The following is a 56,306-nucleotide window of genomic DNA, read 5'->3' as shown; positions in this document are numbered from 1 at the left end:
CTTGAAATGAGCCGGCTGTCGCGGCGCCCAAAGCGCAAGTTGGATGCGTTTGTGATGTATTTCGTCGGCGTCATGCGTGCGACGGTTTATCTGCTGGTGTCACCGTTTGACAAGTTCCGAGGTCTGGCACTGGCCGCGCGAAACCTTGGCAAGGCGACGGGGCGCGTTCAGGCGGCATTTGGACAGCAAAGCCAGCATTATACGCCGGGCACCACCAGCTGACCGATGGGCATTAGTATTTGATTATTCTTGCCTGTGCATAAGAGCATGAGCAGCAAAAGGATAATTGAGTGTCCCAACAGCGAATCGGCGGTATCGTCATTCATGGCGTTGGCAATCCGGACAATTCCCGCCCGGAGCGTACCGATGCATTGTCATTTTCCAAAGATATGTCCCGCCGGGTTCGGCGGAATTTGGGTGAAAGGGCGGGCCATGTCGCCTGACGCGAGGTGTTCTGGGAGGACATTCTGCACGGGCGGCAGGCCGCATATTTCAAAACGATCCGCGACAAGACAAATGCGGATGCACCGCGCGCGTTCATCATGTCTGCGTTGTCGGACGCGGCGGCCTATCGCAAGACAGCAGACAGCGGATGGATCGGCGGCGATTTACGAACAGGTCCACGCCCGTATTGAAATGGCCGGGCGCGATATGGAAGCCGATATCGGCCCTGACGGCGCGGTGTTGATTCTGGCCCATTCGCTGGGCGGGCACATCGTGTCGCACTATATTCACGATTTGCAGCGGTTTGAAAAACGCACTGGCACCGGGCGGTACAGGTCGCCCTTGCAAAACATGCGCAAGGTGGCGGGGCTGATGACCTTTGGCTGCAACATTCCGGTGTTACTGCTTGCCTATCCGCCGGAAGAGCTACGGCAATTGCGCGATGTGCCGATCAGTCTGGGCGCGCCATTGGCGGTCAGGTGGGACCCGCTTTCACACGGGTCCTGCTGGGATGATGCCGATCTGATTGCACCGGTGGCGCATTACATCGGCAAGATGCTGGTGTGATACTTAGTCCATCAACGGGATCGAGAAGGCGCTGCCATCCTTGATACCCGAGGGCCAACGCGACGTGACGGTTTTGGTCCGGGTGTAGAACTTGAACGCATCCGGCCCGTGCTGGTTGAGATCGCCGAACATGGATTTCTTCCAGCCACCAAAGGTGTGATAGGCCAGCGGCACGGGGATCGGCACGTTGATGCCGACCATACCGATGTTGATCCGGTTGGCAAAGTCGCGTGCCGCGTCGCCATCGCGGGTGAAAATCGCGGTGCCGTTGCCGTATTCGTGATCCATCGCGAGACCCAGCGCCTCTTCGTAGGATTGCGCGCGCACGCAGGACAGGACGGGGCCAAAGATTTCCTTGGTGTAGATGTCCATGTCTTTGGTGACGCGGTCGAACAGGTGGGGCCCGACAAAGAACCCGTCTTCATAGCCTTGCAGGTTGAAATCGCGGCCATCGACGACCAGTTCGGCGCCTTGGGCCACACCGGATTCGATGAGCTTGAGGATGTTTGCCTTGGCCGCTGCCGTGACGACCGGGCCGTAGTCCACGTCGTTACCGGATGTATATGGCCCAACCTTGAGCTTTTCGATGCGCGGGATCAGTTTCGCAATCAGCCGATCGGCAGTTTCATCACCGACAGGGACCGCAACCGAGATCGCCATGCAGCGTTCGCCAGCGGCACCGTAGCCCGCGCCGATCAGCGCATCGGCAGCTTGGTCCATGTCGGCGTCGGGCATGATGATCATGTGGTTTTTGGCGCCGCCGAAACACTGCACCCGTTTGCCGTTCGCGCAGCCACGTCCGTAAATATATTCGGCGATGGGCGTCGAGCCGACAAAGCCGATGGACTGAATCACATCGTGATCAAGGATCGCATCCACAGCTTCCTTGTCGCCGTTGACGACCTGCAGGATCCCTTTGGGCAGGCCCGCTTCTTCCATGAGTTCAGCCAGCATCAATGGCACGGATGGGTCACGTTCAGACGGTTTGAGGATGAAAGCGTTGCCGCAGGCGATGGCGGGGGCGAACATCCACAGCGGGATCATGGCGGGGAAGTTGAACGGGGTGATGCCGGCGGTGACGCCAAGCGCCTGTTTCATGGAATACATGTCGATGCCGGGGCCCGCGCTGTCGGTGAATTCACCCTTGAGCAACTGCGGCGCGCCAATGCAGTATTCGACGACTTCGAGGCCGCGGATCACGTCGCCCTTGGCATCGGGCAGGGTCTTGCCATGCTCGCGGCTGAGGGCTTCGGCGAGTTTGTCCATGTCGCGGTTCAGCAGGCCAACAAAGGCCATCATGACGCGCGCGCGACGCTGGGGGTTGACGGAGGCCCATGCGGGCTGGGCTTTGGCGGCGATTTCGACCGCTTGGGCCATTTCCGCAGCATTGGCGAGCGGCACGCGTGCCTGCACTTCGCCGGTGGCGGGGTTGTAGACATCGGCAAAGCGGCCTGATGTGCCTTTGACGTGCGTGCCGCCGATGTAGTGCGTCAGTTCTTGCATGATATCCTCCTGAGATTTGTGACACTATAGGCTTGCGTTTTTGAACCTAAAAGAATGAATATATCAAAATCATTTTGCAAAGATGCAAGGACGCCATGGAGAACTGGGATGATATGCGGGTGTTTCTAGCTGTGGCGCGGGCCGAAAGCCTGTCGGGTGCGGCACCGATGCTGAAGATGGACCCGGCCACATTGGGCCGCCGTGTCGCGCGGTTGGAGCGTGCATTGGGCGCGGCGTTGTTTGTGAAATCACCGCAAGGCTATGCGCTGACCGATCTGGGCGAGCGGATGCGGGACCGCGCTGCAGAGGCGGAAGTGCAGTTGGCATTGGCATTTGACGAAGGGCAGGGCGCGTCCGCAGGGCTGACGGGGCAGATCAGGATCGGGGCACCGGATGGCGCTGCGAATTTTCTGCTGCCGCAGGTCTGCGCCGCGATCCGGGCGGACAACCCCAATCTGGAGGTGCAGATTTTGGCCCTGCCGCGGGTCGTGAACCTGTCGCGGCGCGAGGCGGATATGGCGATTACCGTCAGCCCCCCGGCGGCGGGGCGGCTGACGGTGCGCAAGGTCACGGATTATCAACTGCATCTGGCGATGCGTGCGGATGCGCGGCCCGTGCGGACGTTGGATGACCTGAAGGGCAGGCCGGTTGTGGGCTATATCCCCGACATGATTTTCGACAAAGAGTTGGATTATCTGGGGGCATTGGGTGCGGATGGTGTGCAGCTTGCGTCAAATTCAGTGGCGGTGCAGTTGCAGATGATCCGGCAAAGCGGCGTGGGGATCGTGCACGACTTTGCGCTGCCGTTCGCACCCGAACTGCGCCGGGTCCTGACGGATCAGGTGTCACTGACGCGGTCATTCTATCTGGTGCGCCATACGTCTGATCGGCAATCGGACCGGCTGACGCGGTTTGCTGCGGCCTTGACGGTGGGCATCCATGCGGAAGTTGCCCGATTGGAGACCTTGGCACGCTTGACAGATAGCGTGGTGATTTGACACGCTGTCATTCTAGGAGTCCGGCAAAGGAGCCCGTTATGATCGTTTCACAAATTTTGAAGTCGAAGGCCGATGTCGGCGTTATCTGGGTGCGTCCGACGGACCATGTCAGGGAGGCCGTCAAGCTGTTGTCGGAAAAACGGATCGGCACGGTGGTGGTGTCGGAGGATGGCACGTCGCTGGATGGGATTCTGTCGGAACGCGATATCGTGCGCGAAATGGGCCGGCGCGGCACGTCCTGTCTGGATGAGCCGGTCAGCGCGATGATGACGGCCAAGCTGGTGACATGTGCGCCGACAGACAGCGCGGATGCGGTGCTTGAGATGATGACCAACGGGCGGTTTCGGCATTTGCCGGTTGTTGACGGCGGGGCGATGATCGGGCTGATTTCGATCGGCGATGTGGTCAAGGCGCGGCTGTCAGAGTTGTCGATGGAAAAGGATGCGCTGCAGGGGATGATTATGGGGCACTAGCCCACTTGCATTCTGGCTGGCAATATTGTTGCGTGCGCGCAATGACCCAAGTACATGAGGTGCGCCATGCGCGTAGGATTATACCCCGGCACGTTTGATCCGGTGACGCATGGCCATATTGATATTATCCGGCGCGCCTGTTCGCTGGTGGATCGGCTGGTGATTGGCGTGGCGATCAACCGCGACAAAAGCCCGCTGTTTTCGCTCGAGGCGCGGGTGGCGATGGTCGAATCGGAATGCGTGCCGCTGGGCCGTGACATTGGTTGCGAGATCGTCGTGCATCCGTTTGAGAACCTTTTGATCCATTGCGCCCATGATGTGGGGGCCGGTGTGATTATCCGTGGCCTGCGCGCGGTTGCGGATTTTGAATATGAATTTCAGATGGTTGGCATGAACCGTTCGATGGATAACGCGATCGAGACGGTGTTTTTGATGGCAGATGCCAAGAATCAGGCGATTGCATCGAAGCTGGTCAAGGAAATCGCCCGTTTGGGCGGGGACGTGTCGAAGTTTGTCACCCCTGCGGTCAATCAGGCGCTGATGGACCGCTTTGCGCGCAAGGGTGCATAACACGGACGCTGCACAAAAAAAGCCGCCCTGATCGGGGCGGCTTTTGATTGGGATGACGGGCGTCTTAGATCAGTTTGCCCATCGCAACGGCGGTATCGCTCATCCGGTTCGAAAAGCCCCATTCGTTGTCGTACCACGTGAGAATCCGCACCATCGTGCCATCGAGCACTTTGGTTTGGTCAAGGTGGAAGATCGACGAGTGCGGGTCGTGGTTAAAGTCAGAGCTGACAAGTGGCAGGTCGGTATAGCCCAAAATACCCTTGAGCGGGCCATCGGCGGCGGCGATGATCGCGGCGTTCACCTCGTCCACGGTTGTGGCGCGGCTTGCCTCGAAGGTCAGATCGACGACGGACACGTTAGGGGTGGGCACCCGGATCGCGACACCGTCGAGTTTGCCGTTGAGTTCGGGCAGTACCAGACCCACGGCCTTGGCGGCGCCGGTCGAGGTCGGGATCATCGACAGGGCGGCGGCACGGGCGCGGTACAGGTCCGTGTGCATCGTGTCCAGCGTCGGCTGGTCGCCGGTATAGCTGTGGATCGTGGTCATAAAGCCCTTGGTGATGCCAATGGCGTCGTTCAAAACCTTGACCACGGGCGACAGGCAATTGGTGGTGCAAGAGGCGTTGGATACGACGATATCGTCCTTGGTCAATGTGTGGTGGTTCACGCCGTAGACGATTGTCTTGTCGGCGTCTTTGCCCGGCGCCGAGATCAGAACGCGGCTTGAGCCATTGTCGAGGTGGGCCTGACAGGATTCCTTGCTGGTGAAAATGCCGGTGCATTCCATGACGACATCAACATCAGACCATGGCAGGTCGGCGGGGTTACGGATGGCCGTGACCTGCATCGGGCCGCGCCCGACGTCGATCGTTGTCTCTGTCGTGGTCACCGTGGCCGGAAAGCGGCCATGCACACTGTCGAAACGCAGCAGGTGGGCGTTGGTTTCCACCGGGCCCAGATCGTTGATGGCAATCACCTCAATATCGGTGCGTCCGCTTTCGATGATGGCCCGTAGTACGTTGCGGCCAATCCGGCCAAATCCGTTAATCGCGACTTTGACGGCCATGGTATGTCCTCCTTCGGGGTCAATGTTGGCGCTAACATTGCGATTTATGGCAAAAGGTCAACCGTTGATCGTACGGTCAGTGTCACCGCCAAAAGGCGATGTAGTCAATAAGCTCGATCAGGCGTCGCATCAGAAATTCGGGCGCGCCCCATGCAAGGACATAGTGATCAAGGGCGAGAAAGCCAATGATCAGGGCGGCAAGGAACAGGGCGATGGCGTTGGTCATGGTGTAGCTTTAGCGGGGATGTGCCGGTTTGGCAAAACTTGTGAACGGGCCAGCGACCGATTAGTGCAGCCGCCCCATTGTGGCTGCAACATCGGCCATGCGTGCCGAAAAGCCCCATTCGTTGTCGTACCATGCTAGCACGCGCACCGTGCGTCCACCCACGACCTTGGTCTGATCAGGGGCGAAGATGCAGGAATGTGTGGTGTGGTTGAAGTCGATGCTGACCTTTGCTTCGTCATCATAGGACATGACCATGCCCATATAGCCGCCTGCGGCCTCGGCCACGATGGCGTTCACGTCTGCGACGCTGACGGATTTGCCGGCTTCGAAGGTCAGGTCAACGGCGCTGACGTTGGGGGTGGGCACGCGCATGGCGGTGCCGTCAAGTTTGCCGGCCAGTTCGGGCAAGACTTCGCCCAATGCCTTGGCGGCGCCGGTCGAGGTGGGGATCATCGCCATGGCGGCGGCGCGCGCGCGGTAAAGGTCGTCGTGGCGCCGATCGAGCGTGGGCTGGTCGCCGGTGTAGCTGTGGATCGTGGTCATGATGCCACGCTCGATGCCGATGGCATCATTGAGGACTTTGGCCAGCGGGGCAAGGCAGTTGGTCGTACAAGAGCCGTTGGACACCATCCGTTCCGTCGCCAACAAGTCCCGGTGGTTCACACCATAGACCACGGTGCGGTCAACGTTGGTGGCGGGCGCGGAAATCAGCACTTTTTTAGCGCCGCGATCAAGGTGGATGGCGGATTTCATGCCATCGTTGAATTTGCCGGTACATTCCAGCACCACATCCACACCGGACCAGTCAAGGTCTTCGGGGTTGTAGGTGGACATCACGTCGATCGGGCCACGGCCAAGGTCGAGGGTGTTGCCCTTGACCGTGACAGGACTGCCAAAGCGGCCATGGATGCTGTCGTATTTGAGCAGGTGGGCGTTCGTTGCAATCGGGCCGGTGGCGTTGATCTTGACGACCTGCACATCGTTGCGCCCCGCCTCTGTGATATGCGCCAGTGTGCAGCGGCCGATGCGGCCAAAACCGTTGATCCCGATGGTGACTGTCATGTGCGTGTATCCCCGTGCTTTTGGGGTTTCGTGGCGGGTTCGGACGGCTGTGTCCAGTTGAAATGGGCGATTTCTCAATATGTTACCGTTAACGGTTGCCTGTCGGTATCGGTTATCGCTAACGGTTGGCGCCAACATTGCGGGGTTGCCGATGGTGGGGCAGGGGTTAACTGTGTAGCACAGAATCGGAAGGGACACCTATGAGCGGACTATTGGCACTTTTGGACGATGTCGCGGCTATTGCAAAGGTCGCGGCGGCGTCGGTCGATGATGTGATCGGACAGGCCACCCAAGCGGGCGCCAAGGCGGCGGGTGCGGTGATTGATGATGCTGCGGTGTCACCGAAATATGTCCACGGCTTTTCCGCAGAGCGCGAGTTGCCGATCGTGGGGCGGATTGCGCTGGGGTCGATCCGCAACAAGTTGTTGATCTTGTTGCCGGTGGGTCTGCTGTTGTCGGCATTCGCACCTTGGTTGATCCCGTTGTTGCTGATGCTGGGCGGCGGGTATTTGTGTTTCGAAGGGGCCGAGAAGATCGCCCATGCGTTTCACGCCGGTGATACCCACACGGCGCCTGTAGGCGACCCCGCGCATTTGGAAGAGGAAAAAGTGCGCGGCGCGATCAAGACGGATTTTATCCTGTCGGCGGAGATCATGACGATTGCGCTGGCCGCGATTGATACGCCAAGTCTTTGGATGCAGGCGGCGACCTTGGTGGTCGTAGCCGTTGGCATTACGGCCATTGTCTATGGGGCCGTCGCGCTGATCGTGAAGGCCGATGATGTCGGGCTGGCGATGGTTGCAGGGGGGCGGCTGCGGGCGACCCGGGCGGTGGGCCGCGGTATTGTCGCCGGCATGCCGGGGGTGTTGGTGCTGCTGACATGGGTCGGCACTGCTGCGATGCTGTGGGTTGGCGGGTCGATCATCGTTCACGGGCTGGACGAGCTGGGCTTTGGCTGGCTGGGTCATCATATCCACGATTGGGCCGCGATGATCGGGCATCAGGTGCCGGCGTCGGGGGTAGATGCTGTGGAATGGAGCGCCAAAGCGGCGATGGATGGTGTGTTCGGGCTGGCGCTTGGGCTTGGACTGATCCCACTGGGCACCAAAGTCATCACGCCGATCTGGCAGCGGATGATGCCGGGGTGAACGATGCTTTGCTATTGGTGGCCCGGGGTCTGATCGCGGTGCTGTTTCTGGGCGGAGCCGTACAAAAGGCGGTAAGACCCGCAGGACGCCGCGCTACTATTGGCAGGATTCGGCTTGCCGACCGTATTGGTCTGGATCGCGCTGATCTATGACGGTGTCGCGGGCGCGGCTTTGTTGGCAGGTATCGCTGTGCGGCCCGTGGCGCTGTCGCTGGCGGCCTATTGTGGGGTGACCAGCATTTTTTACTTTTTGCCGGATGATCCGTGGCAGATGACCATTTTCGTGAAAAATTGGGCGATTGCCGGGGGGTGTGTTGCGCTGGCCGTGGCCGTGGCCGGGCGTTTTTCGTTTAAGAAAAGATAAGGCGGGGAAAACCCCGCCCTACGGGTCATATGGTCGTAAGGTGGGTCTTGACCCACCCCTACTTGATCAAGGACTTCACCTTGGCGGCCGTGTCTTTCGCCGTGATGCCGAATTCTTCGAACAGACGTTCCGCCGGGGCCGACGCGCCAAAGCCGTGCATGCCGATAAATCCAGACTTTTCGCGCTTGCCGCGTTCGCCGAACAACCAGCGGTCCCAGCCAAAGCGGATGCCCGCCTCGACGGCGACGCGCACGGGGCCTGCGGGCAGGACGCGCTTGCGGTAGCTTTCGTCTTGTTCTTCGAACAATTCCCAGCACGGCATGGACACAACGCGGGTGCCGATGCCATCGGCTTGCAGCAGGTCACGGGCGGCGAGGGCTATTTCGACCTCGGACCCGGTTGCCATGATGATCGCCTGACGTTTGCCGTCAGCGTCGGCCAGCACATAGGCGCCTTGGGCGGTCAGGTTTTTAACCTTATGTTCGGTCCGCACCGTGGGCAGGTTCTGGCGCGACAGGCACAGCACCGACGGCGTGGTTTTCGACGTCAGCGCAAGTTCCCAGGCTTCGGCGGTTTCCACGGTGTCTGCGGGGCGGAAAACATGGGTGTTGGGTGTCGCGCGCATCATCGCCAGATGTTCGACCGGCTGGTGCGTTGGCCCGTCTTCGCCAAGGCCGATGCTGTCGTGGGTCATCACATAGGTCGTGGGGATCCCCATCAGGGCCGACAGCCGCATCGCACCGCGTGCGTAGTCGGTAAAGCACATGAACGTCCCGCCGTAGGGCCGCGCACCACCGTGCAGCGCCATGCCGTTCATTGCAGCCGCCATCCCGTGTTCGCGCACGCCGTAATAGATGTAGCGGCCCTTGCGGTTGCCGGGGTTGAAGATGCCAAGATCGGCGGTCTTGGTGTTGTTCGAGCCGGTCAGGTCAGCCGAGCCGCCGATGGTTTCCATCATGATCGGATTGATCACTTCCAGCGTCATTTCGGATGATTTGCGGGTTGCGACCGATGGCTGGCCTTCGCTGATCTGCTTTTTGAGGGCGCGGATTGTCGCGCTGAGGTTCTTGGGGGCTTCGCCGGCATAGATGCGGTTGAATTCCGCCTGTTTGGTGTCCGACAGTGCCGCAAAGCGGGCGTCCCAATCGCTGCGGGTGGTCGCGCCTCGCGCGCCGATGGCTTCCCACTGGGATTTGACATCGGCGGGAATTTCGAAGGGCCCGTGGTTCCAGCCATAGGCCGCCTTGGCCGCGATCAGCTGTTCGGCGTTGGTCAGTGCGCCGTGGCCCTTGGAGGTATCCTGTGCCGCGTGTCCCAGAGCGATGTGGGTTTTGCAGGCGATCATGGACGGGCGCGGATCGTTTTTCGCAGCGGTGATGGCCGCGTCGATCGCGACCGGGTCGTGGCCGTCGATGGATTGCACGTGCCAGCCGGATGCCGCAAAGCGCGCAGGCTGGTCCGTGATGTCGGCCATGTCCACGGTGCCGTCGATCGTGATGTTGTTGTCGTCAAACAGAACAACCAACTGTGACAGTTTTTGCATGCCGGCAAGGCCGATGGCCTCTTGGCTGATCCCCTCCATCAGGCAGCCGTCGCCGGCGATGACGTAGGTGTGGTGGTCGATGATGGTTTTGCCCCAGGTGGCGCGCTGAATTTCTTCGGCAATCGCAAAGCCGACTGAGTTGGCGATGCCCTGACCCAAGGGGCCGGTGGTGGTTTCAATGCCGCGCGCGTGTCCGAATTCGGGGTGACCTGCGGTTTTGGCACCCCATTGGCGGAAATCCTTGATCTGCTGCAGGGTGATGTCTTCGTAGCCGGTGAGGTACATCAAGGAATACAGCAGCATGGACCCGTGCCCCGCCGAAAGGATGAAGCGGTCGCGGTCTGGCCATGCGGGATTTTTCGGATCGAACTTAAGGTGCTTTTCAAAAAGCACGGTGGCGACATCGGCCATCCCCATGGGCATGCCGGAGTGGCCGGAGTTGGCAGCGGCGACCGCGTCCAGTGTCAGGGTGCGGATGGCCGCGGCTTTCATCCAGTGATCAGGGTGGGCGGTCCGAAGGGCTGCAATATCCAAGGTGGTCAAGTCCTATTAAGAATGGTGAACGACAAGTTTGTCAGCCTCATATCAGGGTCCCCCCTGAGATCAAGCGTGACAGCTAAGTCATTCATTTTCTTACAACCTGCCCGTTTGCGGGGGCCGTGTCGATGGCTTAGTCTGGTGCAACAAGGGTGCGATTCGGCGCGCGGGGCTGCAAATTTGCACAAGAGCCGCCTGACGCCGGGTCGATTTTGATGCGGACGGCGGACACACCGGGGCATTTCCGGGCCAGCGTTGGTGGCCACGAAAGGACAGGCGGATGAGTGATATTAGTGCGTTGGAAAGTCGGATAACGGCGGCTCTTGACCGGATCAGGCGCGGCGTTGACGCACAGGATGCGCAGGTGGCTGCCAGTGCGTCGATTTCGGTGGCATTGGAAAACGAACGCGCGGCCAACGTCGCATTGGTTGAGCGGGTGCGGCTGCTCAAGGAACGGCAGGACACGCAAGTGGCGTCATTGACCGAGCGGGTGGAGACACAGCGCGCGCAGATGACCCAGCTTGACCGGGAATTGCAGCGGTTGCGGGCGTCCAATGTCCAGTTGCGCGAGATGAATACGCAGTTGCGTGCCGCTATCACCGAAGGGCTTGCACCTGAATTGCATGACGCGGCGGTGACCGCCGAAGTGGAGGCATTGCACGCGCAGCGGTCTGCGGACGCTGTTGAAATTGATGCGATCCTGGCCGAATTGAAACCCCTGATCACGGAGGCACCCCATGCCGCAGGTTGAAATTTCCATTGGCGGCCGCACGTTTGAAGTGGCCTGTCAGGACGGGGAAGAGCATTTCCTGCATTCCGCAGCGGCCATGCTGGACGGCGAGGCGGCGCATCTGTCGGAGCAGATTGGCCGGATGCCCGAGGCGCGGATGCTGCTGATGGCGGGGCTGATGCTGGCGGACAAGACCGCAGGACTGGAAGACCGCGTACGCGTCGCGGATGCCGAAGTGGCGAAACTGCATGGGCAGATTGAGAAACTGGAGCAGCGTCCCACGCCGGCACCGGAACGGATTGAAGTGCCTGTGGTGCCTGCGGCGGTGACCGATACGCTGGCCGAAATTGCCGCCCGTGCCGAGGCTCTTGCCGATCAGGTCGAGGCGAAGGCGGGCTGACCAAAAAGGGGCGCTACCGCGCATTCTTGATATCGCGATTTGAAAGGCGACGCTTCGCATGAGCGTCGCCTTTGTTTTTGGTTTAGCCGTTGGCTTCGCGGATTTTGTCGGCGGCGTCTTTGTCGAAGGACACGCCGCTGTCGGAAAAGAGCGTATCAAGTTCGCCCGAGAGCATCATTTCGGTGATGATGTCGCAGCCGCCCACGAATTCGCCCTTGACGTAGAGTTGGGGGATGGTGGGCCAGTCGGAGTAGTCTTTGATGCCCTGGCGGATTTCCTCATCGGCCAGCACGTTCACGTCGGCGAAATCGACGCCCATGAAGTTCAGCACGCCTGCAACGCGGGAGGAGAAACCGCACTGCGGCATGGACTTTGTGCCCTTCATGAAGAGCACGACTTGGTTGGCGGTCACGGTGTCTTTGATTTTGTCTACGGCGGTCATTGGGGATGTCCTTTGTGGTGAGGGCAAAGTCTGAGAACGACTTTGGTGTCATATGTGGCGTTAGTCCGGCGCCTTGGTGGTCAGCGCCAGGGCATGAAGTTCGCCATTGGTGCCGTCCATTTTGCCTTTGAGGGCGGCGTAGACGGCGCGTTGTTGCTGGACCCGGTTTTTGCCGCGAAAGCTTTCGTCGATCACTTCGGCGGCGAAATGTGCGCCGTCGTCGCCCTGCACGCTGATCCGGGCGTCGGGGAAGCTGCTGCGCAGCAGGGTTTCGATCTCATGGGCGGTGATCGGCATGGGCGGTCCTTTGGTCTGTTGCACGTAATCTAAGTACGCTGGTGCCGGTCGGCAAGTCTGCGCCTCCGGCGGGAGTATTTTATGGACATAAGAAAAGGATCAGGCGACGGCCACTTCAAATGCTGTGCGGTAGATATGGGCGAGTTCATCCAGCGGTGCGCTGTATTGGCCAAGGGTGACGGTGGTGCCGCCTGCCTTGCCGACGGTTGTCAGGGTCACTCCGGCGCTGGCGGCGGCGGACATCAAGGCTTCGGCCTGATCGAAGTTGCAACCGATGAGGTAGCGCGCCTGATCTTCGCCAAACAGGGTTGGGGTGTCTTCGGCATCCAGCGTGATGCCGACCCCTGCGGTCTCGGCGAGTTCAAAGGCGGCCAGCGCGAGGCCACCATCGCTGAGGTCGGTGCAGGCCGTGATCAGGGTGTGGTTGGCGCGGATGAAGTCGCCGTGCCGCTTTTCCGCGGACAGATCGACGGGCGGCGCGTCGCCTTCGACCCGGTTGTGGACTTCGGCGAGCAGGGCGGACTGGCCCAGGTGGCCAAGGGTTTCGCCGAGCACAAGAAGCACGTGCCCCTCGCGGAGTTGACCGATGATCATGTCATCGGGGTGTTTGATGATGCCCACGGCCCCGATGGTCGGGGTGGGCAGGATACCGGTGCCGTCGGTTTCGTTGTAAAGCGAGACATTGCCCGAAACGATGGGCATGTCGAGGGCGATACAGGCTTCGCCGATACCTTGGATGGCACCGACAAACTGGCCCATGATCACGGGCTTTTCGGGGTTGCCGAAGTTCATGTTATCGGTTGCGGCAAGGGGCGTGGCGCCCACGGCGGTCAGGTTGCGATAGGCTTCGGCGACGGCCTGTTTGCCGCCCATCACAGGGTTGGCTTTGACATAGCGGGGGGTCACGTCGCTGGTGAAGGCCAGAGATTTATCGGTGCCGTGGATTCGCACGATGCCAGAGCCGGCACCCGGTGTGCGGGCCGTATCGCCCATGACCTGTTGGTCGTATTGTTCATAGACCCATTGTTTGCCCGCATAGTTTGGGCTGCCGATCAGCGCCTTGAGCCCGTCAATCGGATGGACGCCGGGCACGTCACCCAAGGGGTCGGCGGCGGGTGTCGGCACCCAAGGGCGGTCGTATTCAGGGGCCGAGCCGGAGAGGGTGGCCAGTGGCAGGTCGGCCTTGATTTCGTTGTTGTGCAGGACGATGAAGCGGTCTTCGGCGATGGTTTCACCGACGATGGCAAAATCGAGGTCCCATTTTTCGAACACCGCGCGGGCTTCTGCCTCAAGCTCTGGTTTGAGGACCATGAGCATGCGTTCCTGGCTTTCGGACAGCATCATTTCGTATGCGGTCATGTTTTCTTCGCGCTGGGGCACCGCGTTGAGGTTGAGGCGGACGCCCAGCCCACCCTTGTCGCCCATTTCCACCGCCGAGCAGGTCAGGCCGGCCGCGCCCATATCCTGGATGGAGATCACGGCACCCGTCGCCATGAGTTCAAGGGTCGCTTCCATCAGGCGTTTTTCGGTGAAAGGGTCGCCGACCTGGACGGTGGGGCGTTTTTCTTCGATGGTGTCGTCGAACTCGGCGCTGGCCATGGTGGCGCCGCCGACGCCGTCGCGTCCGGTCTTGGCGCCGAGGTAGACGACGGGCATGCCGATGCCTGAGGCCGCAGAGTAGAATATCTTATCGGTGTCCGCGATACCTGCGGCAAAGGCGTTGACGAGGCAGTTGCCATTGTAGGCGGGGTCAAAACGGACCTCTCCGCCGATTGTGGGCACGCCAAAGCAGTTGCCGTAGCCGCCGACGCCCGCGACGACGCCGTTGACCAGTTGCCGGGTTTTGGGGTGGCTGGGTTCACCGAACGACAGCGAGTTCATTGCGGCAATGGGGCGCGCGCCCATTGTGAAGACATCGCGCAGAATACCGCCCACGCCGGTTGCCGCCCCCTGATAAGGTTCGATGTAGCTGGGGTGGTTGTGGCTTTCCATTTTGAACACAACGGCCTGACCATCGCCGATATCGACCACGCCTGCGTTTTCGCCGGGGCCGCAGATAACCTGGGGGCCGGTCGTGGGCAGGGTCCGCAACCATTTCTTGGATGATTTATAGGAGCAATGTTCGTTCCACATGGCCGAGAAAATACCAAGCTCCGTATAGGTCGGTTCGCGCCCGATGATTTCGAGGATACGCTGGTACTCGTCGGGCTTCAGCCCATGAGCGGCGATCAATTCATCGGTGATGTGGGGTTCTTGCATGTGCGGCCTCCGGCAGTTGTTGGCCTTTTAACGGTGCCAGCGGCGAGGGGGAAGCACGATTTTAAAGAAAAAAGTGCCGGGCACTAAGGCCCGGCGAAGTCCAACAGGGAGGTGAAAGCGATGCGCGCTTACGCATCATCGCCTTCGAATGATCAGATAGGGTGCAATATTTGACCATTCAAGAAAAAATACCATTACGCGACCGCAATGCCGCCATGTGGTTTCTGCATGGCTGATGCGGTTCGGTTCATCGGGGGTTTAACTCGGGTGCTTTAACAGAATGATCGACGCGGAAATCCGGTGACTTGATGGCTGGGCCGGGCATTGGTGCGATGAGCCGTAAAACCAGTGTCGGAGATCTGAGCCTCCGGGGGGGAATTGAGAGTGAAGAAGCTTTGACGGACACATTCTGGGCACGTACCGATAGCCCATCGGCAAATAACGCGGCATTGAATTTGACGGGTGATGCCAGTGTACAAATCACGTTTATACGCCTGGCGTCCGGAACCGACCCCGGCGACACAATTCTGGAGCAGCTGGGCGCGGGTATCACGGACCCCGATACGCAGGTCCTGATCAATGGCGTGGCTTATGATTTTGTTTACGAATTTTCTGGCACATTGCCAACGAACAACAATAACGGCGCCAATCAGGTGCCGGTACTGTTTCGGGGTGATCCAGTCGCGCTTGTCTCGGTCATTGATTATCCTGCGCCCGGTGACGTAACGCGGCTGGCGTTTCTGCCTGAATCCGGTGCGACCGAAACGCAAATGAATGCGTTCGGCAATGGTGCGATCACGGTTCAGGGTCTTGACACTACGCCGCCGCCGACGCCGGTGTGCTATCTTGCAGGCACGATGATTGAGACGCCAACCGGACCGGTCCGTGTCGATGACCTGCGTCGTGGCAGTTTGGTGATGACGGGCCGCAGCCGTTGATCTGGGCCACCCATTCGACCCATCTATGGCCCGGCGCGGATGAGAAGTATAAGCCGATTGCGATCAAGGCAGGTGCGTTGGGGCGCGGTTTGCCGTTTGTTGAGCTGGTTGTGTCGCCGCAGCATCATGTTTTGATCCGCAATGAACTGTGTCAGGAAATGTTTGGCCATGCGGAGGTCTTGGCGCCTGCAAAGGGACTGACCGAAATGGTTGGCGTGCGCTGGATGCGTGGAAAAAAAGAGGCGACCTATTTTCATCTGTTGCTTGCGAAACACGCGCTTTTGCGGGCGAATGGGGCGCAGTCGGAAAGTTTTTATCCCGGTCCAACCGGGGTGGCGATGCTGAGTGCGGCGCAGCGTGAGACGTTGTTCGATGTTTTGCCTGCGTTGCGCAGCGACCCTGACAATGGGTATGGGCCGACGGTCCGCGCAAAGATCACGCGTCGGCAGGCGGAAAAGCTGGTCGCGGAAATGGCCAAAGTCCGGGGCGACGCGCGCCAGCCTGAGTATGCGGCGTAGCTGCGCCACTGGGGTTATGACGGTGCTGACGCTTCTCTGATTTTACGCCGGTGGGCAAAGATTTCATCCTGGACAAAGTCGCGAAAGGCACTGATCCGTTTGGATTGGCGCAGTTCTTCGGGGTAGGCGAGGAACACCGGGACTTCGCCGCTTTCCAGATCAGGCAGGACGCGGACGAGGGCGGGAAAATCTTCGGTGACGTAATCAGGCAGGACCCCGATGCCGAGATTGTTGAGCACGCCTTGCAGGACGCCGAAGTAGTTGTTGACGGTGAACAGGCTGGGCACGTCGTAGGTCATCAGGTGCTGGACCAGTGTGGCACTGGCAGCGACCTGCGTGGAATTCAGGCTTTGACAAATCAAGCGGTGGTTCGTGATGTCGGATATATCATGCATCATGCCACGCTGTGCGATATACGTCTCGGTTGCATAAAGCCGCATGCGCACGGACATCAGCCGTTTGCGGATCAGGTCGGCCTGTGACGGCTCTTTCATGCGGATCGCCACGTCGGCCTCGCGCATGGGCAGGTCAAGCACGCGTTCTTCGAGCATCAGGTCGATCTTGAGGTCGGGATATTGTTCATAAAGTTTGGGCAGGCGGGGCGCGAGCCACAGCGTGCCGAAGCCGGTGGTCGTGGTAACGCGCAATTCGCCGAACACTTCTTCTTCGCTGTCGCGGATGCGGGCAGAGGCCGCTTCGAGCCGTTTGTTCATTGATTTGGCGGCGTCGAACAGCAATTCACCCTGTTCGGTCAGGATCAGTCCGCGGGCATGGCGGTGAAACAGCGTTGTGCTGAGTGATTCTTCGAGCGCGCGGATTTGCCGGCTGACGGCGGATTGCGACAGGTGCAACACATCACCGGCGTGTGTCAGGCTGCCCGCGTCCGCGACGGCGTGAAATATTCTTAACTTATCCCAGTCCATATTATCCTGCTGTCTGTCAAATAACCGCGCTTATGGAAAGATCATTACGCCATGCGGGCATTCAGTTGCAAACCTTATGGGTTTTATTTTCCGCTTTGTAGGTCAGTATTTTTGACCTATACTGTGATTTAAGTGTTTTGACGTCCGGGGAGGTGCGACATGGCCCATCAAGATGTATCGTTAAGTGATCGTTACGACCTAGATAAGACGCAAGTGTTGCTGAACGGCACGCAGGCGCTTGTCCGGTTGATGCTGATGCAGCGGGCGCGTGACGCCAAGGCCGGGTTGAACACGGCGGGCTATGTGACCGGCTATCGCGGGTCGCCTCTGGGGGCGGTGGATATGCAGATGACCCGGGCGGCAGACGTATTGGCGCCTGCGCAGGTCACGTTCCAGCCCGGACTGAACGAGGATTTGGCGGCCACGGCGCTATGGGGGGCCCAGCAGGCGGAATTGCGCGGCGAGGGCAAGTATGACGGCGTCTTTGGGCTGTGGTACGGCAAAGGCCCCGGTGTGGACCGGTCCGGCGATGTGATGCGGCATGCCAATATGGCGGGCACCAGCCCCCATGGCGGCGTGATCATGGCGATGGGCGACGATCACACGGGCGAAAGTTCGACCACGCTGCATCAGTCGGATTGGGCGATGATTGATGCGTATATGCCGATTGTGTCCCCCGCAGGTGTGCAGGAGATTCTGGACTATGGGCAATATGCCTGGGCTCTGTCGCGGTATGCGGGGGTTTGGGTCGGTCTGAAGACGATGAAGGACACCATCGAGGTGACGTCGGTTGTGGATGCCGACCCGCACCGGCTGACGTTTGTGACACCTGACATGGCGTTGCCTGAGGGCGGTCTGAATATCCGTTTGGTCGATACGCCGCAGTTGCAAGAAGCGCGGATGATTGACCACAAACGGTTCGCCGCAGAGGCGTTTTCGCGTGCCAATCGGATGGATCAGCGCAAATGGGGCAAGGCAGGGGCCAAGATCGGTTTTGTGGCCGCCGGTAAGAACTGGCTGGATTTGCAGCATGCGCTGTCGCTGTTGCAGATTGATGAAGCCGAGGCGGAACGGCTGGGGATTACCACATATAAGGTCGGTCAGGTTTGGCCGCTGGATATGGCGTCGTTCTATGAATGGGCGGCGGGTCTTGATCTGGTGGTCGTCGTCGAGGAAAAGCGCAAGCTGATCGAAGTGCAGGTGAAAGAGGCGCTTTTTGACGACAGCAACACCCGTGTCTATGGCTGGCACAAGGGCGACGAACATTCAGAGGGGCGTCGCGAAGAGATTTTCCCGACCCGTGCCGCGCTCGATCCGATTTGGATAGCTGAAAAGCTGGGTGGGATTTTGGTGGAAGAGGGCTGTGGCTCTGCCGGCGTGACCGCCGGGCTTGTCGCGCTGTCAGAGGCGCGCCGGGCCGATAATGCCCCCGAAATCGCGGCCCGTTTGCCGTATTTCTGTTCGGGCTGCCCGCATAATTCATCGACCAAAGTGCCGCAAGGGTCGCGCGCTTATGCCGGTATCGGCTGCCATTACATGGTGCAATGGATGGACCGCGACACGGTTGGTTTTACGCAGATGGGCGGCGAGGGGGCCAATTGGGTTGGTGAGGCGCCGTTTTCGACCCGCGACCATGTTTTTCAGAACCTTGGCGATGGCACGTATAACCATTCGGGCGTTCAGGCGATCCGCTTTGCGCTGATGGCCGGGACCAATATCACCTATAAGATTTTGTATAATGACGCGGTGGCGATGACCGGTGGGCAGGGCAATGACGGGGGCCTTACGGCGGCGCAGATCTGCCGTGAATTGCAGGCAATGGGCGTGCGCAATGTGGCGCTTGTCTATGATGAAAAAGAAGACATTGATCTGGCTGCATTCCCCAAAGGGTTGGATGTGCATGAGCGCGACGAGATGCCTTTGGTTCAGGATAAATTCAGGAAATACAAAGGCGTGTCGGCCATCGTTTATGTGCAGACCTGCGCGGCAGAAAAGCGGCGCCGCCGCAAGCGGGGGCTGTTTGCAGACCCTGACAAGCGTGTGTTTATCAATACCGACATCTGCGAGGGCTGCGGCGACTGCGGGGTGCAGTCGAACTGTGTGTCCATCGTGCCGGTCGAAACGGAGTTGGGCCGCAAGCGCGAAATTGACCAGTCGTCGTGCAACAAGGACTTTTCCTGCGTCAAAGGGTTTTGTCCGTCGTTTGTCACAATAGAGGGCGCAAAAATCCGCAAAGAGGCGACGGCGACGGTGGATCTGCCCGATATGCCCGATCCCGAGCTGCCAGTGATCAGCGGCACCCATAACGTCGTGATTACCGGGGTTGGCGGCACGGGTGTGGTCACCATCGGCGCGGTGATGGCGATGGCTGCGCATATGGATGCCAAGGGCGCAGGCATGATGGAAATGGCGGGGCTGGCCCAAAAGGGCGGGGCTGTGCATATCCATTGCCGGATTGCCGAGAAGCCAAGTGATATCACTGCGATTCGCGTCGCCACGGGCGAATGTGATGTGCTGATCGGGGGTGATCTGGTGGTCAGCGCCGGGTCCAAGACGATTGGTTTGATGAAAACCGGACGCACCAAGGGTGTGGTCAATAGTCACGAGATCATGACCGGCGATTTCACCCGCGATCCCGAATTCCGCCTGCCTGCGGATCAGTTGCGCGTGTCGCTTGAGGCGCGTTTGCAAGATGGGCTGGCGATGTTCGATGCGTCGGAACTGGCCAAAGCGCTGATGGGGGACAGTATTTTCTCGAATATGATGATCTTTGGCGCGGCGTGGCAGATGGGGGCCATTCCGTTGCAATACGAATCCATCCTTGGTGCGATCGAGCTGAACGGCGCGGCGATCAACCGCAATATCCGTGCGTTCGAACTGGGCCGTTGGGCGTATTTGTACCCTGCGCAAGCCAATGCGCTGCTGACGTCGCATGTGGCCCAACTGCCGCAGACGCTTGATGAAAAAATCTCATTCCGCGCTGATCAGTTGGTCGCGTATCAGGGGATGCGGCTGGCCAGACGCTATCGCGGATTGGTGGATCGGTTTCAGGATGCGCCGCTGCGGGAGGCCGTCGCCAAGGGATACTATAAGTTGCTGGCGTATAAGGATGAATACGAGGTCGCGCGGCTGTTGACGCAGACCCGGCAGAAGGCAGAAGACGCATTCGACGGTGATCTCAAGCTGACATATCATCTGGCGCCGCCGATCATCAGCAAGACCGGCCCTGATGGCCGCCCGGCCAAGCGGCAGTTCGGTGAGCGCATGGCGTGGGCATTTCCGAAGTTGGCCAAGCTGAAGTTTTTGCGCGGCACGCCGTTTGATCCCTTTGGGCGGACGGCCGAACGGCGGATGGAGCGGGCGCTGATCAAGCAATATGAGGCGGATATGGCCGATATGCTGAAAAGTGTGCGCCCCGATACCCGCGATGCGGCGGCCGCTTTGGCGGCACTGCCATTGGATATTCGCGGTTTCGGACCGGTCAAGGACGCAAATGTGCGCAAGGCGGCGAAGCGGCGTGAAGAACTGCTGGCTGTGTTGCGTACCGCGCCGATGCAACAGGCGGCAGAGTAACGTGGGTCCATGATGGGATTGTCATTTGATTGTTGCCCGGCCATGCTAACGTCGGGCAACACGCAGTAGACAGGCCGGACGCATGCCGAGAAACGACGATGGGGTTGCCCGCGACATCACATATGCCAGCGCGGCCAAGGGCCGGGGTGGGCGCGCGGTAATCCGGGTGATGGAAAATGCAACGGGCCGGTTGCGGCTGATCTACAAGGCCAAAGGCTATGATCTGGATGTTGCTGATGGTCAGGACTTTTGGGAAGTCATTTCAGCGCGCTATGGGCTGAAACTGGAGGTGGTTTCGGGGTCGCTGGACAGTATTCCGCGCACCGGGCCGCTGATCCTGGTGTCTAACCACCCGTACGGCATTCTGGATGGGCTGATGATGGGCCGTATCCTGTCAGAGCGGCGCCGTGGCGATTTCAAGGTGCTGGCGCATCGGATTTTCCGCCGTTCGCCGGATCTGGAGCGGGTGATCCTGCCGATTTCGTTTGATGAGACCAAGGAAGCCGCCAAGCTGAACCTTGAAACCCGTGCCGAAGCGGTGCGTTATTTGTCTGCGGGCGGTGCCATCGGGATATTCCCCGGCGGCACGGTGTCCACGTCGGCGACACCGTTTTCGCAGCCGATGGACCCCAGTTGGCGGACGTTTACGGCCAAGATGATTGCCAGATCTGACGCCGTGGTCGTGCCGATCTTCTTTGAGGGTGGGAACAGCCGAATTTTTCAGATCGCCAGTCATATTCATAGCACTTTGCGCACGGGGATGTTCATCCGCGAGTTCCGCGCCCGGATCAACAAGCCGGTGCGGGTTGTCATTGGCGACCCGATCCCGTCCGACGTTTTGTCAGCGTATAAGAAAGACCCCAAAGCCTGCATGGATTTCCTGCGCAAAGCGACGTATGAGCTGAGTCCAAGCCCCGTGGATAGCAGCCATCTGGGGCACGAATTTGAAAAGAAATACAAGGTGCGCAATGGCAGTGGGCATATTCGATAGCGGGTTGGGCGGGCTGACGGTGCTGGAGGCTGTGGCAAAGCGGCTGCCGGACGTCCCCTTGGTTTATCTGGGGGACAGCGCCAATGCACCGTACGGCGTGCGTGCGCCGGACGATATTTACAACCTGACCACGGCGGCGACCCAGCGGCTGTTTGATGCGGGCTGTGATTTGGTTATTTTGGCCTGCAATACGGCCAGCGCTGCGGCTTTGCGCCGGATGCAAGAAGCGTGGGTGCCCCCGGGCAAGCGGGTCTTGGGTGTGTTTGTGCCATTGATCGAGGCGTTGACAGAGCGGCAGTGGGGCGACAACTCCCCGCCCCGCGAGGTGGCCACCAAGCATGTGGCGCTGTTTGCGACGCCCGCGACGGTCAGCAGCCGCGCATTTCAGCGGGAATTGGCATTCCGGGCCATCGGCGTGGATGTCGAGGCGCAGGCCTGTGGGGGTGTCGTTGATGCCATCGAGGATGGCGACATGATCTTGGCCGATGCGCTGGTGCGCAGCCATGTTGATGCTCTCAGGCGCAAGATGCCCATGCCGGATGCTGCGATACTGGGCTGTACGCATTACCCGCTGATGGCGGAGGTGTTTCAGGACGCATTGGGTGCGGATGTAAAGGTGTTTTCACAGGCCAATCTGGTCGCCGAGAGTTTGGCCGACTATCTGGGGCGCCGCCCTGAAATGGTAGGGCCGGGGACGCAAAGCGCGTTTTTGACCACGGGGGACCCGGTGCGCGTGTCAACCCGTGCCACACAGTTCTTGCGCCGACAGATCACGTTTCAGGCGGCCTGATTGAACCGCCGCGCCAGTTCTCCTACATCTGATCCAAAGGGGGATCTTACCATGACCCACAACGTCGCCATTCTGGGCGCTTCTGGCTATACCGGGGCCGAGCTGGTCCGGTTGATCACGACCCATCCTGATCTGCGGATCGTGGCGCTGTCTGCGGATCGCAATGCCGGTCAACAGATGGCGGATGTGTTTCCGCATCTGCGGCATTTGGATTTGCCCGGGCTGCAAACAATTGAGGAAATTGATTTTTCCGGGATTGATCTGGCATTTTGTGCGCTGCCGCATGGGCTGACCCACGGGTTTGCCAAGACGATGCCTGCACATTTGAAATTGGTCGATCTGTCGGCGGATTTCCGGCTGAGCGATGCGGAAAGTTACAAGAAGTGGTATGGGCTTGACCATACCGCGATGGATATCCAGCCGCAGGTTGCCTATGGGCTGCCCGAAGTTTACCGCGACGCCATTGCCAAGGCGCAGATCACCGCCAACACGGGCTGCTATGTGGCCACATCGCTGTTGCCGCTGATCCCGCTGTTGCGCGCTGGTGCGGTCAAGCCCGAGGGGCTGGTGATTGACGCCAAGTCCGCAGTGTCGGGCGCGGGGCGTGCGTTGAAAGAAAGCAATCTGTATTGCGAAGTGAACGAAGGGTTCATGGCCTACGGCGTGGCCCATCATCGGCATATGGGCGAGTTGGATCAAGAGCTGTCACTGGCCGCCGGCGTCGCGGTCGCGCCGACGTTCACCCCACATCTGCTGCCGATGAGCCGGGGCATGATGGCCACGATCTATGCCGCGGGGGATGCTGCGGCGGCGCATAAGGTGCTGGTTGATACCTATGCCGATGCGCCGTTCGTGCAGGTGCTGCCATTGGGCAAAACCCCTGCGACGCAGCATGTGAAGGGATCGAACCTGTGTCATATCGGGGTTGTTGCGGATCGCGCGCCGGGGCGCATGATTATCGTGTCGGTACTGGATAACCTGATGAAGGGGGCGTCTGGGCAGGCGCTTCAGAATGCGAATATCATGCTGGGGCTGGAGGAGACGGCGGGATTGCAGCTGTCGCCGGTGTTCCCATGAGCGGTTTGAAGTCCCTGAAGAAACGCCGCCGGGTTCAGGTGATCGGGATCGCGGGCGTCTGTCTTGCGGCGGTGCTGACACTCCTTTGGTTCTTGCCGGACGAATCGTTTCAGTTCTTCCGTTCGCCCAGTGAGGTAACCCAGGCACCGCCGCCGCCGACCGAGCGGTTTCGGATTGGCGGGCTGGTTGAAGGCGGGTCGTTGGTGCGTGGTCAGGGCGAGCAGATCAGTTTTGTCGTGACCGATGGCGGCGCGTCTGTGCCCGTTGTCTACACCGGCATTCTGCCAGACCTTTTTGATGAGGGTCAGGGTATGGTCGCGCAGGGGAATTACATAAACGGTCGCTTTGAAGCTGTTGAAATCCTTGCGAAACATGACGAAAGTTACATGCCAAAAGAGGTGATTGACGCGCTTAAGGCGCAGGGGACATACGTCACACCGGACGGTGCCGCAGTCACGAATTAACACATTCAGCGCAGCCTTCATGTTTCACGGACATGAGGGCTGCCGATGCAAAACATCACGGAAATTGCGACCGCGATTGTCGCCCGCGAGGGTGGATATGTGAATGACCCCGATGATCCCGGCGGGGCGACGAAACACGGGGTGACGATCCACACAATGCGCAGGCTTGGCCTTGACCTGACGGGCGACGGGCAGGTGACGGAAGCGGATGTGCGTGTTCTGGACAAGGTGCAGGCGGTGTCTATTTTCGTCGAACACTATTTTCGGCGACCCAAGATTGATCAATTGCCCGTCGTGCTGCACGCCAGCGTTTTCGACATGTATGTCAACGCAGGGGCGCAAGCGATCAAAATCATGCAGCGTTTGTTGGGTGACATGCGCATTTCCGTGACGGTCGATGGTGTCATCGGTCCGCAGACGATTGCAGCGGCCACGCGGGCGGCAGAGGCGGCACCGGAGCATCTGGTGGATGCCTATGGGATTGCCCGGCGCAATTATTATTACGATTTGGCCGACCGGCGGGCGAACAGCCGCAAATACGCGCGCCGCCGCGACGGCGGGAAGGGTGGCTGGATCGTGCGGGCCGAGGAATTCATCGCGCCGAAGTATCACCTTACAGATGCACAACATCAGCAAAGGACAGCACGATGGGACTGATAACGGGTTTGATGGGTTATATCTTTGGTGATGGGCGCAATGTGCTGGCCGAGACAGCCGAGGTGTTTCGGGTCAACGCCGAAAAGGGTGCGATGCGCGATGCGGATGCCAAAAGCCAGAGCCTGCAGCAGTTCGCCGCAGAGTTTGCGCACCCGCGCCAAGGGTTGTTTGACCGCTTGGTTGACGCGCTGAACCGGTTGCCAAGGCCGTTTCTGGCGTTGGGAACGATCTGGCTGTTTGTGACGGCGATGCGCGATCCAGATGGTTTTACCAAAGGAATGGCGGGTCTTGCGCTGGTGCCGGAGCCGCTTTGGTGGTTGATGGGCGCGATTGTGAGTTTCTATTTTGGGGCACGTCATCAGGTGAAAGAGCAGGAATTTCAACACTCTGTCGCACAAAGTTTGATCACGGCGCAGCGTGTGTCGGACCCGGCCAAGCATATCTATGACGCCCGGACCGCAGCGGCGCCCAACGCGGCATTGATGGATTGGCAGGCAAGCCATGGATGATGAGTTGTCGGATCAGATAAAGCGCCGCTTGATCGTGTTGGAGATGCGCAATGCGGTGGATGAGGTCCATCGCGGCAATGTCGCGGATCGTTTGGGCGCAATCGAAGACACCCTGAAATGGCTTGTGCGGCTGATCATTGGCGGGCTGTTGATGGCGGCACTGACCTACGCGCTGCAGGGCGGATTTGCGCACTGAGATTGATTTGGGCCGGGGGATTGGCTGGGGTGCGTTGAAATGTATCGTCGATGTGATGCGCCAGCTATTTTGCCCGGCGTCGGTTTGCGCTATGTATATTGTATGTTGATAGAACTTGGACATTTCGCATTGATTCTGGCCTTTGGCGTCGCCTTGGTTCAGATGATCGTACCCTTGGTTGGCGCGCACCGTAACAATGCGGCCATGATGGCCGTGGCGGAACCTGCGGCGATTACGCAGTTTTTGCTGGTGGGGTTTTCATTTGCAGTGCTGACGTGGGCTTTTGTAACCTCTGACTTCTCGTTGAAGCTGGTCTATGCAAATTCCCACACGGACAAGCTGATGATCTATAAAATCAGCGGCGTTTGGGGGAACCACGAAGGGTCCATGTTGCTATGGATCCTGATTTTGACGCTGTTCGGGGCCGTTGCCGCATTGTTTGGCGGCGGGTTGCCGGCACGTTTGCAGGCACGTGTGCTGGCGGTTCAGGCATCTATCGGGGTCGCGTTTCTGGCCTTTATCCTGTTCACATCGAACCCGTTTTTGCGTCTGGCCGTGCCGCCGCTGAATGGGCGCGACCTGAACCCGCTGTTGCAGGACCCCGGTTTGGCGTTTCATCCGCCGTTCTTGTATCTTGGCTATGTCGGTCTGAGCATGTCGTTTTCCTTTGCCGTGGCCGCGTTGATCGAGGGTCGGGTGGATGCGGCATGGGCGCGCTGGGTCCGGCCATGGACGCTGGCCGCGTGGATGTTCTTGACGGTGGGCATCGCGCTGGGGTCTTGGTGGGCTTATTACGAATTGGGCTGGGGCGGGTTTTGGTTTTGGGACCCGGTTGAAAATGCGTCCTTCATGCCTTGGCTCATTGCCGCCGCACTGCTGCATTCGGCCATCGTGGTCGAAAAGCGCGAGGCGCTGAAAAGCTGGACGATCCTTCTGGCGATTTTGGCTTTCGGATTTTCGCTGCTGGGCACGTTCATCGTGCGGTCGGGGGTGCTGACGTCGGTGCACGCCTTTGCCAATGACCCGGCGCGCGGTGTTTTGATCCTGATCATTCTTGCGGTGTTTCTGGGTGGGGCGCTAACGCTGTTCGCCGCACGTGCCGGTGCGATGGAGTCAAAGGGTGTGTTTTCGACGGTGAGCCGTGAGAGCGCGCTGATCCTGAACAATATTCTGCTCGCGGTGAGCGCGTTTGTCGTGTTCATCGGCACGGTTTGGCCGCTGGTGGCGGAGCTGCTGTTCGATCGTACGCTTTCCGTCGGACCGCCGTTCTTTGATGCCGCGTTTACGCCGTTTATGGTGGGGCTTGCTGTGATCTTGCCGCTGGGGTCCATGCTGGCATGGAAGCGGGGCACGTTGGGCCGTGCGGCCAAGCCGTTGGGTGCATGGCTGATCTTGGCCGTGGCGCTGGCGGGTTTGGCATTCGCGATACAAAGCGGGCATTCCGCGCTGGGGCCGATTGGCGTGGCGTTGGGGGTTTGGGTTGTTGGTGGCGCGTTGGCCGATCTGTGGATGCGCGGTGGACGCGAGAGTTGGGCGCTGCGCCTGACCCGGATCAGGCGGCTACCGCGTGCCGATTGGGGCAAGGCTGTTGCGCATATCGGGATGGGCGTCACGATTTTTGGAATCGCAGCGATAACGGCTTGGCAAAAAGAGGACATTCGCGTCGCTGATATCGGTGATCGCTGGTCAGTCGGCCAGTTTTCATTCCAGCTGGACGAGGTGCGGCAACAGCAAGGGCCGAACTATGTGACCACAATGGCCGATATGTCAGTGTGGCAGGGCGACCGCCAGTTGACAGTCTTGACCCCGGAGAAGCGGTTCTATCCGGTGGCAAACATGCCAACGACTGAGGCGGCGATCCGCAATGGTATTCTGCGCGATATCTACGTGGTGATCGGCGATCCGCAGGTCAATGGCGGCTATGCAGTGCGTGTCTATGTCAAACCGTTTGCCAACTGGATATGGGGTGGTGCGATGCTGATGGCGTTGGGGGGCGCGCTTTCGTTGTCTGACCGGCGGTTGCGCGTGGGTGCCGCTGCGCCGAAAAAGATGGCCAAAGCCGTGCCAGCCGAATGAGGCGGTTGTTGATCATTTTGTTGCTGGTGGCTGCGCCCGTTTGGGCCGTAGAACCCGGCGAGATGTTGGATGATCCCGCGCTGGAGGCACGCGCGCGGGAGATATCGCAAGGGTTGCGTTGTCCGGTTTGCCGCAATGAAAGCATTGATGAAAGCCACGCGACGCTGTCCAGGGAACTGCGGATTGTGCTGCGCGAACGGATTGTTGCAGGCGACACTGATGCGCAAGCCGTGGATTTCATGGTGGCGCGCTATGGCGAATATGTGCTGCTGCGGCCTGATGCGCGTGGCGCCAATCTGATCCTGTGGCTGGCCGCACCCGCGATGTTGGTGCTGTCGCTTGGTGTGGGCTGGGCGACCATTCGGCGGCGGCGGACCGCCCCGGCGGCGCTGACAGACGCTGAACAGGCCGAGTTAGATAAAATATTAGAGGCGTGACGTTCGGTTGCCCTTTCCTGAACCGATGAGTTCAGTAGGTTACGGACAACAGACAAAAAAGGACAGCGCGCATGGACTATCAGGCCATTACACTTGTGATTCGCAATTCGGTCGCTGTTATTACGCTGAACCGTCCCGCATTGATGAACGCCCTTAACACGCAGATGCGGGCCGAGATTACCCACGCCGTGAAAGCCGCCGAAAAAGAGGCGCGGGTGCTGATCATGACAGGGGCCGGCAAGGCGTTCTGTTCGGGGCAGGATCTGGGCGACAGTGGGTCGGCTGCGGCGCTGGATTTGGAACGAACGCTGCGCGATGAATATGTGCCGATGCTGAAGGCAATTTTTGATTGCCGGATTCCCACCATTGCTGCGGTCAATGGTCCGGCTGCCGGGGCCGGGGCGAATCTGGCGCTGGCGGCCGATGTGGTGATCGCGTCCGAGGACGCCTATTTTGTGCAGGCGTTTACACGCATTGGTCTGATCCCCGATGCGGGTGGTACCTATTGGTTGCCACGCCAGATGGGGGCCGCCAAGGCGATGGGGGCTGCGTTGTTTGCCGACAAGATTTCGGCTGTGCAGGCGGAACGGTGGGGCATGATCTATGAAACAGCCCCGGCGGCGACGTTTCTTGCGCATGTGCAGGGCCGTGCGGCCCAGTTGGCGCAGGGCCCAACTGTCGCTTACCGGCAGTTGAAAAAGGCGATCCGAGGGTCGTTTGAGAATTCACTCGACGAGCAATTGGCGCTTGAGGCGAAATTGCAGGGGCGCTGCGGTCAGACCCGCGATTTTCAGGAAGGCGTCGTGGCCTTTATGGAAAAACGCCCCGCCCGTTATGAAGGGCGTTAAGGGGTCTGTTACAGCGCTGGCCGGTAGCGGGCGAAATACACACTATCGGACCACACCCCATTGATAACGAATGTTTTTTCAGCGCGATGCGTTTCGTGAAAACCTAATTTTTGCAGCAGTCTGACAGAAGCCGTGTTATTTGGGTCAGCGTCCGCCGTGAGTTGGGTGTGATCTGTGACCTCCCATAGGTAAGGGATAATGGCCTGCATTGCCTCGGTCAGGATGCCTTGGCGCCAGTAGTCTGGATGCAGCATAAAGCCGATTTCATCACCGCGGAAGTTGCCAGCGCTGCCGATATACATGTCATTGATCGTGATATGAAAATTGACCGGTTGAATGGCCCACCATGCGATGCAGCGGTCAAGCAGGTCTTGGGTGACGGTGGCCGTTTCGTGCGGTGCCGTGGACCAGTAGCGCATTGCGCGCGGGTCGCTGTAGGCGGCAAACATCGCATCAACGTCTGTGGGCATGGGTGCGCGTAAAACGAGCCGGTCTGTGGTCAGGATCATTGTACGTTCCCCCCGGCTTTGCGCAAGCCTGATGGAAAAAGGGCTGCCCTGAGGCAGCCCATCGTTTCAGCGTTTTTCGATATCGACGTAGTTGCGGGCCGTTTCGCCCAGATACAGCTGACGTGGCCGACCAATCTTGAGTTGTGGATCGGCAAGCTGTTCTTTCCACTGTGAAATCCAGCCGACGGTCCGAGCGAGGGCGAAGATTGGCGTAAACATTGACGTCGGGAAGCCCATCGCATCGAGGATGATACCCGAATAGAAATCGACGTTGGGGTAGAGTTTCTTTTCCTTGAAATAGGGATCTTCAAGAGCGACGCGCTCCAGCTCTTTGGCGACTTGCAGTGTGGGATTGTCTTCCACGCCCATCAGATCAAGCACCTCGTCCGCGCTTTCTTTCATGACTTTGGCACGCGGGTCGAAGTTTTTGTAGACGCGGTGGCCAAAGCCCATCAGGCGGAACGGATCGTCCTTATCCTTGGCGCGGGCGATGAATTCCGGGATCCGGTCAACGGTGCCGATTTCGCGCAGCATCTCGAGGCAGGCTTGGTTTGCGCCGCCGTGGGCCGGGCCCCAAAGACAGGCGATACCTGCCGCGATACAAGCGAACGGGTTGGCACCCGAAGATGATGCCAGACGCACGGTCGACGTCGAGGCATTTTGTTCGTGATCTGCATGTAGCGTGAAAATCCGGTCCATCGCGCGGGCCATGATCGGGTTCACATTATACGTCTCAGCCGGCACGGAGAAGCACATGTGCAGAAAGTTTGCGGCGTAATCGAGATCATTGCGCGGATAGACGAACGGCTGGCCGATCGAGTATTTATAGGCCATCGCGGCAATCGTCGGCATCTTGGCGATCAAGCGGATCGACGCGACCTCGCGCTGGTGGGCATCATTGATGTCGGTACTATCGTGATAGAACGCGGACATGGCGCCCACGACACCGACCATCGTGGCCATCGGGTGCGCGTCGCGCCGGAAACCGCGGAAAAAGTTGTGCATCTGTTCATGAATCATCGTGTGATTGGTCACGAGCGATTCAAATTTCTCAAGCTCCTCTGCGGAGGGGAGTTCGCCGTAGAACAGCAGGTAACACACCTCGAGGTAGTGGGACTGGCTGGCGAGTTGATCAATCGGGTAGCCACGGTGCAGCAGTTCACCCTTGTCGCCATCAATAAAGGTGATGGTGCTGTCACAGGCGGCGGTCGAGGTGAAGCCGGGGTCGTAAGTGAACACATCGGCCTGTGCATAAAGTTTGCGGATGTCGATCACATCGGGGCCATTTGTGGGCGAATGCATCGGCAGTTCGTATGTCTTGCCTTTGATCGTGAGCGTCGCGGTGCCGGTGTTTTCAGCCATGTTTGTCTTCCTCTTAATGCCGCGCACAGTTCTTGCGTCGCTGGCCAGTCTAAAATCGTCCCCACGCCGATAACCGAAATTCGTAACGAATTGGTTTCAGGCGCTGGCATCCTGCAACCGGGCGATCGTTTCATCGCGCCCGAGGACCAACATAATATCGAACACGCTCGGAGAGATAGACCGCCCGACCAATGCCGCACGTAGCGGTCCGGCCAGCTTGCCAAGTTTCATCTCGTGGCGTTCGGCGACGGACGAAACGACCCCCTCTAGAGTGTCACGGTCCCAGCTAACATTTTGCAGGTGCGGCGTCAATTCAGACAGTATACCACGGAATACATCCGTAAGTTGCGCTGCCGCCTTTTCATCCGCGATGATCGGGCGTTCAGTGATAACAAAGTGAGCTTTTTCAATAAGTTCTGGGAATGTTTTGGCACGTTCCTTGAGGCAGTACATCGCCCGCAACATTCCGTCAGCCTGTGTTTCAGTCAGTCGTGGCCGCCCAGATGCCGTAAGGTAACCCTGAAGCTCTTGCAGCAGTGCAGCATCGTCGGCCATGGCAATGTGCTGTCCGCAGATGTTCTCCAGCTTCTTGATGTCAAAGCGCGCTGGTGATTTGCCGATTCCATCAAGGTCGAACCATGCGCGTGCCTGTTCATCGGTGAAAAACTCGTCGTCCCCGTGGCTCCAGCCGAGGCGGGTCAGGTAGTTGCGCATGCCTGCGGCAGGATAGCCAAGCGCCTGATATTCCGCGGCACCGGTTGCGCCATGCCGCTTCGACAATTTCTTTCCATCAGGGCCAAAGATCAGTGGAATGTGGGCCAAAACGGGCTTGGTCCAACCCATCGCCTCGTAAATCAGGTTCTGACGAAAGGCGTTGGCAAGGTGGTCGTCGCCCCGGATCACATGGGTTACGCCCATATCATGATCATCCACCACAACGGCCAGCATATAGACCGGCGTGCCATCGGAACGCAGCAGGATCATGTCATCAAGTTGGTCGTTGGACCACGTGACCGCGCCTTGGACCGCATCGTGCAGGGTTGTCGTGCCGTTTTGTGGGGCCTTCAAACGGATGACGTACGGCAGATCCGGATGATTGGCCTCTGGAATATCGCGCCAAGGCGAGTGAAAGAGGGTCGATGTCTTTTCGGCGCGGGCTTTTTCACGGAACGCTTCGATTTCGTCCTGGCTGCTGTAGCATTTGTAGGCGTCGCCTTGGGCCAGCATTTGATGCGCCACCTGCATATGACGGGGTGCGTGTGCGAATTGGCTTGTGGGGGCGCCATCCCAGTCCAGTCCGAGCCAAGTCAACCCATCAAGAATGGCTTGGGTGTTGGCGTCGGTCGAACGGGTCCTGTCGGTGTCTTCGATCCGCAGCAGGAATTTCCCGCCGCGCCCACGGGCATAAAGCCAGTTGAACAGCGCCGTGCGGGCGCCGCCGATATGCAAAGCCCCTGTCGGTGAGGGCGCGAAGCGGGTGACAACGGGTGTGTCTGACATGGGAACTTAACCTTTCGCTAACCATCTCTCCGGTATTTTCCGGGCTTGGGATGGGGATACTAAGCCGAGGGGCGAAGAACAAGTGCGTGGCATTCTGCAAGACGCGCTTCTGGCGCAGCGCGGTGCCCTGATTGGGTGGGTTCCAGTGTGCCTTGGCATTGGAATCGGCTGGTATTTTGCGATGGCTGAGGAGCCGGGCACCGCGTTCCTTGCGGTGCTTGGATTGGCCGCGCTGTTACTTTTTGCGCTATCGCGGTTGGTACATGTGGCTTATGCGCCGCTGGCAATTGGGCTTATTCTGGTGCTGGCGGGGACGGGGCTGGCCAAATGGCGCACCGATGCCATTGCAGCGCCGGTTTTGGGGTTTCGTTATTACGGCGCGATTGAAGGGCGCGTGATCAACATTGACCGATCAGCCAGCGACGCGACACGGCTGACACTGGACCGCGTGGTATTGGAGGACTTTGCGCCGGGCCGCACGCCGCAACGGGTGCGGGTGTCGGTCCACGGTGAACAGGTGATCGCCGGCTATTTGCCCGGTGAAACCTTGATGCTGACAGGTCATCTGTCCCCACCTGCGGGCCCGGCAGAGCCCGGAGGATTTGATTTCCAGCGACACGCCTGGTTTTTGCAATTGGGTGCGGTTGGCTACACACGGACGCCTGTATTGCGTATCGCAGCACCGGCGCGGGCGGGGTTTTCGATGCGCATTTTCGCGGTGCGGATGGCGATATCGCGTGCTGTGCAAGACGCGATGCCGGGCGAGACCGGCGCCTTTGCCGCCGCTATCATGACGGGCGACAGATCCGGGATGGGGCAGGGCACGCTGGCGGATTTACGCGCGGCTAATCTGGCACATTTGTTGGCGATTTCAGGGCTGCATATGGGGCTGCTGACCGGATTTATCTTTGCGACCGTGCGCTATGGCATGGCCATGATCCCCGGGGCTGCCCTGTACTGGCCCACAAAAAAGATCGGCGCGGTCTGCGCATTGATCATTGGCGCACTTTATCTTTTCCTGTCGGGGGGCAATGTCGCGACGGAGCGGGCGTTTATCATGGTTGCGGTGATGTTTGTGGCGGTGCTGCTGGACCGTCGGGCCCTGACCCTGCGGGCCGTTGCGATGGCTGCCATCATCGTGCTGGTGTGGCAACCCGAGGCGTTGACCGGGCCGGGGTTTCAGATGTCATTCGCGGCTACGACGGCACTGGTCGTGGTCTTTGGTGCCTTGCGGCGCATGAATGTGACGCGCCTGCCGAAATGGTCCCGGGCGATTATGTCTGTTGTGTTGTCATCGTTTGTGGCCGGGCTTGCGACGGCCCCGTTTGCCGCAGCGCATTTCAATCAGATTGCCCACTATGGGCTGATCGCCAATCTGCTGAGTGTTCCGCTGATGGGGGTTCTGGTGATGCCTGCGGCGGTTTTGGCGGCGTGTTTGGCGCCCTTGGGCCTGTGGAACGTCGGACTTTGGTTCATGGACCTTGGGTTGCGCTGGATATTGTTTGTGGCCGGACAGGTCGCGGGGCAGGATGGGGCCGTTGGGCATGTGATTGCGCCGTCCGGCGCGGTGCTGCCGGTATTGACGCTTGGGCTTTTGTGGCTGGTGCTGTGGCAGGGGCGGATGCGGTTTCTGGGCATCACGGCGGTCGTCATCGCAGGCTTTCTTTGGCAGCAATCGACGCGGCCCGCTGTCTTGATCGCGGACGATGGCGCGTTGATCGGGGTTGTGGGAGGACACGGGCGTGCGCTGTCCAAACCGACGGGCAGCGGCTTTGTTGCGGGGATTTGGCTTGAGAATGATGGGGCCCCGGTCGCCCAAGAGTTGGCCGCGGCGCGGGACGGATTTGCGCGCGATGGTCGTGTGGTACGGGCGGGGTTGGGGGACTGGCAGATCATGCAGGTGTCGGGCAAGACCGCATTGGCGGCATTGGATGGGTGCGGGGGGGCCGATGTGTTGATCAGCAATCAGGTGGATACGGTGGCGCGGTCCTGTGTGGTTTTTGATATCGCGCGGCTGCGCAAGACGGGAGCCGTGGCGTTGGACCTGTCCGAGACCGGTGATCTGATCATCAACACGGCCCACGCGAACGCAGGCCAAAGGCGATGGAACCGGGCCCAAGGGCCGGTTGACGTGCCCCCGCGTTTAATCCGGGACCATGAAAAAAGGGCCGCCGCCGCGACCCTTCGGCGGCACAACGACGCCAGTCAATAGGTTCGGATCAATCCAACCAACCGGCCCTGCACCTTGACCTGATCGTCGGGAAACACCCGGGTTTCGTAGGCGGGGTTCGCCGCCTCAAGCGCGATCGCGCTGCCATTGCGGCGGAACCGCTTCAGTGTTGCCTCGTGCCCTTCGATAAGCGCCACGACAATATCGCCGTTATTGGCCACGCTGGTTTCGCGGATCACCACCACATCGCCATCGTTGATCCCGGCGTCGATCATCGAATCGCCTTTCACTTCGAGAGCGTAGTGATCGCCCTTGCCAACCATCGACTGCGGCACAGACACATGGTGGGACATTTGGCTGATCGCCTCGATCGGGACACCTGCGGCGATGCGGCCCATCATCGGCAGATCTATTGCGCCAGTGTTGATCTGCATCGCACGCGCGGGGGTGCTGTCGGGTTTGTCGCCGTCAATCACGCGCGGGCTAAATCCGGATTTGGCCAGCATCGCATCCGGCAGCTTGACGATTTCCAGCGCACGCGCCCGATGTGCGAGGCGCCGTATAAAGCCGCGTTCCTCGAGCGCTGTGATCAGCCGGTGAATGCCGGACTTGGAGCGCAGATCAAGCGCCTCTTTCATCTCATCAAAGCTGGGCGGGACGCCGTCGCGCTGCACCCGTTTGTGGATGAACTCTAACAGGTCGAGTTGTTTCTTGGTTAACATGCGTCATCTCCCGTCACAGGTTTTGCATATGTTCTACGCATGTTCCCGTTTTGTGTCAACGATGAGGTCAGAGGCGAATAATTTCGATCAGATCGCCTTTGGCGCGAGCGGTGTCATCGACAGGACGCACCGCGAGGCAATTGGCATCGGCCAGCACAGTCAGCAGGGCACTGTCCTGTCGATCAAAAATCGTCACACCCGTAGCGCCGACCTGTCCACGGGTGTAGTGTTCGCGCGAACCGTTGGGGCCGATGTCGGCGGTCAGCGGGGCGATTTCACGCGGCGCTGGCATTTTGCCCAAGCCCAGCATGGCGCGGATCACCGGCACAAGAAAGATATGCCCGCAGACCATCGCGGACACCGGGTTGCCGGGAAGGCCGATCATGATCGCATCACCCATGCGGCCCGCCATCAGTGGCTTGCCCGGCCGCATGGCGATTTTATAGAATGCCCGCTGCATCCCCTGCGCCTGTGCCACCGCGCCGACAAGATCATGATCGCCGACCGACGCCCCGCCGATGGTGACAATCAGATCGGCGTCGCGGGCCAACGCAAAGGCAAGTTCCAACGCGGGCACATTATCGCGTGCGATGGGTAACAGCCGAGCGCGCGCGCCACAGGATTCGACCAGCGCTGCCAGCCCGTAGCTGTTCGAGGCGATGATCTGATCCGGGCTGGGGTCTTCGCCCGGTTGCACCAGTTCGTCGCCGGTTGCGATGATCGCGATCACGGGACGCTGCGTGACCGGCACCCATGGGATATTCATGGAGGCCAGCAAGGCAATGTCTGATGGCGTCAAAAGGCGCGGCGCGGCGATGCTATCACCGGTCCTGAAATCGGCGCCCGCAGGGCGGACGTGCCATTTGGTTTCAGGCGTGTCGCAAAGGGTGATCGTGCTGCCGATTCGGGTCACGTCCTCTTGAATGACGACGCGGTCGGTGCCGGCTGGAAGCGGGGCACCGGTGAAAATACGCGCAGCTTGCCCTTTGGCAACGGTCCCGGCAAAGGCATGGCCGGCGGCGGCTTCGCCGATGACCGTGAATGTGGCGCCGGGGGCCACGTCGGCATCCGCGACGGCATAGCCATCCATCGCGGATGCCGCAAATGGCGGTTGATCGCGGCGGGCGGTGACGTTCCGGGCAAGCACGCGCCCGTTGGCTTGGGTCAGCGGCACGGTTTCAGTCGGCAGCGGATCGACGAGGGCGAAAAGATGCGCGAGCGCGTCATTGACGGTGATCATTGGTCGCGCGCCTTGATGGTGTGGGCGCGCAACCAGAGACTGGTCCCGCCAGACGCTTTTGCGATAACACCTCCGGCAGGGCCGCTGCTGAAATGTTTCCGGTCGAAGGCGCGGCGCCGCAGCGTCATGGGTTTTCGAACCGGCCTGATTTTCCGCCGTCTTTCAGGGTCAGGCGGATGCCGCCGATTTCCATGTCTTTTTGCACTGCTTTGACCATGTCATAGACGGTCAGCGCGGCTGTGGTGACGGCCGTCAGGGCCTCCATCTCGACGCCGGTTTGCCCGCCGGTCTTGACGGTGGCGGTGATGCGGATACCGGGCAGGGCGGGGTCGGGTGTCAGGTCCAACGCGACTTTGGTGATCGGCAGCGGATGGCAGAGCGGGATCAGCTCGGCGGTTTTCTTGGCGCCCATGATCCCGGCGATGCGTGCGATACCCAGCACGTCGCCTTTTGTCGCGCGCCCTTGGGTGATCAGTGCGAGGGTTTGGGCAGTCATGCGGATATATCCTTCGGCCACGGCGATACGGGCGGTGACAGGTTTGTCGGATACATCGACCATATGCGCCTGACCATCCGCGTCAAAGTGGGTGAGGTCTGACATCATATCGCTCCTTTTGCCGGGCTGGCCAGTAGATGCCTGGTGGCGGCGGCCACGTCATCTTGCCGCATCAGGCTTTCGCCGATCAAGAAGCAGCGCGCGCCGTAACGGGCCATATCGGCCAATTCCTCGGGCGTGTTCAGTCCGCTTTCGCACACGATCATCCGGTCGGCAGGAACCAGTTTGGACAGTTTCCGCGTGGTATCGAGCGTTGTTTCGAATGTTTTGAGATTGCGATTGTTGATGCCGATGAGCGGAGATTTGAGCAGGGTTGCGCGTTCCAGTTCGGCGGCGTCGTGTACTTCGATCAGGACATCCATGTCCCACAGCGTTGCCGCTTCCTCCAGCTCCTGGGCCTGCGCGTCGCTGACGCTGGCCATGATAATCAGGATGCAATCCGCGTGCAACGCGCGTGCTTCGGCCACCTGATAGGTATCATACATGAAATCTTTGCGCAGGGCGGGCAGATCGCAGGCACCGCGCGCTGCGGTCAAGTAGCTGTCATCGCCTTGGAACGAAGGGCCGTCCGTCAGCACTGACAGACAGGTTGCGCCGCCCTCGGCATAGGCTTGCGCGAGTGCGGGGGGATCAAAGTCGGCGCGGATTAGACCCTTTGAGGGGCTGGCCTTTTTGATTTCGGCGATGAGGCCGTAGCCCTCGCGCGCGGCCTCTGCCAGACGGGCACCAAAACCGCGTGTCGGGGGTGCCTCATTGGCGCGCGCTTCGAGTTCGGCCAGAGGGACGGCGGCCTTGCGGGCGGCCACCTCTTCCAGCTTGTAGGTTTTGATCTTTTGCAGGATGTCGGTCATGGGTCCGCCCAGTTAATTGGCTGTTCGCCCCGATCAATAAGCCACTGGTTCACAGTTGAAAATGGGCGCGAGCCGAAAAAACCGCGATGGGCTGACAGAGGCGAGGGATGCGCGGACCGTATGATCAAATTATCGCCTGCGATATATGGGGCATAGCTCTGTGCCGGGCCACCCCAAAGAAGATAGGCGCGGGGGCGGTCGTTGAGCCGGTTCAGCACTTGGGTGACAAGGTTCGACCAACCCAGCCCGGCGTGCGCCTTGGGTTTGCCGGGTGGCACGGTCAGTGCGGTATTGAGCAGCAAAACCCCCTGATCCGCCCAGTCGGCCAGCGATGTCCGGCTGCGGGTCTGCCCCAGATCGGTCTGTAACTCTTTGAAAATATTACCAAGGCTATCAAGGCGACCGCTAAAGTGATCGGGAATGGAAAACGCCAGCCCATCTGCTTTGCCAGCGGTATGGTAGGGATCCTGCCCAAGGATCACGACACGTGTGTCTTGGGGTTGGCAATGTTCCAGCGCGGCGAAGGTCAAGGTGGCCGGTGGCAGAATGTCCCTGTCCAATTTGGCCGCAATACCCGGTAAATCATCGGTAAAGAACGGCAAATCAGCCCAAGCGCCAAGTTGGCCACGGGCGAACATCAGCCTTCGGACGTGATGCGGGCAAGGGTTTCGACGGCGCGTTTGGCCTTGCCGCTGTCGATACTGTCCTTGGCCATTTCAACACCTTCCGGTAGCGTGCTTGCCTTGCCTGCGACAAGCAGTGCTGCGGCGGCATTCAGCAATACCGCATCGCGATAGGCGCCTTTGCGGCCGTCAAGCAACGCGCGAAACGCGGTTGCGTTTTGTGCGGGCGTGCCGCCGATGATGGCTGCAAAGTCGTGGACGGGCAGGCCTGCATCGTCTGGGTGCACTTCGAATTCGGTCACAGCGCCATCAGCGAGGGACGCAACCCAGGATGCGCCTGAAATGGCAAGTTCATCCGTGCCGTCAGAGCCGTGCACAAGCCACGCGGCGTCCGACCCGAGTGCAAGCAGTGTATCGGCCATCGGGCGGATCAGGTCGCGGCTGAATGCGCCCGTCAATTGCCGTTTCACGCCAGCCGGATTTGTAAGCGGCCCCAATATGTTGAAGATCGTTCTTGTTCCAAGTTCGGCCCGCGTCGGCATGACGTGTTTGATGGCGGGGTGATGCATCGGGGCCATCATGAAACCGATCCCGGCCTCGACCAGCGCACGCTCGACCACCTCTGGTCCGACCATGACGTTAATGCCCAGTTGGCCTTGGACGTCGGCGGTGCCGGATTTCGAGGATATATTGCGGTTGCCATGCTTGGCCACGGGAACCCCTGCACCCGCGACGACAAACGCGGTTGCCGTCGAAATATTCAGCGTGTGTTTCCCGTCGCCGCCAGTGCCGACAATGTCCATGGCGCCGGGTGGTGCCTTTACGGGCAGGCATTTCGCGCGCATCACATCGGCGGCCGCTGCATATTCAGCGACGGTTTCACCACGGGTCCGCAGGGCCATCAAAAAGCCGCCGACTTGGGATGGTGTTGCACCGCCTTCGAATAATATCTCGAAGGCCTGCGCGGCCTGCGCGGGGGATAGCGGACCTTCGGCAGCGGCATGGATGAGCGGTTTGAGGGCTTCGCTCATGCCGTGACCTTTGCCATTTTCAGGAAGTTATTCAAAAGCTTATGGCCATGTTCCGAGGCGATACTTTCGGGGTGGAATTGCACGCCGTGGATCGGCAGGGTCTTATGTTGCAGTCCCATAATGGTGCCATCCTCCAGTTCTGCTGTGATCTCAAGGCAGGCGGGCAGGCTGTCGCGTTCCACGATCAGCGAATGATAGCGTGTGGCGTCAAAGGGGCTGGGCAGGCCAGCGAACAGGCCCTGACCGGCATGCTGCATCGCCCCCATTTTGCCGTGTACGATTTCATGGCAGCGCACGACCTTGCCACCAAATGCCTCGCCGATGGCCTGATGGCCCAGGCAGACACCCATCAACGGCATTCCCGTTTCCGCAGCGGCATGCACAAGGGGCAGGCAAATCCCCGCCTGTGCGGGGTCACAGGGGCCCGGGGACAGCATGATTGCCTCGGGGCGCATGGCCATCGCGTCCTGGACGTTCAGCGCGTCATTGCGCCGGACGACGACATCGGCACCCAGTTCGCCCAGATAATGGACCAAATTATAAGTGAAGCTGTCGTAGTTATCGATCAAAAGCAGCATGGTAAATCCCGCGCAGGTGGAATTAGGGGCTACCGTCTTCCCCATGGCTGACGGTATAAGCTGCGCCATACATGGGCCGGGATGCGGGGTAGCGTCAAGGTCGAAGGGCGAAACGGCGAGCAATGATAAGGTTAAGTGACAGGATGCGTGGATCAGTTTCTGGTGTGGTTTGGGGGCTGGTACTGGGCGGGGCCGGATTGAGTATTGCGTCGCTGGTAGGCGAGCAGCCTATCGGCGACGTGGTGCCAGATATCCCGCAACTGGTCGTGTCGCAAACGGCACAGACTGAACCCGCGCCACAGGGTTTGACCGGCGAGCCACCAGAAAACTTGCGTGATTTCGCGGCTACGGCACCGCAGGTCACGCCACCGACGGCCGTGACCGCTGAGCCTGTGCCGGATACGGAACCCGCCGTGGCCCCACAAACCGTCGAGATTGAAACAGGGCTGCGTGCGCCGGACACAGTGATGGAGTCCGACGTGGCCACCATGCGCGAAGAGCCGGTGTTGCCGACTGCTTTGTCGGCTGCGCCTCAGGTGCCTGCGGTCGAGCAGGAGGTGATTGTGACGACGCAGGCGGTGCCGTCAGCACCTGAAGTGCCAGCTCTGCCAGTGACGCCTGCGCCAGGTCAGCCTGCCCCGGCAAGCGCCGCAGACGTGCCGATTGCCGAGGCGGATCTGGTCCAACAAGAGCCGAGCGCGCCGCAAGAGATGCCCGTTGGCCAAAGCGCCGATGATGATCAAGCGGCCCCCGCGTCGGAGGATGTGGACACAGCCCCAACAACTACGATGGCTGACCCCCAAGATGTGCCATTGCCAGAGGCGACAACAGGTGTGCGTGTAAACAGGCTCGGCGTCGATGGCTCGGACAGCGCCGGAACCGAAGCTGAGGTGACATTGGCACCCGCCATGCCTGACGATGCACCGGCCCTTTGGAAATTTGCGGCGGCGTTCGAAAACCCGCAAGGCTGGCCAATGGTCAGTATTGTATTGATTGACGCGGGCGGCGTGCCGGACCCGGTTGCAGCGGTGTCGTCGCTGCCATTTTCGCCAACCGTCATTCTGGACGCGCTTGAGGATGGCGCCGACGCGCTGATGCGGGCCTACCGCGATGCGGGTATCGAGGTGGGTATGCAGACGCCGTTGCCACCGGGTGCGACGCCGCGCGATGTCGAAGTGATCTTTGAGGCGGCGTTCAAGACGATCCCGGAAGCGGCGGTTTTCTTTTCTGACAGTGGCGACAGTCTGCACGCGGACCGTGCCGTTACAGCGCAGGCAATGCAGGTGCTTGCGGCCGATGGTCTGGGGTTGATTGTGCAGCAGCGAGGTTTGGGCAATGCCCTGCGCGCGGCAGAGCAGGCGGCGGTGCCTGCCGGGTTGGTGCAACGTGATCTGACCGATGAAGATATCGGTGGGATGCGCCGGGCACTGGATCAGGCGGTTCTGCGGGCGCGGCAAGACAGCGGTGTGTTCCTTTTGGCGCGCATCACGCCGCAGACACTGGCCGTTCTGGCTGATTGGGCGTCTGAGGCGGCTGCAAACGAGATCGCCGTCGCCCCCGCATCGGCCGTTCTGGGCGCACGGTAACGTGGGCCGTAGGGTGGGTTGAAACCCACCTTACGTTCGGGCATTTGCTGCGCCGTAATCCGATAGAGTGGCGGCTTTAGTTGCGGTCGCCCTGAAACATCCCGGCATCTGCTGCGGCTTTGCGAATGGCATTCGATTTGTGGACGGTTTCCTGATATTCGGCTTCGGGATCGCTGTCGTAGACAACGCCACCGCCTGCCTGAATGTATAGCTTTTGGTCCTTCAGCACCGCGGTGCGCAGGGCGATACACATGTCCATGTCGCCATTCGCGCTGAAATAGCCACAGCCGCCGCCATAGACGCCGCGCTTTTCCGGCTCAAGCTCGTCAATGATTTCCATTGCACGGACCTTTGGCGCACCTGACACGGTGCCGGCGGGCATTCCCGCAAAAAAAGCACTTAGGGCGTCTTGGTCATCGGCCAGTTCACCAACCACATTGGACACGATATGCATGACGTGGGAATAGCGTTCCACGATAAATTTTTCGGTTGGCCGCACGGTGCCGATTTTGCAGACCTTGCCGGTGTCGTTGCGCCCCAGATCAAGCAGCATCAGATGTTCGGCCAGTTCTTTGTGATCGGCCATCAGGTCTGCTTCGTTTGCATTGTCTTCTTCGGGGGTCGCGCCGCGCGGGCGCGTGCCTGCGATGGGGCGGATTGTAACCTGTGATCCAAAGACGCGGACCAAGATTTCGGGGCTGGCGCCGATGACCTGAAACCCACCGAAGTTAAAGAAAAACATAAATGGCGATGGGTTGGTCCGCCGCAGTGAGCGATACAGTGCAAAGGGCGGTTCGCGAAAATCCTGAGTCCAGCGTTGCGACGGCACGACCTGAAATATATCGCCCGCACGGATGTAGTCCTTGGCCTTTTCAACGGCCTGCAAGTAGGCGTCATGCGTGAAGTTGGACACCGGTGGGGCAACCGGCGCAGGATCAGCCAGCGCACGGCTGTTGCTGGGGGTTGCGCGTTCAAGGGCGCGCTGCGCGTCCATGACACGTTCGGCGGCTTGGGCGTAGGCGGCACGCGCAGTCAGACCGGAATTGACATAGGCAGGCGCCACCAGAATAACATCACCTTTGACACCATCCAGAACGGCGACGACTGATGGCCGCAGCATCATTGCATCAGGCAGGCCCAGCGGATCGGGGTTCACGTTGGGTAGCCGTTCAACCAGTCGAATCATATCATAGCCAAGGTAACCGAACAGACCCGCAGCCGCAGCGGGCATATCCGCAGGCAAATTTATCCGCGATTCGGCTAACAGCGCGCGCAGCGCCGCAAGCGGGTCGGCGTCGATGTCGGTAAAGCTGTCATCGGCAAACCGCGCATTGCGATTGACCCGCGATGTGGTGCCACGACATTCCCAGATCAGATCCGGGTTCATCCCAATAATCGAATATCGCCCCCGGATTTCACCGCCAGTCACGCTTTCGAGCATGAAGGCGTTTTTCCCCGCGCCTGACAGCTTGAGCATGAGCGACACCGGCGTGTCCAGATCGGCCGCGATGCGGGTATAGACAATCTGGTTTTCACCGGCGTCGTAGCCATGTGCAAAGCTGTCGTAGTGGGGCGTAAGGGCCATGTCGAACCTATTGGAACTGGGCGTTGACCGCGTTCACGGTGGCCTGATTGATATTGATGTCGGTCTGCTGCCGAAGCTGTGTTGCATAGGCATCAAAGATGTCCTGCGCGATACCGGCGGCCGCATTCGCTGCCAGTGATTCGCGTTGGGCAATCGTTGTCGCATCCTGCGGATCGGGGGGCGCGATATCATCAAGCCGCACGATGATCGCACGATCCAGCGCATCAATTACCCGCACCTCGCCAATGGCCATTTCGAACAGGGCATCGTTAAAGTCCGGTGGCGTGCCTTCGACAAAGCTGCGCCGTGTCAATTCCGCCTCGGTCAATGGCTCAAGGCCGAGTGTTGCAAAATCAGTGAGCGGCTGGATGGAGGCGACAATTTCTTCGGCGCGCGCAACGACGGCTTCCTGCCGGGCTTTGGCCTGCCAGCCTGCGATGACCGCGTCACGCACATCTACGATCGGCTGAAGCTTGGGCGGGGTGATTCCATCAAGCCGCAGCGCGAAGATACCGCCATCATCGAGGTCGAACACCTCTGGGAATGCGCCTTGTTCAATCAGGGCGGCCTCTGTGCGGAATGCCTCGTAGGCGGCAATGCCCGCGGCGTCATCGGCCGCCCAGTTGATGGTACCAAGCTGCATATTGGTACGCTCTGCCAGATCTTCGAGCGTCGCGCCACCGGCGAGCAGGTCGATGATGGTGTCCGTGTCGCCGTTGATAACCTCGCGTGCCGCATCGGCGGCCAGTTCATTGCGCAGGTCGGGCGCGGCTTCTTCAAATGTGGTTTCCTGAGCAGCCAGAACAGCATTCACACGAAACAGCGCAGGCCCGAGAGAGGAATTGAAGGGCCCGACAATGGCACCGGGATCGGCGGCGAAAACCGCCTCGCCAGCGCCGCGCAGTTGGGCCTGATCGACATCACCCAAGTCGATATCGGACAGGTTCAGACCGCGTTCCGCGACCAGTCCTTCGAATGTGACGGACCCTGCGTCAAGACGGGCACGCGCATTTTCAGCTTTGGCCTGATCGACATAAACCAGACGTTCGACGAGGCGACGTTCAGGCTGGATGAATTCCGCACTGCGGTCTTCATAAAGCTGTCTGACGGCCTCATCTGTGACGGTCATCTGACCTTGGATCATATCAGGCGACAGCCAAGCATAAGTGATGTCGCGGGTTTCGGGCAGGGTGAACAGCGCAGGATTGTCGCCGTAATAGGTCTGCTGATCCGCCTCGGTTGGGCCGGGCACGGGCGCGGTCAACGCTGTTGCATCAATGGTTGTCCACGTGATGCTGCGACGCTCGCCGATATATTGAACCAGCGTGTCCGCATAAGCATCCGCCGTTGGCACGCCGCTGACGACGGCGCCTTGCAGCAGGCTGCGGGTCAGGTCTTCGCGGATGTCGGCTTCGAATTCCGCTTCTGACTGCCCGTTTTGCTGTAGTGCAAAGCGATAGCTTTCGCGGTTAAAGGCACCATCGCTGCCGCGGAATTGTGGAATGGCGATAACCCGCTCAAGCACCAGCGCATCACCAACGGAAATTCCAAGGTCGCTCGCCTCATTATCAAGGGTGCGGGTGAGGATAATCTGGCTCAGGGCGGCTTGATCAATGCCAAACGCCTGCGCCTGCTGAAATGACAGCGTCGTGCCGAATTGTGCCTGAAGGGCGCGAATCTGCTCGTTCAGGGTGCGTTGATACGACGTCACGCTGATGTCCTTTGCGCCGACTGTGCCGATGCTGCGGATATTGCCCGAAAGGCCATTGGCCCCAAAACCTGCAAGCCCGACCAAAAGCAGGATCAGGATGAACCAAACCCCATATCGGTTTTTCTTTTTTTCCGCCATGCGTGGATACCGCCCGTTGTTCGTTTGACCGCTAAAGTGGGTCGCGTCTGAATACGGGCGCAGGCCCGTGGGTGCAAGGGTCAGAGCGCGAGGTTTGACAGCCTGTTGAACAGTGCGGCGATCCCTGAACGGTCGATATTGGCAAATGCGATGCGCAACTGCGTTTCGCCGCCCGGGACATCGACAGGCATGAACATCGTTCCCGGTAGGAGCAGGACACTTGCATCGCGCACCAGAAGCGGTGCGAGATCGGCGGATGACATCGGAAATGGATGTTGGACATAGGCAAAATAAGCACCGCTACCCAGCAAGGCCCAGCCGTGATAGGCAAGCATTGGGAAATGATCGGTGATGGCTGCGCGTCGATCAAGAATTTCCCGGCGTTCGTCGGCAAGCCATTCGCCCAGATTTTGCATCCCCCATAGGGCGGCGCGCTGTCCCAACTGATTTGGGCAGATAGTAACGGCATCGAGAAACTTTTCGACCTCGGACAGGCGGGCTGCGCTTGCGGTGATTGCGCCAACCCGGTGGCCGGTCAGCCGATACGCCTTGGAAAATGAATAGAGTTGGATCAGTGTGTCGTCCCAGTCGGGGTCGCTGAACAGATCATGCGGCATGCCGACGCGGCTGTCGAAATCGCGATAGGTTTCATCGACGATCAGGGCGATCTTGTGTCGGCGCGCAAGGGTCAAAAAGGCACGCAGGGTCTCGGCCGGGTATTCAACTCCGCAGGGGTTGTTTGGGCTGACAAGCACAATGGCGCGGGTGCGATCGCCGATCAATGCCGCAGCGGCATCTGCCTCGGGCACCATACCGGTACCCGTTGTCAAAGGCACCGTTTTGACGCCTGACATGTCCAGCCACATACGGTGATTGAAGTAATAGGGCACAGGCACGATTACTTCGTCGCCTTCTGCGCAGAGCGTGGCGATTGCTGCGGCAAAGGCTTGATTGCAGCCGGATGTGATCGCGACCTGCGCGGGTGCTACTGCACCGCTATAGGCTGCAGACCACCTGTCGGCGACTTGTTCCCGCAATGCAGGCAGGCCAAGCACCGGGCCATACAGGTGGGCCGCGGGATCGGTTAGAATCATCTGCGCCATAGCTTCGCGCATGACGTGGGGCGGTGGGTCAACGGGTGCCGCCTGACTGACGTTCAGCAAGGGGCGATCAGTGGGATGGGTTACGCCATCAAGCCAGCGCCGTGCCTGCATAACCGGAGGAGCAAAGGTGGTGGCTGTACGCGGTCGGGTCATGATCTTTCCAAACGGAGCGGCTGCGCCGCAAGACTTAATCTTTTGCCTCCGGCGGGGATATTTTTACTCGGAAGAATGGCTTGTCGAAAAACCGCTTCTTCCGAGCCACAATATCCCCCGCGGCGCGTCCCGCATGTTCAATCTTTGCCGCGGTATGGCTCAACGTACTGCAGTGCCATGTCCCATGGGAAGAAAATCCACGTATCCTGGCTGACCTCGGTGATGAATGTGTCCACTTGGGGGCGCCCTTTGGGTTTGGCGTACACCGTAGCAAAATGGGCGTTTGGATACTTGAGCCGTACCAGTTCGAGGGTCTTGCCGCTGTCGACCAGATCGTCGATGATCAAAATCCCGGTGCCGTTGCCCATAAGCGTAGCGTCCGGGGCCTTGAGAACAGCCGCGTCTGACTGGTCCTGGTGATCGTAGCTTTTGATACTGATCGTATCGACCGTCCTGATATCAAGCTCGCGCGCGACGATCATTGCGGGGGCCATCCCGCCGCGGGTAATCGCGACCACGGCCTTCCATGCACCGTTGTCAGGCCCTTTGCCATCCAACCGCCAAGCCAGTGCCCGGCTGTCACGATGGATCTGGTCCCAGCTTATGTGAAACCCCTTTTCATGGGGCAGGCGGTCAGTCATGGCGCGGATCCTATTCTTTGGTAACGTCGGGTGCATCGACGGCTTTCATGCCGACAACGTGGTAGCCGGCATCGACATGCAGCACTTCGCCGGTGACGGCGCTGCCCAAGTCGGAAAGCAGGTAAAGTGCTGATTTGCCGACCTCTTCCTGGGTGACGGTCCGGCGCAGCGGCGCGTTATATTCGTTCCACTTCATGATGAGCCGAAAATCGCCGATGCCGGAGGCTGCCAATGTCTTGATTGTCCCCGCGCTGATTGCGTTGACGCGGATGTTATGTTTGCCGAGATCTTCGGCCATGTAGCGCACGGAGGCCTCAAGGGCGGCCTTGGCGACGCCCATGACGTTGTAATGTGGCATCACCTTCTCGGCGCCGTAATACGTAAGCGTCAGGCAAGACCCGCCATCTGTCATCAGTTTTTCCGCCCGCTTCACGACAGCCGTGAACGAGTAGACAGAGATGTCCATCGACATCAGGAAGTTGCTGCGGCTGGTATCAACATAACGGCCACGTAATTCATTTTTGTCAGAAAAACCAATGGCATGGACAATGAAGTCCAACTTGCCCCAGCGGTCCTCAAGTGCGGCAAACAGCGCGTCTATCGACGCCTCATCGCCAACATCGCAGGGCAGAACAATATCGGAACCAACGGATGCTGCCAGTGGACCGACGCGTTTTTTCAACGCCTCGCCCTGATACGAAAAGGCGAGTTCTGCCCCAGCTTCGGCACAGGCTTTTGCGATACCCCACGCGATTGATTTATCATTGGCCAGGCCCATTATCAGGCCGCGCTGGCCCTGCATCAGCTGTGACGTCATTGCTGTTTCCCTTATCGGAATTGATCGAGTTGACCTATCGTTTAGGCGATTGCCCAGACGGCGGCAAGCTGTTGACGCCATTCAGTAAAAAGGTTGCCAGCTTGCACGATTAATCCTAAGCCTGTCATTAGGGGTGCAATTGAGGGTCGGGTATGTCTGATCGGGATGGGATTTTTGTAGGCGATGATCCATTTGTCATTGCGCAGCAATGGCTTGACGTAGCTTCGCAGACGGAAATCAGCGATCCCAATGCCATTGCGTTATCGACCGTCGATGCAACAGGTTTGCCGAATGTGCGCATGGTGCTTCTCAAGGATATTGAGCCTGACGCATTTGTCTTCTACACCAATTATGAAAGCCGAAAGGCCGTTGAGATCACGCAGTCAGGTAAGGCTGCGTTTGTTGTGCACTGGAAAACGCAAGCCCGGCAGATCCGGGTGCGCGGTTTGGTCAGTAAAGAAGATGGACTGATCGCGGACGCGTACTACAAGTCCAGATCGCTCAAAAGCAGGTTGGGTGCCTGGGCGTCGCGGCAATCACAGCCGTTGTCGTCACGGAGTGCGTTAGTAGCAGAAGTTGCCAAGGTAACAGTGCAGCAAGGTGTGGATCCGGAACGGCCACCTTTTTGGGGTGGTTTCCGTATCGTGCCGTTAGAGATCGAGTTTTGGTCCGACGGCGCGTTTCGACTGCATGACCGGTTTCGGTGGTCACGTGAAACGAGTGATCAAGCATGGGAAATTACCCGCCTGAGCCCCTGAATTTCACGCTTCGTGAAATATCGGGCCTTGAAGTTCAGGTTAGTTTCTGGTCGAGATCGGTTTTGGAAAGAAAAGGACGGACACATTGCGGGAGCTTGAATGTGGCCGAGGGGAAGACGTGATGGATACGCAAGACACCGATGGCCAACGGCAAATTAATGGCCGGGTGAAATGGTTCGACCCTGCAAAGGGTTTTGGTTTCGTAATCGCCGACCTTGGTGGGCCGGATATATTGCTGCATGCGAACGTATTGCGTAATTTCGGACAGGGATCAGTCGTTGATGGCTCCGCCATTGAAATTCTGGTGCAGGATACCGAGCGTGGCCTGCAGGCCACACAGGTGCTGTCAATCACGCCACCGCAAAGTGATGCGTCGGTTCCGTTGCGCGACATGGTCGAATTTACCGCTGACGATATCGCCCGGCGTCCTATTCTGCCCGCGCGCGTGAAGTGGTTCGACAAGGCAAAGGGATTCGGTTTTGCGAATATTTTTGGCAACAACGATGATGTGTTCATTCATGTTGAGGTGCTGCGTCGCTCTGGTCTGTCTGATTTGCAATCAGGTGAAGCAGTGGGCCTGCGTCTGGTTGACGGCGAACGGGGCAGCATGGCGATTGAGGTTGTTGGATGGGAAATAGCCGCACGTTAAAAGCTGGCGCGCTTTCAATCGTTCTGGCCGTTCTGGGGCAGCCGCTTTGGGCGGTTTGTGCTGTGGACAAGGTGACGGTGTCCGGCCCTTGGGGGCGGGCGCATTTCACCGTCGATGTGGCCGACGACCCGCAAGAGCGGGCCAGCGGTCTTATGTTTGTCGCGCAAATGCCGATGCTGACGGGGATGCTGTTTGTCTACGAGCGCCCGCAGAGCGTCAGTTTTTGGATGAAGAACACGCTGATTCCATTGGATATACTGTTTGTCAGCCCCACTGGTGAAGTGCTGGCTATCCATGACAATGCAGTGCCCGGTGATTTGACGCCGATTGCGGGTGGGGATGGCGTGCAGATGGTGCTTGAGATCAACGGCGGTCTTGCCCGGCGTCTGGGCATTGGCGTTGGCGATGTCTTGCAGCATCCGAGCTTTGGTCCCGAAGCAATTTCACCTTGTGTTGAAAATAGCGACAGTTAGGGCTTTTCAAATCAGTTTAGGGGGGCTAAAGACAGCCTCGGTTCGGGGCGTAGCGCAGCCTGGTAGCGCATCTGTTTTGGGAACAGAGGGTCGGGAGTTCGAATCTCTCCGCCCCGACCAATTTTAAGAATATAGACGGCAGCACGCGGTGTTGTCTGTCTGTGGAACCGGCAGCACCAAGCCGGTTACATTATCAGACCCCCCAAGTTTCATCGTAGAAATTGTCTTCTGTGACATCTGTGAGGGATTGCCGCAGTTCGTGATTTTTGCGCCTGGCCTCCAGCATCTGTACGTTCAGGCTTTTGGACGCATCGCTTGGCCCTTTTCCCTTCAGTGCGACGATTTGCGGTTTGAGGCTGCGCCGCAGTTCAGCTAATCCGGCGACCTGCCGCATGATCGCGTTTATCGCATTCCTGCGCATGTTGAGCGGGGTGCAGAAATGTTCGAATGACGCAAAGCGCCCAGAAGCCAGCAAGAGGTCTTCGATTTCATGCATGCTTTCTGCGGCCTCAAGACGTTCGAACCCGTGGTAGTGGTAAAGAACGGCGTCGTCGTTTGCCGGGAACATGGTCCCATCAATCGGGTAGTTGAACGCAGGTGTGAGCGTTTCAAAGCGACACCCGCTGCGGTACACCGCGACTGGCAATGATGCCTGATCAAGCCATGGGCGCTTGCGCTCATCGTCGATGCGCTGATCAAAGTCCAAAGTCAGCGCTGTTTCCAGCCAACGGGCGCCAAAGCGTGTGCCGTCGGGCACCGTTTCCGGGAATGCCACAAATCCCGCATTGTAATAGGGTGCCGTCTCGCGATTCGTGCGCAGCATTTTGACCCGTTCATCGGGCAGCGGCAGGTCGAAGATGGCATAGGTTTCTTCCCAAACGTCCATGAAACGCTGTGCGTATCCGGCAACGGATTCGGGCACAGCTGCAATCTTGTCGTGTTGAAACAGTGTGGGATCGTTCAATGGCTTGCGCAGCAAGGTGTCGGTGTCGACAAAGACACAAAACGCATGTGGCCGATTCTCAGCGACGGCCAATAGCTTGTGCCCGTGGTGGTAGGGTTTCTGATAGCGGTTCATGCTGAAGGCAAGTTCGCGTGAGAGCGTCTGAATCGGTGCGTTCATGGCTGCATGAATTGCTTTTACGCGGTCCGGGACCTGATCTGCTTTTCCCAAGGGCGCATAGGGATAGATCGGCGTATCCGGATGATGACGTCGCAGTGACAGCAGCAAAGGAATCGCATGGGTGATCAGATTAGGCGGGTCAATAACATAGATGAAACTGAAGTCTGTCGAACCTGTTGTTTTCGTCACGATTGCCGCCCTTAATCACGATGCATATCGGGCGACAATCGTTGATAGCGCGCACAGAGGCAAGGGTACGAACCGGGTGTCGGAACTGACACCGATTCGTCGCACGACGGGTCGCGGGTGACAGCAAGGCGCGCCCGAAAGTGATTGTTAGTCCTTTGTTAACCATTCTCTAAATGCATGTTGGCCTGCCGCTATGTCTTCAACCACTCTCTTTGTTTGTGGTGCTAAATATGCCGAACAAAAGGGTTTCTTTTGCTGCCTGTAGCGGTGCCGCCTGTGGATAATTCGGGGGATGAATCACTGGGGTGTGATGGGGACGGTTCACATGGGACACGTCAACCATTTTAATCCGCATTTAGTGTTAAAAATTCGTTGACCCACTAGGGCTAGATGCGTCACCTTGTGCGAGTTGACGGCCGCAGCACTAGATGTGGTAGTAACACCGGGACAGGTTTTACAGGCGGGCGCAGATATTTATTGCGCACTCTCACTGCAGTTTACCAATGGCCGGACCATTTTGGTTTGCCGCCGCATGTCTTTGGGCACGAATAGTTCTTCGCATCGCGATCATGCGGTGGGTTTCAGGTTAAGGCCGCAACGACGGCAAAAAAAATAGGGGCAGACACGATGAAAATCGAACGCAATTTCACAACAGTCGGGCAAGACGCTTATGCGGCGCTGAAGTTCAAGACGACCACGTCGGAGATTCGTAATCCGGACGGGACGATTGTTTTCAAACTGGACGATTGTGAAATTCCGGGCGGTTGGAGCCAGGTTGCATCCGATGTCATCGCGCAAAAGTATTTTCGCAAGGCCGGCGTGCCTTCGGAAGTGAAAAAGGTAAAAGAAAAGGACGTTCCTGCGTTCCTGTGGCGGTCGGTTCCAGCCAAAGGGGCGACCTTTGGCGGTGAAACCTCGGCCAAGCAGGTGTTTGACCGTCTGGCAGGTGCGTGGACCTATTGGGGCTGGAAGGGCGGCTATTTCTCGTCCGAGGAAGATGCCAGCGCGTATTTCGACGAAATGCGGTATATGCTGGCCACGCAACGTGCCGCGCCAAACAGCCCGCAGTGGTTCAATACAGGTCTGCATTGGGCCTACGGCATTGATGGTCCTGCGCAGGGGCATTATTACGTTGATTACCAGTCGGGCGTCTTGACTAAATCGACATCATCCTACGAGCATCCGCAGCCGCACGCCTGCTTCATCCAATCGGTCAGCGATGATCTGGTCAATGAAGGCGGCATCATGGACCTGTGGGTCCGCGAAGCACGCCTGTTCAAATACGGCTCTGGCACGGGCACAAACTTTTCGTCACTGCGCGGCGAAGGTGAGGCGCTTTCGGGTGGTGGCAAGTCATCGGGCCTGATGGGGTTCCTTAAGATTGGCGATCGTGCGGCAGGGGCGATCAAATCGGGCGGGACCACACGCCGGGCCGCCAAGATGGTGATCGTCGATGCAGATCACCCCGATGTAGAGGATTTCATTAACTGGAAGGTCATCGAGGAGCAAAAGGTAGCGTCCATCGTGGCGGGGTCCAAGATGCACGAGCGTTACCTGAACGCGATCTTTGCGGCGATCAAATCATGGGATGGCGAAGATGTCGCTGCATATGATCCCAAGACCAATGCGACTTTGGCGTCTGCGGTCAAGGACGCAAAGCGGTCCGCGATCCCCGAGACCTATATCAAGCGCGTTCTTGACTATGCCAAGCAGGGTCACACCAGCATTGAATTCCCGACCTATGACACGGATTGGGATTCTGAAGCCTATTCGAGCGTGTCCGGGCAGAACTCCAACAACTCGATCCGGGTCACCGATGCGTTTCTCAAGGCGGTCGAAGATGATGCCGACTGGAAGCTGATCAATCGCAGGAATGGAGAAGTGGCCCGCATCATCAAGGCCCGCGATCTGTGGGAGCAGGTGGGCCATGCCGCATGGGCCTGTGCTGATCCGGGCATCCAGTACCATGACACAGTCAACGCATGGCACACATGCCCCGAAGACGGTGAAATCCGCGGTTCGAACCCGTGTTCCGAGTACATGTTTCTGGACGACACAGCGTGTAACCTCGCCTCGATGAACCTGCTGAAGTTTTATGCAGACGGCGTGTTTCAAGTCGAAGATTACATCCATGCGACTCGTTTGTGGACGGTGACGTTGGAAATTTCCGTGATGATGGCACAGTTCCCGTCCAAGGAAATCGCGCAGCGGTCCTATGACTTCCGTACGCTGGGGCTGGGCTATGCCAACATCGGTGGTCTGCTGATGAACATGGGCTTTGGCTATGACAGCGACGAAGGGCGTGCGATGGGGGCCGCCCTGACGGCGATCATGACCGGCGTGTCCTATGCGACGTCTGCTGAAATGGCAGGCGAACTGGGCGCGTTCCCCGGCTATGCCAAGAACAGCAAGCACATGTTGCGGGTCATCAAGAACCATCGGCAGGCAGCCCTGGGCAAGTCCACAGGCTATGACAAACTGGATGTAAAGCCCGTGCCGCTGGACCATGGCAATTGCCCCGACGCACGTCTGGTCGAACTGGCAATAACTGCCTGGGACGAGGCGCTGGAACTGGGCGAAAAGCACGGCTACCGCAATGCGCAGGTCTCGGTGATCGCGCCGACCGGCACGATCGGTCTGGTCATGGACTGTGATACCACCGGAATTGAGCCTGACTTTGCCTTGGTGAAATTCAAAAAGCTGGCGGGTGGCGGTTACTTCAAGATCATCAACCAGTCGGTGCCGGCCGCGCTTGAAAAGCTCGGCTACGGCTCTGCGCAGGTCGAGGAGATCATCGCGTATGCCGTTGGTCACGCGTCGATGGGGCAGGCGCCTGCGATCAACCACACCAGCCTGATTGGGCATGGTTTTGGACAGGCCGAGCTGGACAAGATCGAAGGGTCGCTCAAGTCGGCCTTCGATATCCGCTTTGTTTTCAACCAGTGGACGCTGGGCGAGGATTTCTGCACCAAGACACTGGGTATTCCCGTTGATAAGCTGAACGATCCAACCTTTGATCTGCTGCGCCATCTTGGCTATACCAAGAAGGACATCGAGGCTGCGAACGATCACGTCTGCGGGACGATGACGCTGGAAGGTGCACCGTTCCTGAATGAAAAGCACTATAGCGTCTTTGATTGCGCCAATCCCTGCGGCAAAACGGGCAAGCGTTATCTGAGCGTTGATAGCCATATCTACATGATGGCTGCGGCGCAGTCGTTCATTTCGGGCGCGATTTCAAAAACGATCAACATGCCCAATGATGCGACCATCGAAGATTGCCAGAAAGCCTACGAGCTGTCCTGGTCACTGGGTGTGAAGGCCAACGCGCTGTACCGCGATGGATCGAAGCTGTCGCAGCCACTTGCGTCCGCGTTGGTTGAAGATGACGACGAGGCGCTGGAAATTCTGGAAAGCGGCAATCATCACGCGAAGGCCGCCGTTCTGGCAGAAAAGATCGTCGAGCGGATTATCATCCAGGAAGTGCGCAACCGTGAGCGTGAAAAGATGCCGCAACGCCGCAAGGGTTATACCCAGAAGGCGATTGTGGGTGGGCACAAAGTGTATCTGCGCACGGGCGAATATCAGGATGGCCAACTGGGTGAAATCTTTATTGATATGCACAAAGAGGGTGCCGGCTTTCGCGCGATGATGAACAACTTTGCCATCGCAGTGTCTGTCGGTCTGCAATACGGCGTGCCGCTGGAAGAGTTCGTGGATGCGTTTACATTCACCAAATTCGAACCCGCCGGCATGGTCCAAGGCAATGATAGCATCAAGAATGCGACCTCGATCCTTGACTATATCTTCCGGGAATTGGCGGTGTCCTATCTGGACCGGACTGACTTGGCCCATGTGAAACCGGAAGGCGCGTCGTTCGATGATATCGGCCGCGGCGAAAAGGAAGGCGTATCGAACGTTCAAACACCAAGCCAATCTGCTGCGTCACGGTCACTCGAAGTGCTCAAGCAGATTTCATCGACAGGATATCTGCGCAAGCGGATGCCACAGGAACTGGTGGTGCTGCAGGGGGGCATGGGTGCCACGGCGCTGCGCACCGGTACGGATGCGATTGCGGCCCTTCAGACACTCGTCCCGGAGGTGCGGACAATAACCGCACTCAGCACCGGCACCGTCGGCATCACGGTCCGCGACAAGGCCAAGATGCAGGGCTACGAGGGCGATCCCTGCGGCGAATGCGGCAACTATACGCTGGTGCGCAACGGCACCTGCATGAAGTGCAACACCTGTGGCGGGACAAGCGGGTGCAGCTGAGAAATTGAGGAGGATTTTGTCCCTCTGGGCATAGTTCTTCCCAATTTGGGCAAAGGTTTTCCCATCTGGGGGCAAAGTTTCTCCCGATCGGGTGAAAGACGTTAGAAATAAGGATCCGGGGCGGGTGCGCTCGCTCTCGGCGCAGATCAGGCCACAGGCAACAAACGACGAGCGGTATAATCACGAGCCTGATCAGCAAACTAACGGGGTCCCTTCGGGGGCCCCTTTTTTCGACCAATCATTTAGAGTGATGTCTCTCCAAACAGGCTACTCTGACTCTTGGCAATCCAGCCGGAAGACAGCTATATGTAGTGGCATGAAAATAATTGACGGCAATATGTCAAAATCAAACCCCGTAGTCGAAGCACCAGTCGTTGTTGACCTGTTCTGCGGTGCGGGCGGTCTAGCTTACGGCATGCAAACGGCAGGTTGCAAGATTGCCGCAGGAGTGGACCTAGATCCGAGCTGTAAGTATGCGCTGGAGACAAACACCTCCGCCGAGTTCGTCTGTCGCGATGTGTCAAAGGTGACCCCATCTGATCTGAATGAATGGTTTGGGAGCGCGAAAGTCAGAGTATTGGCAGGTTGTGCTCCTTGCCAGCCATTCTCAACCTATTCTCAAAGCCGCAAAACTGAAGACAAGCGTTGGAATCTGTTACTTGAGTTCTTGAGATTGGCTGTAAGTCTAACTGTGCGAGATGGCGTTCCCAGGCCTCAAGGGCATCGAAAAGAGTTTTCAGCTCTTCTGCGCTGAGGGAATTGAACTGGGGGTTCAATCCTTTTCCCTCTTGGCGCACCATCTTTTTTCATTCATCGACAAAAAGATGGGCTAGCTGCGCGTTGCGTGATGCTCGGGTCTACACCGAGGTGTCCCTCTGGGCATAGTTCTTCCCAATTTGGGCAAAGGTTTTCCCATCTGGGGGCAAAGTTTCTCCCGATCGGGTGAAACACGTTAGAAATAAGGATCCGGAGGCGGGTGCGCTCGCCTTCGGTGCAGATCGGGCCAACAGGCATAAAAACACGAGCGGTATAATCACGAGCCCGATCAGCAAAACTAATGGGGTCCCTTCGGGGGCCCCTTTTTTGTGTGTGCACGTATTGCGATCTATGCGCCAACTAGGTTCGAAACTAATCTTGTGTCCGCCGATCAGACGATCTGAGGTGCAATCTCGGTGGAAGTTAAGAGCCTTCAATAGAAATCCCAACCAGCTCCGCTATTGTCAACGGCAGAGTAAAAGTGAGCCAAAGGGCAGCGCAAAATGTTGCCACTTTGGGGTTGGGATGGCTCTGTTGCACAAATTCTGTGAGGGATTCATCTAGTGAATCCAGTGTGGTAGC

Annotated in this window: 53 protein-coding genes, 1 tRNA gene and 1 pseudogene (1 of these 55 running past the window's edge); 30 read left to right on the top strand and 25 right to left on the bottom strand. The window is 59.0% G+C overall.

All coding sequences use genetic code 11. The features are described from left to right. The 3 genes from QZ196_RS04555 to QZ196_RS04545 form a co-directional block, all read left to right on the top strand. On the top strand, positions 1–222 hold the final stretch of the coding sequence (locus QZ196_RS04555) for a glycosyltransferase (protein ID WP_296424358.1). The gene continues 741 nt to the left of window position 1, outside the view; only the last 222 of its 963 coding nucleotides appear in the window; its start codon lies beyond the left edge, outside the window; its stop codon occupies positions 220–222. Positions 223–449: 227 nt separating this feature from the next. Beyond that, on the top strand, positions 450–635 hold the full coding sequence (locus tag QZ196_RS04550; protein WP_296424356.1) for a hypothetical protein: 186 nt from the start codon (positions 450–452) through the stop codon (positions 633–635). A gap of 1 nt (position 636) precedes the next feature. Next, the gene (locus tag QZ196_RS04545; protein WP_296424355.1) at positions 637–1,011 is read left to right on the top strand and encodes a hypothetical protein; all 375 of its coding nucleotides are present in this window, start codon (positions 637–639) and stop codon (positions 1,009–1,011) included. 3 nt (positions 1,012–1,014) lie between these two features. Here the strand turns inward: QZ196_RS04545 and QZ196_RS04540 are convergent, their stop codons facing one another. Beyond that, complete coding sequence (locus QZ196_RS04540; RefSeq protein ID WP_296424352.1) at positions 1,015–2,514, bottom strand: CoA-acylating methylmalonate-semialdehyde dehydrogenase; 1,500 nt, start codon at positions 2,512–2,514, stop codon at positions 1,015–1,017. A gap of 95 nt (positions 2,515–2,609) precedes the next feature. Between QZ196_RS04540 and QZ196_RS04535 the strand changes: the two genes are divergently transcribed. From QZ196_RS04535 to coaD, 3 genes are all read left to right on the top strand, one after another. Further along, on the top strand, positions 2,610–3,512 hold the full coding sequence (locus tag QZ196_RS04535) for a LysR family transcriptional regulator (protein ID WP_296424351.1): 903 nt from the start codon (positions 2,610–2,612) through the stop codon (positions 3,510–3,512). 38 nt (positions 3,513–3,550) lie between these two features. Further along, positions 3,551–3,985, top strand: a complete 435-nt coding sequence (locus QZ196_RS04530; RefSeq protein WP_296424348.1) for a CBS domain-containing protein — start codon at positions 3,551–3,553, stop codon at positions 3,983–3,985. Between the two features lie 66 nt (positions 3,986–4,051). Continuing rightward, positions 4,052–4,555, top strand: coding sequence for a pantetheine-phosphate adenylyltransferase (gene coaD, locus QZ196_RS04525; RefSeq protein ID WP_296424346.1), 504 nt, complete (start codon positions 4,052–4,054; stop codon positions 4,553–4,555). Positions 4,556–4,619: 64 nt separating this feature from the next. Here the strand turns inward: coaD and gap (QZ196_RS04520) are convergent, their stop codons facing one another. The 3 genes from gap (QZ196_RS04520) to gap (QZ196_RS04510) all read right to left on the bottom strand — a co-directional run bounded on the left by gap (QZ196_RS04520) (position 4,620) and on the right by gap (QZ196_RS04510) (position 6,909). Then, a complete protein-coding gene (gene gap / locus QZ196_RS04520) occupies positions 4,620–5,621 on the bottom strand; it encodes a type I glyceraldehyde-3-phosphate dehydrogenase (RefSeq protein ID WP_296424344.1) in 1,002 nt (333 codons plus the stop codon). Positions 5,622–5,703: 82 nt separating this feature from the next. Then, positions 5,704–5,847 carry a hypothetical protein gene (locus QZ196_RS04515; protein ID WP_296424342.1) on the bottom strand — a complete coding sequence of 48 codons (144 nt, stop codon included), beginning with the start codon at positions 5,845–5,847 and terminating at the stop codon, positions 5,704–5,706. Positions 5,848–5,907: 60 nt separating this feature from the next. Further along, a complete protein-coding gene (gene gap, locus QZ196_RS04510; protein ID WP_296424341.1) occupies positions 5,908–6,909 on the bottom strand; it encodes a type I glyceraldehyde-3-phosphate dehydrogenase in 1,002 nt (333 codons plus the stop codon). 200 nt (positions 6,910–7,109) lie between these two features. Between gap (QZ196_RS04510) and QZ196_RS04505 the strand changes: the two genes are divergently transcribed. Both QZ196_RS04505 and QZ196_RS04500 read left to right on the top strand, forming a co-directional pair. Further along, positions 7,110–8,057 (top strand): DUF808 domain-containing protein, encoded by a 948-nt coding sequence (locus tag QZ196_RS04505; RefSeq protein ID WP_296424339.1) that lies wholly within the window; start codon positions 7,110–7,112, stop codon positions 8,055–8,057. 114 nt (positions 8,058–8,171) lie between these two features. After that, the gene (locus QZ196_RS04500) at positions 8,172–8,420 is read left to right on the top strand and encodes a DoxX protein (protein WP_366510947.1); all 249 of its coding nucleotides are present in this window, start codon (positions 8,172–8,174) and stop codon (positions 8,418–8,420) included. A gap of 58 nt (positions 8,421–8,478) precedes the next feature. Here the strand turns inward: QZ196_RS04500 and tkt are convergent, their stop codons facing one another. Beyond that, positions 8,479–10,497, bottom strand: a complete 2,019-nt coding sequence (gene tkt, locus QZ196_RS04495; RefSeq protein ID WP_296424412.1) for a transketolase — start codon at positions 10,495–10,497, stop codon at positions 8,479–8,481. Between the two features lie 283 nt (positions 10,498–10,780). Here tkt and QZ196_RS04490 point away from each other — a divergent pair, with 283 nt between their 5' ends. Together QZ196_RS04490 and QZ196_RS04485 are read left to right on the top strand one after the other, a co-directional pair. After that, positions 10,781–11,251, top strand: coding sequence for a hypothetical protein (locus tag QZ196_RS04490; RefSeq protein WP_296424337.1), 471 nt, complete (start codon positions 10,781–10,783; stop codon positions 11,249–11,251). Then, positions 11,238–11,630: a cell division protein ZapA gene (locus QZ196_RS04485; RefSeq protein ID WP_296424336.1), complete on the top strand. Its 393-nt coding sequence runs from the start codon at positions 11,238–11,240 to the stop codon at positions 11,628–11,630. Before QZ196_RS04490 ends, QZ196_RS04485 begins: the two co-directional genes overlap by 14 nt. Positions 11,631–11,712: 82 nt before the next feature. Here QZ196_RS04485 and grxD read toward each other — a convergent pair whose 3' ends face one another. The 3 genes from grxD to purL form a co-directional block, all read right to left on the bottom strand. Further along, positions 11,713–12,072: a Grx4 family monothiol glutaredoxin gene (grxD, locus tag QZ196_RS04480; RefSeq protein ID WP_296424334.1), complete on the bottom strand. Its 360-nt coding sequence runs from the start codon at positions 12,070–12,072 to the stop codon at positions 11,713–11,715. Positions 12,073–12,132: 60 nt separating this feature from the next. Continuing rightward, on the bottom strand, positions 12,133–12,369 hold the full coding sequence (locus QZ196_RS04475) for a BolA/IbaG family iron-sulfur metabolism protein (RefSeq protein ID WP_296424331.1): 237 nt from the start codon (positions 12,367–12,369) through the stop codon (positions 12,133–12,135). Positions 12,370–12,468: 99 nt separating this feature from the next. Further along, positions 12,469–14,628, bottom strand: coding sequence for a phosphoribosylformylglycinamidine synthase subunit PurL (gene purL / locus QZ196_RS04470; RefSeq protein ID WP_296424329.1), 2,160 nt, complete (start codon positions 14,626–14,628; stop codon positions 12,469–12,471). A 308-nt stretch (positions 14,629–14,936) separates the two neighbouring features. Here purL and QZ196_RS17570 point away from each other — a divergent pair. Further along, a pseudogene (locus QZ196_RS17570) lies at positions 14,937–16,084 on the top strand (Hint domain-containing protein). A 14-nt stretch (positions 16,085–16,098) separates the two neighbouring features. On the opposite strand, the gene QZ196_RS04460 reads toward QZ196_RS17570, so the two are convergent. After that, the gene (locus QZ196_RS04460) at positions 16,099–17,007 is read right to left on the bottom strand and encodes a LysR family transcriptional regulator (protein ID WP_296424328.1); all 909 of its coding nucleotides are present in this window, start codon (positions 17,005–17,007) and stop codon (positions 16,099–16,101) included. A 159-nt stretch (positions 17,008–17,166) separates the two neighbouring features. On the opposite strand from QZ196_RS04460, the gene QZ196_RS04455 reads away from it, so the two are divergent. From QZ196_RS04455 to QZ196_RS04405, 11 genes are all read left to right on the top strand, one after another. Continuing rightward, positions 17,167–20,580, top strand: a complete 3,414-nt coding sequence (locus QZ196_RS04455) for an indolepyruvate ferredoxin oxidoreductase family protein (RefSeq protein WP_296424326.1) — start codon at positions 17,167–17,169, stop codon at positions 20,578–20,580. Between the two features lie 82 nt (positions 20,581–20,662). Beyond that, the gene (locus tag QZ196_RS04450; RefSeq protein WP_296424324.1) at positions 20,663–21,571 is read left to right on the top strand and encodes a lysophospholipid acyltransferase family protein; all 909 of its coding nucleotides are present in this window, start codon (positions 20,663–20,665) and stop codon (positions 21,569–21,571) included. Then, a complete protein-coding gene (locus QZ196_RS04445; protein WP_296424322.1) occupies positions 21,549–22,361 on the top strand; it encodes an aspartate/glutamate racemase family protein in 813 nt (270 codons plus the stop codon). Before QZ196_RS04450 ends, QZ196_RS04445 begins: the two co-directional genes overlap by 23 nt. A 51-nt stretch (positions 22,362–22,412) precedes the next feature. Continuing rightward, positions 22,413–23,438: an N-acetyl-gamma-glutamyl-phosphate reductase gene (argC, locus tag QZ196_RS04440; protein ID WP_296424320.1), complete on the top strand. Its 1,026-nt coding sequence runs from the start codon at positions 22,413–22,415 to the stop codon at positions 23,436–23,438. Then, positions 23,435–23,902: a cytochrome c maturation protein CcmE gene (ccmE, locus tag QZ196_RS04435; protein ID WP_296424318.1), complete on the top strand. Its 468-nt coding sequence runs from the start codon at positions 23,435–23,437 to the stop codon at positions 23,900–23,902. The genes argC and ccmE overlap by 4 nt, the downstream gene beginning before the upstream one ends. Positions 23,903–23,947: 45 nt before the next feature. Continuing rightward, positions 23,948–24,559, top strand: a complete 612-nt coding sequence (locus tag QZ196_RS04430) for a holin-associated N-acetylmuramidase (protein ID WP_296424316.1) — start codon at positions 23,948–23,950, stop codon at positions 24,557–24,559. Beyond that, entirely contained in the window at positions 24,550–25,068 is a 519-nt protein-coding gene (locus QZ196_RS04425; protein ID WP_296424314.1) for a holin family protein, read from the top strand. Before QZ196_RS04430 ends, QZ196_RS04425 begins: the two co-directional genes overlap by 10 nt. Then, positions 25,061–25,264: a hemolysin XhlA family protein gene (locus QZ196_RS04420; protein WP_296424313.1), complete on the top strand. Its 204-nt coding sequence runs from the start codon at positions 25,061–25,063 to the stop codon at positions 25,262–25,264. The genes QZ196_RS04425 and QZ196_RS04420 overlap by 8 nt, the downstream gene beginning before the upstream one ends. Positions 25,265–25,366: 102 nt before the next feature. Beyond that, complete coding sequence (locus QZ196_RS04415; protein ID WP_296424311.1) at positions 25,367–27,340, top strand: heme lyase CcmF/NrfE family subunit; 1,974 nt, start codon at positions 25,367–25,369, stop codon at positions 27,338–27,340. Then, a complete protein-coding gene (locus QZ196_RS04410; RefSeq protein ID WP_296424309.1) occupies positions 27,337–27,777 on the top strand; it encodes a cytochrome c-type biogenesis protein in 441 nt (146 codons plus the stop codon). The genes QZ196_RS04415 and QZ196_RS04410 overlap by 4 nt, the downstream gene beginning before the upstream one ends. A 71-nt stretch (positions 27,778–27,848) precedes the next feature. Continuing rightward, complete coding sequence (locus QZ196_RS04405) at positions 27,849–28,625, top strand: enoyl-CoA hydratase-related protein (protein WP_296424308.1); 777 nt, start codon at positions 27,849–27,851, stop codon at positions 28,623–28,625. Between the two features lie 8 nt (positions 28,626–28,633). On the opposite strand, the gene QZ196_RS04400 is transcribed toward QZ196_RS04405, so the two are convergent. The 3 genes from QZ196_RS04400 to gltX all read right to left on the bottom strand — a co-directional run bounded on the left by QZ196_RS04400 (position 28,634) and on the right by gltX (position 31,996). After that, positions 28,634–29,134 (bottom strand): GNAT family N-acetyltransferase, encoded by a 501-nt coding sequence (locus QZ196_RS04400; protein ID WP_296424306.1) that lies wholly within the window; start codon positions 29,132–29,134, stop codon positions 28,634–28,636. Positions 29,135–29,200: 66 nt separating this feature from the next. Beyond that, entirely contained in the window at positions 29,201–30,496 is a 1,296-nt protein-coding gene (locus QZ196_RS04395; protein WP_296424305.1) for a citrate synthase, read from the bottom strand. A gap of 96 nt (positions 30,497–30,592) precedes the next feature. Next, complete coding sequence (gene gltX / locus QZ196_RS04390) at positions 30,593–31,996, bottom strand: glutamate--tRNA ligase (RefSeq protein WP_296424303.1); 1,404 nt, start codon at positions 31,994–31,996, stop codon at positions 30,593–30,595. A gap of 82 nt (positions 31,997–32,078) precedes the next feature. On the opposite strand from gltX, the gene QZ196_RS04385 reads away from it, so the two are divergent. Then, the gene (locus tag QZ196_RS04385) at positions 32,079–34,208 is read left to right on the top strand and encodes a ComEC/Rec2 family competence protein (RefSeq protein ID WP_366510946.1); all 2,130 of its coding nucleotides are present in this window, start codon (positions 32,079–32,081) and stop codon (positions 34,206–34,208) included. Here QZ196_RS04385 and lexA read toward each other — a convergent pair. The 7 genes from lexA to QZ196_RS04350 form a co-directional block, all read right to left on the bottom strand. Further along, on the bottom strand, positions 34,202–34,888 hold the full coding sequence (gene lexA, locus QZ196_RS04380; protein WP_296424301.1) for a transcriptional repressor LexA: 687 nt from the start codon (positions 34,886–34,888) through the stop codon (positions 34,202–34,204). The two genes, QZ196_RS04385 and lexA, sit on opposite strands and share 7 nt — an antisense overlap. A 67-nt stretch (positions 34,889–34,955) precedes the next feature. Beyond that, positions 34,956–36,128, bottom strand: a complete 1,173-nt coding sequence (gene glp, locus QZ196_RS04375) for a gephyrin-like molybdotransferase Glp (RefSeq protein WP_296424299.1) — start codon at positions 36,126–36,128, stop codon at positions 34,956–34,958. 124 nt (positions 36,129–36,252) lie between these two features. Continuing rightward, positions 36,253–36,729, bottom strand: a complete 477-nt coding sequence (moaC, locus tag QZ196_RS04370) for a cyclic pyranopterin monophosphate synthase MoaC (protein WP_296424298.1) — start codon at positions 36,727–36,729, stop codon at positions 36,253–36,255. Then, positions 36,729–37,535, bottom strand: coding sequence for an indole-3-glycerol phosphate synthase TrpC (gene trpC, locus QZ196_RS04365; protein WP_296424296.1), 807 nt, complete (start codon positions 37,533–37,535; stop codon positions 36,729–36,731). Before trpC ends, moaC begins: the two co-directional genes overlap by 1 nt. After that, positions 37,532–38,173 (bottom strand): uracil-DNA glycosylase, encoded by a 642-nt coding sequence (locus QZ196_RS04360; protein WP_296424294.1) that lies wholly within the window; start codon positions 38,171–38,173, stop codon positions 37,532–37,534. Before QZ196_RS04360 ends, trpC begins: the two co-directional genes overlap by 4 nt. Next, the gene (gene trpD / locus QZ196_RS04355; RefSeq protein ID WP_296424291.1) at positions 38,173–39,189 is read right to left on the bottom strand and encodes an anthranilate phosphoribosyltransferase; all 1,017 of its coding nucleotides are present in this window, start codon (positions 39,187–39,189) and stop codon (positions 38,173–38,175) included. Before trpD ends, QZ196_RS04360 begins: the two co-directional genes overlap by 1 nt. Next, positions 39,186–39,767: an aminodeoxychorismate/anthranilate synthase component II gene (locus QZ196_RS04350; RefSeq protein ID WP_296424289.1), complete on the bottom strand. Its 582-nt coding sequence runs from the start codon at positions 39,765–39,767 to the stop codon at positions 39,186–39,188. The genes trpD and QZ196_RS04350 overlap by 4 nt, the downstream gene beginning before the upstream one ends. Positions 39,768–39,910: 143 nt before the next feature. Here QZ196_RS04350 and QZ196_RS04345 point away from each other — a divergent pair, with 143 nt between their 5' ends. Continuing rightward, on the top strand, positions 39,911–41,353 hold the full coding sequence (locus tag QZ196_RS04345; protein WP_296424287.1) for a divergent polysaccharide deacetylase family protein: 1,443 nt from the start codon (positions 39,911–39,913) through the stop codon (positions 41,351–41,353). Positions 41,354–41,429: 76 nt separating this feature from the next. On the opposite strand, the gene trpE is transcribed toward QZ196_RS04345, so the two are convergent. The 5 genes from trpE to fabI all read right to left on the bottom strand — a co-directional run bounded on the left by trpE (position 41,430) and on the right by fabI (position 47,501). Continuing rightward, positions 41,430–42,938: an anthranilate synthase component I gene (trpE, locus tag QZ196_RS04340; RefSeq protein WP_296424286.1), complete on the bottom strand. Its 1,509-nt coding sequence runs from the start codon at positions 42,936–42,938 to the stop codon at positions 41,430–41,432. A 7-nt stretch (positions 42,939–42,945) separates the two neighbouring features. After that, positions 42,946–44,787 carry a peptidylprolyl isomerase gene (locus QZ196_RS04335; protein WP_296424284.1) on the bottom strand — a complete coding sequence of 614 codons (1,842 nt, stop codon included), beginning with the start codon at positions 44,785–44,787 and terminating at the stop codon, positions 42,946–42,948. Between the two features lie 80 nt (positions 44,788–44,867). Beyond that, on the bottom strand, positions 44,868–46,043 hold the full coding sequence (locus QZ196_RS04330) for an aminotransferase (protein ID WP_296424283.1): 1,176 nt from the start codon (positions 46,041–46,043) through the stop codon (positions 44,868–44,870). A 137-nt stretch (positions 46,044–46,180) separates the two neighbouring features. Further along, on the bottom strand, positions 46,181–46,684 hold the full coding sequence (gpt, locus tag QZ196_RS04325) for a xanthine phosphoribosyltransferase (protein WP_296424280.1): 504 nt from the start codon (positions 46,682–46,684) through the stop codon (positions 46,181–46,183). Positions 46,685–46,694: 10 nt separating this feature from the next. Then, positions 46,695–47,501, bottom strand: a complete 807-nt coding sequence (gene fabI, locus QZ196_RS04320; protein WP_296424278.1) for an enoyl-ACP reductase FabI — start codon at positions 47,499–47,501, stop codon at positions 46,695–46,697. Positions 47,502–47,653: 152 nt separating this feature from the next. Here fabI and pdxH point away from each other — a divergent pair, with 152 nt between their 5' ends. From pdxH to QZ196_RS04300, 4 genes are all read left to right on the top strand, one after another. Further along, entirely contained in the window at positions 47,654–48,259 is a 606-nt protein-coding gene (pdxH, locus tag QZ196_RS04315) for a pyridoxamine 5'-phosphate oxidase (RefSeq protein WP_296424276.1), read from the top strand. A gap of 121 nt (positions 48,260–48,380) precedes the next feature. Beyond that, complete coding sequence (locus tag QZ196_RS04310) at positions 48,381–48,908, top strand: cold shock protein (protein WP_296424274.1); 528 nt, start codon at positions 48,381–48,383, stop codon at positions 48,906–48,908. Then, entirely contained in the window at positions 48,887–49,381 is a 495-nt protein-coding gene (locus QZ196_RS04305; RefSeq protein WP_296424272.1) for a DUF192 domain-containing protein, read from the top strand. Before QZ196_RS04310 ends, QZ196_RS04305 begins: the two co-directional genes overlap by 22 nt. 43 nt (positions 49,382–49,424) lie before the next feature. Next, positions 49,425–49,501: transfer RNA gene (locus QZ196_RS04300), tRNA-Pro, on the top strand. A 73-nt stretch (positions 49,502–49,574) separates the two neighbouring features. Here the strand turns inward: QZ196_RS04300 and QZ196_RS04295 are convergent. Further along, a complete protein-coding gene (locus QZ196_RS04295; protein WP_296424270.1) occupies positions 49,575–50,693 on the bottom strand; it encodes a hypothetical protein in 1,119 nt (372 codons plus the stop codon). A 627-nt stretch (positions 50,694–51,320) separates the two neighbouring features. Here QZ196_RS04295 and QZ196_RS04290 point away from each other — a divergent pair. Together QZ196_RS04290 and QZ196_RS04285 are read left to right on the top strand one after the other, a co-directional pair. Then, a complete protein-coding gene (locus QZ196_RS04290) occupies positions 51,321–54,968 on the top strand; it encodes a vitamin B12-dependent ribonucleotide reductase (RefSeq protein WP_296424268.1) in 3,648 nt (1,215 codons plus the stop codon). Positions 54,969–55,284: 316 nt separating this feature from the next. Then, positions 55,285–55,722 carry a DNA cytosine methyltransferase gene (locus QZ196_RS04285; protein ID WP_296424266.1) on the top strand — a complete coding sequence of 146 codons (438 nt, stop codon included), beginning with the start codon at positions 55,285–55,287 and terminating at the stop codon, positions 55,720–55,722. Positions 55,723–56,306: the final 584 nt, after the last annotated feature.

The sequence above is a fragment of the Yoonia sp. genome (assembly GCF_017854565.1).
In the GTDB taxonomy this organism is placed as follows: domain Bacteria; phylum Pseudomonadota; class Alphaproteobacteria; order Rhodobacterales; family Rhodobacteraceae; genus Yoonia.
Note: the sequence above shows the minus strand (reverse complement) of the source record. Positions and strands in the feature narration are given on the sequence as shown.

Excerpts from the sequence above, each read along its gene's own strand:
- QZ196_RS04545 (WP_296424355.1), top strand. The coding sequence starts at position 637 with ATGGCCGGGCGCGATATGGAAGCCGATATCGGCCCTGACGGCGCGGTG.
- QZ196_RS04540 (WP_296424352.1), bottom strand. The coding sequence starts at position 2,514 with ATGCAAGAACTGACGCACTACATCGGCGGCACGCACGTCAAAGGCACA.
- QZ196_RS04535 (WP_296424351.1), top strand. The coding sequence starts at position 2,610 with ATGGAGAACTGGGATGATATGCGGGTGTTTCTAGCTGTGGCGCGGGCC.
- QZ196_RS04530 (WP_296424348.1), top strand. The coding sequence starts at position 3,551 with ATGATCGTTTCACAAATTTTGAAGTCGAAGGCCGATGTCGGCGTTATC.
- coaD (WP_296424346.1), top strand. The coding sequence starts at position 4,052 with ATGCGCGTAGGATTATACCCCGGCACGTTTGATCCGGTGACGCATGGC.
- gap (WP_296424344.1), bottom strand. The coding sequence starts at position 5,621 with ATGGCCGTCAAAGTCGCGATTAACGGATTTGGCCGGATTGGCCGCAAC.
- QZ196_RS04515 (WP_296424342.1), bottom strand. The coding sequence starts at position 5,847 with ATGACCAACGCCATCGCCCTGTTCCTTGCCGCCCTGATCATTGGCTTT.
- gap (WP_296424341.1), bottom strand. The coding sequence starts at position 6,909 with ATGACAGTCACCATCGGGATCAACGGTTTTGGCCGCATCGGCCGCTGC.
- QZ196_RS04505 (WP_296424339.1), top strand. The coding sequence starts at position 7,110 with ATGAGCGGACTATTGGCACTTTTGGACGATGTCGCGGCTATTGCAAAG.
- QZ196_RS04490 (WP_296424337.1), top strand. The coding sequence starts at position 10,781 with ATGAGTGATATTAGTGCGTTGGAAAGTCGGATAACGGCGGCTCTTGAC.
- QZ196_RS04485 (WP_296424336.1), top strand. The coding sequence starts at position 11,238 with ATGCCGCAGGTTGAAATTTCCATTGGCGGCCGCACGTTTGAAGTGGCC.
- grxD (WP_296424334.1), bottom strand. The coding sequence starts at position 12,072 with ATGACCGCCGTAGACAAAATCAAAGACACCGTGACCGCCAACCAAGTC.
- QZ196_RS04475 (WP_296424331.1), bottom strand. The coding sequence starts at position 12,369 with ATGCCGATCACCGCCCATGAGATCGAAACCCTGCTGCGCAGCAGCTTC.
- purL (WP_296424329.1), bottom strand. The coding sequence starts at position 14,628 with ATGCAAGAACCCCACATCACCGATGAATTGATCGCCGCTCATGGGCTG.
- QZ196_RS04460 (WP_296424328.1), bottom strand. The coding sequence starts at position 17,007 with ATGGACTGGGATAAGTTAAGAATATTTCACGCCGTCGCGGACGCGGGC.
- QZ196_RS04455 (WP_296424326.1), top strand. The coding sequence starts at position 17,167 with ATGGCCCATCAAGATGTATCGTTAAGTGATCGTTACGACCTAGATAAG.
- QZ196_RS04450 (WP_296424324.1), top strand. The coding sequence starts at position 20,663 with ATGCCGAGAAACGACGATGGGGTTGCCCGCGACATCACATATGCCAGC.
- QZ196_RS04445 (WP_296424322.1), top strand. The coding sequence starts at position 21,549 with ATGGCAGTGGGCATATTCGATAGCGGGTTGGGCGGGCTGACGGTGCTG.
- argC (WP_296424320.1), top strand. The coding sequence starts at position 22,413 with ATGACCCACAACGTCGCCATTCTGGGCGCTTCTGGCTATACCGGGGCC.
- ccmE (WP_296424318.1), top strand. The coding sequence starts at position 23,435 with ATGAGCGGTTTGAAGTCCCTGAAGAAACGCCGCCGGGTTCAGGTGATC.
- QZ196_RS04430 (WP_296424316.1), top strand. The coding sequence starts at position 23,948 with ATGCAAAACATCACGGAAATTGCGACCGCGATTGTCGCCCGCGAGGGT.
- QZ196_RS04425 (WP_296424314.1), top strand. The coding sequence starts at position 24,550 with ATGGGACTGATAACGGGTTTGATGGGTTATATCTTTGGTGATGGGCGC.
- QZ196_RS04420 (WP_296424313.1), top strand. The coding sequence starts at position 25,061 with ATGGATGATGAGTTGTCGGATCAGATAAAGCGCCGCTTGATCGTGTTG.
- QZ196_RS04415 (WP_296424311.1), top strand. The coding sequence starts at position 25,367 with ATGTTGATAGAACTTGGACATTTCGCATTGATTCTGGCCTTTGGCGTC.
- QZ196_RS04410 (WP_296424309.1), top strand. The coding sequence starts at position 27,337 with ATGAGGCGGTTGTTGATCATTTTGTTGCTGGTGGCTGCGCCCGTTTGG.
- QZ196_RS04405 (WP_296424308.1), top strand. The coding sequence starts at position 27,849 with ATGGACTATCAGGCCATTACACTTGTGATTCGCAATTCGGTCGCTGTT.
- QZ196_RS04400 (WP_296424306.1), bottom strand. The coding sequence starts at position 29,134 with ATGATCCTGACCACAGACCGGCTCGTTTTACGCGCACCCATGCCCACA.
- QZ196_RS04395 (WP_296424305.1), bottom strand. The coding sequence starts at position 30,496 with ATGGCTGAAAACACCGGCACCGCGACGCTCACGATCAAAGGCAAGACA.
- gltX (WP_296424303.1), bottom strand. The coding sequence starts at position 31,996 with ATGTCAGACACACCCGTTGTCACCCGCTTCGCGCCCTCACCGACAGGG.
- lexA (WP_296424301.1), bottom strand. The coding sequence starts at position 34,888 with ATGTTAACCAAGAAACAACTCGACCTGTTAGAGTTCATCCACAAACGG.
- glp (WP_296424299.1), bottom strand. The coding sequence starts at position 36,128 with ATGATCACCGTCAATGACGCGCTCGCGCATCTTTTCGCCCTCGTCGAT.
- moaC (WP_296424298.1), bottom strand. The coding sequence starts at position 36,729 with ATGTCAGACCTCACCCACTTTGACGCGGATGGTCAGGCGCATATGGTC.
- trpC (WP_296424296.1), bottom strand. The coding sequence starts at position 37,535 with ATGACCGACATCCTGCAAAAGATCAAAACCTACAAGCTGGAAGAGGTG.
- QZ196_RS04360 (WP_296424294.1), bottom strand. The coding sequence starts at position 38,173 with ATGTTCGCCCGTGGCCAACTTGGCGCTTGGGCTGATTTGCCGTTCTTT.
- trpD (WP_296424291.1), bottom strand. The coding sequence starts at position 39,189 with ATGAGCGAAGCCCTCAAACCGCTCATCCATGCCGCTGCCGAAGGTCCG.
- QZ196_RS04350 (WP_296424289.1), bottom strand. The coding sequence starts at position 39,767 with ATGCTGCTTTTGATCGATAACTACGACAGCTTCACTTATAATTTGGTC.
- QZ196_RS04345 (WP_296424287.1), top strand. The coding sequence starts at position 39,911 with ATGCGTGGATCAGTTTCTGGTGTGGTTTGGGGGCTGGTACTGGGCGGG.
- trpE (WP_296424286.1), bottom strand. The coding sequence starts at position 42,938 with ATGGCCCTTACGCCCCACTACGACAGCTTTGCACATGGCTACGACGCC.
- QZ196_RS04335 (WP_296424284.1), bottom strand. The coding sequence starts at position 44,787 with ATGGCGGAAAAAAAGAAAAACCGATATGGGGTTTGGTTCATCCTGATC.
- QZ196_RS04330 (WP_296424283.1), bottom strand. The coding sequence starts at position 46,043 with ATGACCCGACCGCGTACAGCCACCACCTTTGCTCCTCCGGTTATGCAG.
- gpt (WP_296424280.1), bottom strand. The coding sequence starts at position 46,684 with ATGACTGACCGCCTGCCCCATGAAAAGGGGTTTCACATAAGCTGGGAC.
- fabI (WP_296424278.1), bottom strand. The coding sequence starts at position 47,501 with ATGACGTCACAGCTGATGCAGGGCCAGCGCGGCCTGATAATGGGCCTG.
- pdxH (WP_296424276.1), top strand. The coding sequence starts at position 47,654 with ATGTCTGATCGGGATGGGATTTTTGTAGGCGATGATCCATTTGTCATT.
- QZ196_RS04310 (WP_296424274.1), top strand. The coding sequence starts at position 48,381 with ATGGATACGCAAGACACCGATGGCCAACGGCAAATTAATGGCCGGGTG.
- QZ196_RS04305 (WP_296424272.1), top strand. The coding sequence starts at position 48,887 with ATGGGAAATAGCCGCACGTTAAAAGCTGGCGCGCTTTCAATCGTTCTG.
- QZ196_RS04290 (WP_296424268.1), top strand. The coding sequence starts at position 51,321 with ATGAAAATCGAACGCAATTTCACAACAGTCGGGCAAGACGCTTATGCG.
- QZ196_RS04285 (WP_296424266.1), top strand. The coding sequence starts at position 55,285 with ATGAAAATAATTGACGGCAATATGTCAAAATCAAACCCCGTAGTCGAA.